61 protein-coding genes, 1 riboswitch and 1 other annotated feature (2 of these 63 cut by a window edge) are annotated in these 57,671 nt (G+C 36.1%); of the genes, 38 read left to right on the top strand and 23 right to left on the bottom strand.

Going from position 1 to position 57,671, the window contains the following annotated elements; translation table 11 throughout:
• The 6 genes from zwf to AC1DMU_RS11350 all read left to right on the top strand — a co-directional run.
• Positions 1-1,148: the 3' portion of a glucose-6-phosphate dehydrogenase gene (gene zwf, locus AC1DMU_RS11375; RefSeq protein WP_088064072.1), read on the top strand. It extends 337 nt beyond the left edge of the window; the window shows 1,148 of its 1,485 coding nt (coding positions 338-1,485); its start codon lies off the left edge, out of view; the stop codon is at positions 1,146-1,148.
• 39 nt (positions 1,149-1,187) lie between these two features.
• Complete coding sequence (gene tkt / locus AC1DMU_RS11370) at positions 1,188-3,182, top strand: transketolase (protein WP_088064071.1); 1,995 nt, start codon at positions 1,188-1,190, stop codon at positions 3,180-3,182.
• 112 nt (positions 3,183-3,294) lie between these two features.
• On the top strand, positions 3,295-4,188 hold the full coding sequence (gene gnd / locus AC1DMU_RS11365) for a phosphogluconate dehydrogenase (NAD(+)-dependent, decarboxylating) (protein WP_088064070.1): 894 nt from the start codon (positions 3,295-3,297) through the stop codon (positions 4,186-4,188).
• A 51-nt stretch (positions 4,189-4,239) separates the two neighbouring features.
• Positions 4,240-4,908 carry a fructose-6-phosphate aldolase gene (fsa, locus tag AC1DMU_RS11360; RefSeq protein ID WP_087984123.1) on the top strand — a complete coding sequence of 223 codons (669 nt, stop codon included), beginning with the start codon at positions 4,240-4,242 and terminating at the stop codon, positions 4,906-4,908.
• A gap of 267 nt (positions 4,909-5,175) precedes the next feature.
• Complete coding sequence (gntK, locus tag AC1DMU_RS11355; protein ID WP_088064069.1) at positions 5,176-6,717, top strand: gluconokinase; 1,542 nt, start codon at positions 5,176-5,178, stop codon at positions 6,715-6,717.
• Between the two features lie 136 nt (positions 6,718-6,853).
• Positions 6,854-7,915, top strand: a complete 1,062-nt coding sequence (locus tag AC1DMU_RS11350) for a lactonase family protein (RefSeq protein WP_142291807.1) — start codon at positions 6,854-6,856, stop codon at positions 7,913-7,915.
• Between the two features lie 68 nt (positions 7,916-7,983).
• On the opposite strand, the gene AC1DMU_RS11345 is transcribed toward AC1DMU_RS11350, so the two are convergent.
• Entirely contained in the window at positions 7,984-8,160 is a 177-nt protein-coding gene (locus tag AC1DMU_RS11345; protein WP_060487780.1) for a DUF1272 domain-containing protein, read from the bottom strand.
• Between the two features lie 195 nt (positions 8,161-8,355).
• On the opposite strand from AC1DMU_RS11345, the gene AC1DMU_RS11340 reads away from it, so the two are divergent.
• Positions 8,356-9,177: a pentapeptide repeat-containing protein gene (locus tag AC1DMU_RS11340; protein WP_088064067.1), complete on the top strand. Its 822-nt coding sequence runs from the start codon at positions 8,356-8,358 to the stop codon at positions 9,175-9,177.
• 43 nt (positions 9,178-9,220) lie between these two features.
• Here AC1DMU_RS11340 and AC1DMU_RS11335 read toward each other — a convergent pair whose 3' ends face one another.
• Positions 9,221-10,105 (bottom strand): DMT family transporter, encoded by an 885-nt coding sequence (locus AC1DMU_RS11335; protein ID WP_088064066.1) that lies wholly within the window; start codon positions 10,103-10,105, stop codon positions 9,221-9,223.
• Positions 10,106-10,432: 327 nt separating this feature from the next.
• Here AC1DMU_RS11335 and AC1DMU_RS11330 point away from each other — a divergent pair, with 327 nt between their 5' ends.
• The gene (locus AC1DMU_RS11330; RefSeq protein ID WP_088064065.1) at positions 10,433-11,218 is read left to right on the top strand and encodes a glycosyltransferase family 2 protein; all 786 of its coding nucleotides are present in this window, start codon (positions 10,433-10,435) and stop codon (positions 11,216-11,218) included.
• On the opposite strand, the gene AC1DMU_RS11325 is transcribed toward AC1DMU_RS11330, so the two are convergent.
• The 5 genes from AC1DMU_RS11325 to AC1DMU_RS11305 all read right to left on the bottom strand — a co-directional run bounded on the left by AC1DMU_RS11325 (position 11,187) and on the right by AC1DMU_RS11305 (position 16,076).
• Positions 11,187-12,110 (bottom strand): NAD-dependent epimerase/dehydratase family protein, encoded by a 924-nt coding sequence (locus AC1DMU_RS11325; RefSeq protein WP_048546522.1) that lies wholly within the window; start codon positions 12,108-12,110, stop codon positions 11,187-11,189. The two genes, AC1DMU_RS11330 and AC1DMU_RS11325, sit on opposite strands and share 32 nt — an antisense overlap.
• Entirely contained in the window at positions 12,107-13,330 is a 1,224-nt protein-coding gene (locus tag AC1DMU_RS11320) for a class I SAM-dependent methyltransferase (RefSeq protein ID WP_048546519.1), read from the bottom strand. The genes AC1DMU_RS11325 and AC1DMU_RS11320 overlap by 4 nt, the downstream gene beginning before the upstream one ends.
• Before the next feature lie 12 nt (positions 13,331-13,342).
• On the bottom strand, positions 13,343-14,398 hold the full coding sequence (rfbG, locus tag AC1DMU_RS11315; RefSeq protein ID WP_048546516.1) for a CDP-glucose 4,6-dehydratase: 1,056 nt from the start codon (positions 14,396-14,398) through the stop codon (positions 13,343-13,345).
• Position 14,399: 1 nt separating this feature from the next.
• Positions 14,400-15,167, bottom strand: coding sequence for a glucose-1-phosphate cytidylyltransferase (gene rfbF, locus AC1DMU_RS11310; protein WP_046957912.1), 768 nt, complete (start codon positions 15,165-15,167; stop codon positions 14,400-14,402).
• A gap of 114 nt (positions 15,168-15,281) precedes the next feature.
• On the bottom strand, positions 15,282-16,076 hold the full coding sequence (locus AC1DMU_RS11305; RefSeq protein WP_048546514.1) for a glycosyltransferase family 2 protein: 795 nt from the start codon (positions 16,074-16,076) through the stop codon (positions 15,282-15,284).
• A 276-nt stretch (positions 16,077-16,352) separates the two neighbouring features.
• Here AC1DMU_RS11305 and AC1DMU_RS11300 point away from each other — a divergent pair, with 276 nt between their 5' ends.
• The 4 genes from AC1DMU_RS11300 (at position 16,353) to AC1DMU_RS11285 (ending at position 19,425) form a co-directional block, all read left to right on the top strand.
• Positions 16,353-16,760, top strand: coding sequence for a MerR family transcriptional regulator (locus AC1DMU_RS11300; protein WP_000285638.1), 408 nt, complete (start codon positions 16,353-16,355; stop codon positions 16,758-16,760).
• A gap of 121 nt (positions 16,761-16,881) precedes the next feature.
• Positions 16,882-18,210: a hemolysin family protein gene (locus tag AC1DMU_RS11295; RefSeq protein WP_046957914.1), complete on the top strand. Its 1,329-nt coding sequence runs from the start codon at positions 16,882-16,884 to the stop codon at positions 18,208-18,210.
• A 52-nt stretch (positions 18,211-18,262) separates the two neighbouring features.
• Positions 18,263-18,676, top strand: coding sequence for an ATP synthase subunit I (locus AC1DMU_RS11290; protein WP_048546511.1), 414 nt, complete (start codon positions 18,263-18,265; stop codon positions 18,674-18,676).
• A gap of 200 nt (positions 18,677-18,876) precedes the next feature.
• The gene (locus AC1DMU_RS11285; protein ID WP_088064064.1) at positions 18,877-19,425 is read left to right on the top strand and encodes a DUF2179 domain-containing protein; all 549 of its coding nucleotides are present in this window, start codon (positions 18,877-18,879) and stop codon (positions 19,423-19,425) included.
• Positions 19,426-19,521: 96 nt separating this feature from the next.
• On the opposite strand, the gene AC1DMU_RS11280 is transcribed toward AC1DMU_RS11285, so the two are convergent.
• On the bottom strand, positions 19,522-19,749 hold the full coding sequence (locus AC1DMU_RS11280; protein ID WP_087984131.1) for a DUF3923 family protein: 228 nt from the start codon (positions 19,747-19,749) through the stop codon (positions 19,522-19,524).
• Positions 19,750-19,825: 76 nt separating this feature from the next.
• Entirely contained in the window at positions 19,826-20,206 is a 381-nt protein-coding gene (locus AC1DMU_RS11275) for a hypothetical protein (RefSeq protein WP_142291784.1), read from the bottom strand.
• 354 nt (positions 20,207-20,560) lie between these two features.
• On the opposite strand from AC1DMU_RS11275, the gene AC1DMU_RS11270 reads away from it, so the two are divergent.
• Positions 20,561-21,475, top strand: coding sequence for a tetratricopeptide repeat protein (locus AC1DMU_RS11270; protein ID WP_476941502.1), 915 nt, complete (start codon positions 20,561-20,563; stop codon positions 21,473-21,475).
• An 81-nt stretch (positions 21,476-21,556) separates the two neighbouring features.
• Here the strand turns inward: AC1DMU_RS11270 and AC1DMU_RS11265 are convergent, their stop codons facing one another.
• Entirely contained in the window at positions 21,557-22,753 is a 1,197-nt protein-coding gene (locus AC1DMU_RS11265; RefSeq protein WP_088064061.1) for an MDR family MFS transporter, read from the bottom strand.
• Between the two features lie 112 nt (positions 22,754-22,865).
• Between AC1DMU_RS11265 and AC1DMU_RS11260 the strand changes: the two genes are divergently transcribed.
• From AC1DMU_RS11260 to AC1DMU_RS11245, 4 genes are all read left to right on the top strand, one after another.
• The gene (locus tag AC1DMU_RS11260) at positions 22,866-23,408 is read left to right on the top strand and encodes a CGNR zinc finger domain-containing protein (RefSeq protein WP_142291783.1); all 543 of its coding nucleotides are present in this window, start codon (positions 22,866-22,868) and stop codon (positions 23,406-23,408) included.
• 41 nt (positions 23,409-23,449) lie between these two features.
• On the top strand, positions 23,450-24,205 hold the full coding sequence (locus AC1DMU_RS11255; RefSeq protein WP_088064059.1) for a class I SAM-dependent methyltransferase: 756 nt from the start codon (positions 23,450-23,452) through the stop codon (positions 24,203-24,205).
• Between the two features lie 147 nt (positions 24,206-24,352).
• Positions 24,353-26,563 (top strand): collagen-like protein, encoded by a 2,211-nt coding sequence (locus AC1DMU_RS11250; protein WP_476941501.1) that lies wholly within the window; start codon positions 24,353-24,355, stop codon positions 26,561-26,563.
• A 22-nt stretch (positions 26,564-26,585) separates the two neighbouring features.
• Positions 26,586-29,108, top strand: a complete 2,523-nt coding sequence (locus AC1DMU_RS11245) for a BC_3345 family exosporium-associated protein (protein ID WP_215558935.1) — start codon at positions 26,586-26,588, stop codon at positions 29,106-29,108.
• Positions 29,109-29,162: 54 nt separating this feature from the next.
• On the opposite strand, the gene AC1DMU_RS11240 is transcribed toward AC1DMU_RS11245, so the two are convergent.
• Both AC1DMU_RS11240 and AC1DMU_RS11235 read right to left on the bottom strand, forming a co-directional pair.
• Entirely contained in the window at positions 29,163-29,306 is a 144-nt protein-coding gene (locus tag AC1DMU_RS11240; RefSeq protein WP_000945246.1) for a hypothetical protein, read from the bottom strand.
• Between the two features lie 96 nt (positions 29,307-29,402).
• Positions 29,403-29,545: riboswitch (cyclic di-AMP (ydaO/yuaA leader) on the bottom strand.
• Positions 29,546-29,583: 38 nt separating this feature from the next.
• A complete protein-coding gene (locus AC1DMU_RS11235; RefSeq protein ID WP_060487765.1) occupies positions 29,584-30,045 on the bottom strand; it encodes a GNAT family N-acetyltransferase in 462 nt (153 codons plus the stop codon).
• Between the two features lie 136 nt (positions 30,046-30,181).
• Here AC1DMU_RS11235 and AC1DMU_RS11230 point away from each other — a divergent pair, with 136 nt between their 5' ends.
• Together AC1DMU_RS11230 and AC1DMU_RS11225 are read left to right on the top strand one after the other, a co-directional pair.
• A complete protein-coding gene (locus AC1DMU_RS11230) occupies positions 30,182-30,430 on the top strand; it encodes a GlsB/YeaQ/YmgE family stress response membrane protein (protein ID WP_000539721.1) in 249 nt (82 codons plus the stop codon).
• Positions 30,431-30,493: 63 nt separating this feature from the next.
• On the top strand, positions 30,494-31,615 hold the full coding sequence (locus AC1DMU_RS11225; protein ID WP_048546503.1) for an AI-2E family transporter: 1,122 nt from the start codon (positions 30,494-30,496) through the stop codon (positions 31,613-31,615).
• Positions 31,616-31,689: 74 nt separating this feature from the next.
• Here the strand turns inward: AC1DMU_RS11225 and AC1DMU_RS11220 are convergent, their stop codons facing one another.
• A complete protein-coding gene (locus AC1DMU_RS11220) occupies positions 31,690-32,004 on the bottom strand; it encodes a hypothetical protein (RefSeq protein ID WP_088064057.1) in 315 nt (104 codons plus the stop codon).
• Between the two features lie 153 nt (positions 32,005-32,157).
• Positions 32,158-32,366: a binding site (T-box leader), on the top strand.
• Between the two features lie 5 nt (positions 32,367-32,371).
• On the opposite strand from AC1DMU_RS11220, the gene AC1DMU_RS11215 reads away from it, so the two are divergent.
• The 4 genes from AC1DMU_RS11215 to AC1DMU_RS11200 all read left to right on the top strand — a co-directional run bounded on the left by AC1DMU_RS11215 (position 32,372) and on the right by AC1DMU_RS11200 (position 36,874).
• Complete coding sequence (locus tag AC1DMU_RS11215) at positions 32,372-33,409, top strand: tryptophan--tRNA ligase (protein WP_097907286.1); 1,038 nt, start codon at positions 32,372-32,374, stop codon at positions 33,407-33,409.
• 78 nt (positions 33,410-33,487) lie between these two features.
• On the top strand, positions 33,488-33,637 hold the full coding sequence (locus tag AC1DMU_RS11210; protein ID WP_087984140.1) for a hypothetical protein: 150 nt from the start codon (positions 33,488-33,490) through the stop codon (positions 33,635-33,637).
• The gene (locus AC1DMU_RS11205) at positions 33,630-34,388 is read left to right on the top strand and encodes an ABC transporter ATP-binding protein (RefSeq protein WP_088064055.1); all 759 of its coding nucleotides are present in this window, start codon (positions 33,630-33,632) and stop codon (positions 34,386-34,388) included. Before AC1DMU_RS11210 ends, AC1DMU_RS11205 begins: the two co-directional genes overlap by 8 nt.
• Positions 34,385-36,874 (top strand): FtsX-like permease family protein, encoded by a 2,490-nt coding sequence (locus AC1DMU_RS11200; protein ID WP_088064054.1) that lies wholly within the window; start codon positions 34,385-34,387, stop codon positions 36,872-36,874. The genes AC1DMU_RS11205 and AC1DMU_RS11200 overlap by 4 nt, the downstream gene beginning before the upstream one ends.
• Positions 36,875-36,916: 42 nt before the next feature.
• Here AC1DMU_RS11200 and AC1DMU_RS11195 read toward each other — a convergent pair whose 3' ends face one another.
• Together AC1DMU_RS11195 and AC1DMU_RS11190 are read right to left on the bottom strand one after the other, a co-directional pair.
• Positions 36,917-37,366 (bottom strand): NUDIX hydrolase, encoded by a 450-nt coding sequence (locus AC1DMU_RS11195; RefSeq protein WP_088064053.1) that lies wholly within the window; start codon positions 37,364-37,366, stop codon positions 36,917-36,919.
• 17 nt (positions 37,367-37,383) lie between these two features.
• Complete coding sequence (locus tag AC1DMU_RS11190) at positions 37,384-38,223, bottom strand: DUF2785 domain-containing protein (protein WP_088064052.1); 840 nt, start codon at positions 38,221-38,223, stop codon at positions 37,384-37,386.
• Positions 38,224-38,346: 123 nt separating this feature from the next.
• On the opposite strand from AC1DMU_RS11190, the gene AC1DMU_RS11185 reads away from it, so the two are divergent.
• Entirely contained in the window at positions 38,347-39,069 is a 723-nt protein-coding gene (locus AC1DMU_RS11185; protein WP_088064051.1) for a GNAT family N-acetyltransferase, read from the top strand.
• 174 nt (positions 39,070-39,243) lie between these two features.
• On the top strand, positions 39,244-40,266 hold the full coding sequence (locus AC1DMU_RS11180; protein WP_088064050.1) for a tyrosine-protein phosphatase: 1,023 nt from the start codon (positions 39,244-39,246) through the stop codon (positions 40,264-40,266).
• A gap of 38 nt (positions 40,267-40,304) precedes the next feature.
• Here the strand turns inward: AC1DMU_RS11180 and AC1DMU_RS11175 are convergent, their stop codons facing one another.
• Positions 40,305-40,754, bottom strand: coding sequence for a DUF1648 domain-containing protein (locus AC1DMU_RS11175; RefSeq protein WP_142291782.1), 450 nt, complete (start codon positions 40,752-40,754; stop codon positions 40,305-40,307).
• 295 nt (positions 40,755-41,049) lie between these two features.
• On the opposite strand from AC1DMU_RS11175, the gene AC1DMU_RS11170 reads away from it, so the two are divergent.
• The gene (locus AC1DMU_RS11170) at positions 41,050-41,760 is read left to right on the top strand and encodes a YjjG family noncanonical pyrimidine nucleotidase (RefSeq protein WP_088064048.1); all 711 of its coding nucleotides are present in this window, start codon (positions 41,050-41,052) and stop codon (positions 41,758-41,760) included.
• A 72-nt stretch (positions 41,761-41,832) separates the two neighbouring features.
• Entirely contained in the window at positions 41,833-42,795 is a 963-nt protein-coding gene (locus AC1DMU_RS11165; protein WP_088064047.1) for a tubby C-terminal domain-like protein, read from the top strand.
• 68 nt (positions 42,796-42,863) lie between these two features.
• Here AC1DMU_RS11165 and AC1DMU_RS11160 read toward each other — a convergent pair whose 3' ends face one another.
• Entirely contained in the window at positions 42,864-43,064 is a 201-nt protein-coding gene (locus AC1DMU_RS11160; RefSeq protein ID WP_087984149.1) for a helix-turn-helix transcriptional regulator, read from the bottom strand.
• Positions 43,052-43,411, bottom strand: a complete 360-nt coding sequence (locus AC1DMU_RS11155; RefSeq protein ID WP_033656368.1) for a DUF3796 domain-containing protein — start codon at positions 43,409-43,411, stop codon at positions 43,052-43,054. Before AC1DMU_RS11155 ends, AC1DMU_RS11160 begins: the two co-directional genes overlap by 13 nt.
• 180 nt (positions 43,412-43,591) lie before the next feature.
• Between AC1DMU_RS11155 and AC1DMU_RS11150 the strand changes: the two genes are divergently transcribed.
• From AC1DMU_RS11150 to AC1DMU_RS11125, 6 genes are all read left to right on the top strand, one after another.
• On the top strand, positions 43,592-43,786 hold the full coding sequence (locus tag AC1DMU_RS11150; RefSeq protein ID WP_088064046.1) for a hypothetical protein: 195 nt from the start codon (positions 43,592-43,594) through the stop codon (positions 43,784-43,786).
• Positions 43,787-43,865: 79 nt separating this feature from the next.
• Complete coding sequence (locus tag AC1DMU_RS11145) at positions 43,866-44,591, top strand: ABC transporter ATP-binding protein (protein ID WP_088064045.1); 726 nt, start codon at positions 43,866-43,868, stop codon at positions 44,589-44,591.
• Complete coding sequence (locus AC1DMU_RS11140) at positions 44,584-46,242, top strand: putative ABC transporter permease subunit (RefSeq protein ID WP_088064044.1); 1,659 nt, start codon at positions 44,584-44,586, stop codon at positions 46,240-46,242. The genes AC1DMU_RS11145 and AC1DMU_RS11140 overlap by 8 nt, the downstream gene beginning before the upstream one ends.
• Positions 46,243-46,298: 56 nt before the next feature.
• Complete coding sequence (locus AC1DMU_RS11135) at positions 46,299-47,057, top strand: SDR family oxidoreductase (protein ID WP_088064043.1); 759 nt, start codon at positions 46,299-46,301, stop codon at positions 47,055-47,057.
• Positions 47,058-47,395: 338 nt separating this feature from the next.
• Positions 47,396-48,106, top strand: coding sequence for a hypothetical protein (locus AC1DMU_RS11130; protein ID WP_087984155.1), 711 nt, complete (start codon positions 47,396-47,398; stop codon positions 48,104-48,106).
• 79 nt (positions 48,107-48,185) lie between these two features.
• Positions 48,186-49,256 (top strand): pyruvate kinase, encoded by a 1,071-nt coding sequence (locus AC1DMU_RS11125; protein WP_088064042.1) that lies wholly within the window; start codon positions 48,186-48,188, stop codon positions 49,254-49,256.
• A gap of 50 nt (positions 49,257-49,306) precedes the next feature.
• On the opposite strand, the gene AC1DMU_RS11120 is transcribed toward AC1DMU_RS11125, so the two are convergent.
• Together AC1DMU_RS11120 and AC1DMU_RS11115 are read right to left on the bottom strand one after the other, a co-directional pair.
• Positions 49,307-49,588: a DUF1292 domain-containing protein gene (locus AC1DMU_RS11120; RefSeq protein WP_002008111.1), complete on the bottom strand. Its 282-nt coding sequence runs from the start codon at positions 49,586-49,588 to the stop codon at positions 49,307-49,309.
• 155 nt (positions 49,589-49,743) lie between these two features.
• Complete coding sequence (locus tag AC1DMU_RS11115; RefSeq protein ID WP_088064041.1) at positions 49,744-50,427, bottom strand: NAD(P)H-dependent oxidoreductase; 684 nt, start codon at positions 50,425-50,427, stop codon at positions 49,744-49,746.
• Positions 50,428-50,556: 129 nt separating this feature from the next.
• On the opposite strand from AC1DMU_RS11115, the gene AC1DMU_RS11110 reads away from it, so the two are divergent.
• Complete coding sequence (locus AC1DMU_RS11110) at positions 50,557-50,937, top strand: winged helix-turn-helix transcriptional regulator (RefSeq protein ID WP_000340656.1); 381 nt, start codon at positions 50,557-50,559, stop codon at positions 50,935-50,937.
• Positions 50,938-51,058: 121 nt separating this feature from the next.
• Here the strand turns inward: AC1DMU_RS11110 and AC1DMU_RS11105 are convergent, their stop codons facing one another.
• Both AC1DMU_RS11105 and AC1DMU_RS11100 read right to left on the bottom strand, forming a co-directional pair.
• Positions 51,059-51,370: a hypothetical protein gene (locus AC1DMU_RS11105; RefSeq protein WP_088064040.1), complete on the bottom strand. Its 312-nt coding sequence runs from the start codon at positions 51,368-51,370 to the stop codon at positions 51,059-51,061.
• A 162-nt stretch (positions 51,371-51,532) separates the two neighbouring features.
• Complete coding sequence (locus AC1DMU_RS11100; protein ID WP_088064039.1) at positions 51,533-52,810, bottom strand: histidine--tRNA ligase; 1,278 nt, start codon at positions 52,808-52,810, stop codon at positions 51,533-51,535.
• A 339-nt stretch (positions 52,811-53,149) separates the two neighbouring features.
• On the opposite strand from AC1DMU_RS11100, the gene ybaK reads away from it, so the two are divergent.
• From ybaK to AC1DMU_RS11080, 4 genes are all read left to right on the top strand, one after another.
• Positions 53,150-53,626 carry a Cys-tRNA(Pro) deacylase gene (gene ybaK, locus AC1DMU_RS11095; protein WP_088064038.1) on the top strand — a complete coding sequence of 159 codons (477 nt, stop codon included), beginning with the start codon at positions 53,150-53,152 and terminating at the stop codon, positions 53,624-53,626.
• A gap of 93 nt (positions 53,627-53,719) precedes the next feature.
• On the top strand, positions 53,720-54,571 hold the full coding sequence (locus AC1DMU_RS11090; RefSeq protein WP_088064037.1) for a P-loop NTPase family protein: 852 nt from the start codon (positions 53,720-53,722) through the stop codon (positions 54,569-54,571).
• Positions 54,572-54,884: 313 nt separating this feature from the next.
• Entirely contained in the window at positions 54,885-56,009 is a 1,125-nt protein-coding gene (locus AC1DMU_RS11085) for a helix-turn-helix domain-containing protein (RefSeq protein WP_088064036.1), read from the top strand.
• Between the two features lie 13 nt (positions 56,010-56,022).
• Complete coding sequence (locus AC1DMU_RS11080; protein ID WP_142291781.1) at positions 56,023-57,039, top strand: alpha/beta hydrolase family protein; 1,017 nt, start codon at positions 56,023-56,025, stop codon at positions 57,037-57,039.
• 269 nt (positions 57,040-57,308) lie between these two features.
• On the opposite strand, the gene AC1DMU_RS11075 is transcribed toward AC1DMU_RS11080, so the two are convergent.
• A protein-coding gene (locus AC1DMU_RS11075; RefSeq protein ID WP_088064035.1) for a GAP family protein crosses the window boundary here: on the bottom strand, positions 57,309-57,671 show its 3' portion. It continues 294 nt past the right edge of the window; the window shows 363 of its 657 coding nt (coding positions 295-657); the start codon falls outside the window, past its right edge; the stop codon is at positions 57,309-57,311.

The raw sequence follows: 57,671 nt of genomic DNA, 5'->3' as shown, positions 1-57,671 counted from the left end.
ATAGAATGTTCTATCTTTCAGTTGCCCCTGAATTTTTCGAGACAATTGCTTTAAATATTAAGGAAAGCGGACTTGATAAAACGGATGGATGGAAACGCCTAATGATTGAGAAACCGTTTGGACACGACCTTACATCTGCTCGTGAGCTTAATGATAAGCTTAGTCGCACGTTTGAAGAAGACGAGATATACCGTATCGATCATTATTTAGGTAAACCGATGATTCAAAATCTTGAAGCATTAGAATTTGCAAATCCTGTTCTCCAATCGATTTGGAATAAAGAACATATTGCGAATGTACAAATCACAGCTAGTGAAACAGTTGGGGTTGAAGAAAGGGCAGGATATTATGATCATGCAGGAGCCATTCGTGATATGGTTCAAAATCATATGTTGCAAATATTAATGATGACTGCTATGAATCTGCCGGAAAAGGTTAATGCATGTGAAATTCGAGAGGAAAAGCGAAAGGTAATGGAGACGCTTCGTAAAGTGAAAAAAGAAGACGTTCAAAATCATATCGTTCGCGGTCAATACGCTTCAGGAGAGATAAATGGTCAACAAGTTGTAGCGTATAAAGAGGAACCAGGAGTAAACCCTTCTTCTAACATAGACACATTTGTTGCTGCACGCTTATGGATTGATAACCCATTTTGGACTGGTGTTCCCTTCTATATACGAACAGGCAAAAGAATGAAAGAAAAGTCTACTCGTATTGTAATTGAATTTAAAAATACGTTAAAACAGCAATATCAAGATAACAATCCAAATGCGGAACCTAACTTATTAATAATTGAAATTAGCCCAGGTGAGAATGTTTCATTACAGTTAAATAGTAAAAATCCATTGAAAAATGGAGAGATTGAACCAATCCGTATTAACTTTACTTGTGAGCAAGCGGATGTGGGAGTACCTGAAGCGTATGAAAGACTCATTCATGATGCTGTGAGTGGAGACGCTACATTCTTTGCACATTGGAGAGAAGTTGAATTGTCATGGGAATGGGTACAACCAATTCTTGAAGCGTTCGAGGAAAACTTATTGCCGCTACATGAATATGAGTCTGGTTCATATGGTCCAGATGCGTCTAATGAACTGTTGCAAGAAAGTAACTTTAAATGGTGGTTAGATCATAAAACGGAAAAATAAGTACATTCTTAAGTGGAAGTATTTAGGGGGACGATTACTATGGCACAAAACATAAATCAATTAGCAGTGAATACACTTCGTACTTTATCGATTGATGCGATTAATGCGGCAAATTCAGGTCATCCAGGTCTTCCGATGGGAGCAGCACCGATGGCTTATGCATTATGGGCGAATCATTTAAATTATAATCCTAATCATCCAAAATGGTTTAATCGTGATCGTTTCGTTTTATCGGCGGGACATGGATCGAGCTTATTATATAGCTTGCTTCATTTAGCTGGATATGACGTTTCAATTGATGACTTGAAAAGTTTCCGAAAGTTAAATAGTAAAACACCGGGACATCCTGAATTTGGTCATACTTCTGGAGTTGAAGCGACTACGGGACCGTTAGGACAAGGTATTGCGAATGCTGTCGGAATGGCAATGGCAGAAGCGCATTTAGCAGCGAAGTTTAATAAGGATGGTCACTCTATTATAGATCATAATACGTACGCTTTAGTTGGAGACGGTGACTTAATGGAAGGTGTCGCTTATGAAGCGATGTCAATGGCTGGGCATATGAAACTTAGTAAGTTAATTGTACTGTATGATTCCAATGAAATTTCACTTGATGGTGAATTAAATATTGCTTTCTCTGAAGATATGCAGAAAAGGGTAGAATCTGCACATTGGCAATATGTAAGAGTTGAGGATGGAAACGATGTTGATGCTATTACAAAAGCGATTCAATTAGCGAAAGATAATACCGATCAACCTACTCTTATCGAAATTAGAACCATTATAGGTTACGGAAGTCCAAAAGTTGCTGGAACGAACAAAGCACATGGTAACCCGCTTGGAGTAGAAGAAGCGACAGCAACAAAACAAGTGTATGGTTGGCATTATGAGGGAGATTTCTTTGTGCCTGAAGAAGTAACAGCTCATTTTAATGAACTGAAACAAAAAGGTATTGAAAAAGAGAACGAATGGAATGAGCAGTTCAACGTATACAGAGAGTTGAACCCTGCACTAGCAGATGAATTAGAAAAAGCGATTACAGGTGAAGTTTTAATCGAAGCGAAAGACATTTTATCCTTCGATACTGAAAAAACGATTTCAACTCGTGTTGCAAGTGGGGAAGCTATTAACCATTATGTGAAATCAATTCCTTCTATTTTCGGTGGAAGTGCGGATCTTTCTCATTCTACGATGACAGATATAAAAGGTGAAGCAGTGTATGCAGTAGAATCGTATGCTGGCCGAAATATATACTTCGGTGTACGTGAACATGCAATGGGCGCGGCAGCGAATGGACTGGCTCTTCATGGCGGAGTAAAACCTTTCGTAAGTACATTCTTTGTATTTAATGATTACCTTCGTCCATCTATTCGACTGGCTTCATTGCAAAAGTTACCTGTTACTTACGTATTTACACATGATTCGATTGCTGTAGGAGAAGATGGTCCAACGCATGAACCAATTGAACACTTGGCAGCTCTTCGGGCAATTCCTGGTCTAACAGTTATTCGCCCGTCAGATGCAAATGAAACAGCAAGTGCGTGGGCGTATGCTTTACAGCAAACGGATGGTCCAGTCGTTTTAGTACTTAGCCGTCAAAATTTACCGGTGTTTAATGAAACGAAAGCAAACATAGAGAATCTTTCTAAAGGAGCTTACGTATTAACACGAACGAATGAAAATCCAGATGTGATTTTAATTGCGACAGGTTCTGAAGTTTCTTTAGCTACTAGTGCAAAAGCAAAACTAGAAGAAGACAATGTCTCTGTTCGGATCGTTGCAATGCCAAGCTGGGAATTATTTGATCGCCAATCGAACGAATATAAAGAATCCATTCTTCCGTCTTCTGTAACGAAGCGAGTATCTCTTGAGATGGGTGTATCTCTCGGTTGGGAGCGTTATGTAGGAAAAGAAGGAAAAGTACTATCAATTGAAACATTTGGAGCTTCAGGTACTGGATCTGAAGTCATGAATCTATTTGGATTTACGACAGAAAATGTTGTTCAAATTACAAAAAATGTGTTGAATTCTTAAGCTATGACTATGAATACCTTTCTGTACATACTAACTTATCAATGCTGAACGGTATTCCAAATTGTAGTGATATGGATTTTTAATAAAAGATGATTTGAGGAGGAATTATATTATGCAAGTAGGATTAATTGGGTTAGGTAAAATGGGATTAAATTTAGGGAAGAATTTAATTGATCATAAACATGAAGTAGCAGCATTTGATTTAAATACGAGTGCGGTGGAAGAAATGAAAGAGTACGGTGCTACAGGTACATCTAGTTTAACCGAACTTGTTCAATCATTGGAATCACCAAGAATTCTTTGGGTAATGGTTCCGCACGCTGTTGTTGATTCTGTTATTAATGAGATTACACCGCTTTTATCAAAAGGAGATATTTTAATTGAAGCTGGTAATTCGCATTATAAAGAATCTATCCGCCGATATGAGCAATTAAAGAAAGATGGTATTCACTTTATGGATGCAGGAACTTCTGGCGGAATGGAAGGCGCTCGTAATGGTGCGTGTTACATGATCGGAGGAGATCAAGAAGCTTGGGATATCGTTGAACCTATCTTCCGAGATACAGCTGTAGAAAATGGATACTTATATGCTGGAAAAGCTGGTAGTGGTCACTTCTTAAAAATGGTTCATAACGGAATTGAATACGGTATGATGGCTGCTATTGGTGAAGGATTTGAAATTCTAGAGAAAAGTGAATTTGACTACGATTATGAAAAAGTATCAAGAGTATGGAACAACGGTTCAGTTATTCGCTCTTGGTTAATGGAATTAACTGAAAATGCATTTTCTAAAGATGCGAAACTGGATGAGATTAAGGGCGTTATGCATTCTTCTGGTGAAGGAAAATGGACAGTAGAAACAGCATTAGACCTTCAAACAGCAACTCCGGTTATCGCAATGTCTCTATTAATGCGCTACCGTTCATTAGACAATGATACTTTTACAGGAAAAGTTGTCGCAGCACTGCGCAATGAATTTGGTGGACATGCAGTAGAAAAGAAATAAACATTTTAAAAGTATAACTCGTTAATGTTTAAAAAATGGAGGGAATGAATTATGAAGTTTTTTATTGATACTGCAAATCTTGAGGACATAAAAAAAGCATATAAACTTGGAGTTTTAGCCGGCGTTACAACGAATCCTTCTTTAGTAGCGAAAGAGGGCATTAAGTTTGAAGACCGTATTGCAGAAATTTGTCAGGCAGTGCCTAAAGTTGAATCTGTTTCGGCAGAAGTAACTCCAGATGTTGTAGAAGCTGAAGAAATGATCTCTCAAGCAGAAGAACTGATTAAAATTAACGGTGGTGATAAAAACATCACGATAAAACTTCCAATGACGCTAGCAGGATTAGAAGCTTGTCGCTACCTTACTGAAAAAGGTGTGAAAACGAACGTTACACTTATTTTCACTGTGAACCAAGCCCTTTTAGCTGCTAGAGCAGGTGCAACGTATGTTTCACCATTTTTAGGTCGCCTAGATGATATTTCTGAAGATGGCGTACTATTAGTTGCTAAAATAGCTGAATTGTTCGATATTCATCAATTAGATACACAAATTATTGCGGCTTCTGTTAGACATCCAGACCATGTCACTCGTGTAGCAATGGCAGGTGCTCACATTGCAACAATTCCTTATAAAGTAATTGAACAACTTGCTATGCACCCATTAACAGACCAAGGTATTGAGAAGTTTGCTGCGGATTGGGCGAAGGCGCCTAAGTTATAAGGAAGTAAAGTTTACACAAATTGCTTTTTCACGAGAGGACCAATCTCTATGTAACTTCATCCTTTAAAATAAATCTCGAGTTTGGTACCTTATTACGTAAAAGCAGCGATATGAAAAGACACCATGCATTTTCAAAACAGCACAATGGTTATAAAAAGGATCCCCTTATGAGAGTGAAGTTTATGAAAACGTAGCTCTCATAAGGGAGCGTCTTTTTGTAGACACCATGGTGCTCGTTTGTTATAGGAATGATTTGAAAGGGGTTACATAGTGAGTTCGAAATATATGATTGGTGTAGATATTGGGACAACTAGTACAAAAGCAGTTTTGTTTTCGATCGATGGATCTGTAATTGCAAGCTATGGGATTGAATATCCTTTATATTCGCCCGCACCAGAAATAGCAGAACAAGATCCAGAAGAGATTTTTCAAGCAGTCATACATACGATTAAAGAGACTATACAATCAAGTAATGTACAGCCAGTTGATATTCTTTGTGTTTCTTTTAGTTCGGCAATGCATAGTGTCATTGTTGTAGACGAAGCAGGGAAGCCGTTAACGAGATGCATTACTTGGGCAGATAATAGAAGTGCAAGTTGGGCAGAAAAAATAAAGAATGATATGAATGGTCATGAAATTTACCTTCGTACTGGAACACCAACCCATCCTATGTCACCACTTTCGAAATTAGTTTGGCTTAAAAATGAACATGCTGATTTATTTGCAAATAGCTATAAATTCATTTCTATTAAAGAATATGTTTTCTATAAGTTATTTAAGGAATATGTAATTGATTATTCTATAGCATCAGCAACAGGAATGTTCAATTTGAAATCTTTAAAATGGGATGAAGAAGCTCTTCGTGTTGCAGGAATTTCGGAGGGAAAGCTTTCTAAACTCGTTCCAACTACGCACACCTTAATAGGATTAGATGAAGAATTTGCAAGAGAGATGAATGTACTTGTTACTACTCCTTTTATAATAGGAGCGAGTGATGGAGTACTATCGAATTTAGGTGTGAATGCAATAAAACCTGGAGTAGTTGCTATTACAATTGGTACGAGCGGTGCAGTGCGAGTTGTCACAAATCATCCTGTAACGGATCCGAAGGGTAGGACTTTTTGTTATGCGTTAACTGAGGACCTTTGGGTAATTGGTGGACCGGTGAATAATGGTGGTATGATTTTTAGGTGGGTTCGTGACCAATTATGTGCGTTAGAAGTTGAGCATGGGAAGCGCTTAGGAAAAGATCCTTATGAATTGCTTACTGAAATAGCAGCAAAAGTTAATCCTGGATCTGATGGTTTATTATTTCATCCGTATTTAGCAGGAGAAAGAGCTCCTTTATGGAATGCGAATGCGCGGGGGTCTTTCTTTGGGCTTGGACTACATCATAAGAAAGAGCATCTTATCCGTGCTGTTTTAGAGGGAATCATTTATAACTTGTATACAGTTCTTCTTGCTTTAAAAGAGCTAATTGGCGAACCGAAAAAAATTCAAGCGACAGGTGGCTTTGCAAGATCGGAACTTTGGAGACAGATGATGGCAGATATTTTTCATCAAGACGTATATGTTCCTGAAAGTTTCGAAAGCTCTTGTCTAGGAGCAGCTATCCTTGGTTTATATAGTTTAGGTGAAATAAATACATTACATGTAGTTTCTAATATGGTAGGTGCCAATTTTTATCATGAGCCAAACATGGAAAGTGTGGAGAAATATAAAGAATTAATACCGATCTATATTCGTTTGGCCCGTCACTTGGAAGAAGAATATGAAAGTATAGCAGCTTTTCAGAAAAAATGGGTTTAGAGGTTATTTGGCAGAAAAATATGGTAACTTATAAAGAGGTACTCCGATTTTTTAGGATATTCTTTCAATCAAAAATAGTTTTATGAACTTGGTAAGAAGTATGATGAACAAAAACTATAGGGAGAGGGTTATGAAAATGACGGATAACAAAGAGTTTATTGGATATGTTGGAACGTACACGAAAGAAAATAGTGAAGGGATATATACTTTTACTTTAAATACAGAAGCACAAAAAGTTAGTAATGTAACGCTTGCGGCTAAGCTGGATAACCCTACATATGTAACGATTAGCAAAAATAATCAATATCTCTATTCTGTTGTTAAGGAAGGCGAAGCTGGTGGTGTAGCTGCTTATTCGATTAACAGTTATACAGGAGAGCTAACGGAACAAAACAGACAAGTAGTAGAAGGGGCTTCTCCTTGTCATATTAGTGTGGATAGTGAAAACGGTACGGTAGTTACAGCAAATTACCATAAAGGAACAATTGAGTCTTTCGTAGTTAATGAAGAAGATGGAACTGTAAATCCTGTTACATCGATTATGGCAAATGAAGGTTCTGGTCCAAATAAAGAAAGACAAGAAAAACCACATGCGCATTACGCGGGATATACTCCTGATGAAAAATATGTGGTAGGCGTTGATTTAGGAATTGATAAAATCATTACGTATGAAATAAAAGATAGTAAGTTAAAGGAAGTGAATAGCTTGTCTGTGAACCCAGGAAGTGGTCCTAGACATATTACTTTTCACCCGAACGGAAAGTATGCGTATGTAATGACTGAACTTAGTTCGGAAGTTATTGCATTATCATATAATCCGGAAGAAGGGTCCTTTACAGAGTTGCAGTATATTTCTACCGTTCCAAAAGAATTTGATGACAATAGTCAAGGAAGTGCGATTCATATTTCTTCTGACGGCCGTTTTGTGTATGCGGCGAATCGCGGTCATAATAGTATTGCTGTTTTCAGTATGGATCAAAATTCAGGCCAGCTTACATTTGTTGCACATACATCTACAGAAGGAAATTGGCCGAGGGACTTTGTATTAGACCCGACTGAAAAGTTTCTTATTGCTACAAATGAAAAGTCACATAACCTTGTGCTATTTTCAAGAAATGAAACGACAGGAAAATTAACACTGCTACAGTCTGATGTTGTTGTACCAGAGCCTGTTTGTGTGAAGTTTTTGAACGTTTAATTTGTGATTGGTAGAATTTCTATATATCCCAAAAACAGTAAAAAAGCAAAGCGATATCGCTTTGCTTTTTATTGTTTCTTTTTCGGTCTACGTACTAATTCGCCGCCGCAGTTTGGGCAAACGTTGTGTCTTTCTTCTGTACACGGTGCACAAAATGTACATTCATACACGCAAATGTAGGCTTCGGAATTTGATTCGAGAGATTGATCGCAAATTTGACAGTTTGTTTTCATTTCGAGTGCCATAGTAAGTCTCCTTTTAGTTTGAATATTTATAATTTAATTATAATTCATTAGATAGAAGCTGTCTTTTTCAATTGAAAGGAAATCGAATGATAAAGTTATGATTTGAAATGAAAGAAGCTCATTTATTTTTAAATTGATTATTTAATAAGGTTGGAATATTATGAAATAGTCAAAAGACAACAGGGGGTATATATTTTGACTAATCATAACGATCATTTAAAAGCAGACTGCGAAAAATGCTTCGGTTTATGTTGCGTGGCGTTACCGTTCGCAGCATCGGTAGATTTTGCGGTGAATAAAGATGGCGGGAAGCCATGTTCTAACTTACAAACAGATTTTAAATGTAGCATACATAAAAATCTTAGAGGAAAAGGTTATAAAGGTTGTACAGTGTTTGAGTGTTTTGGTGCTGGGCAGAAGATTTCGCAAGTTACGTTTAACGGGATTGATTGGCGGAAAGATGCTAAGCATGCGAGAAAAATGTACGATGCTTTTCCAGTTATGCATCAGCTTCATGAAATACTGTGGTATTTGAATGAGGCGATTCTTTTACAGGCGACACAATCGATTCATAAAGAACTAAGTAAAGCAATTGGAGAGACAGAGCGCTTATCAAATTTAAATGCGGACGAGTTAATGAAAGTAAATATTCCATTACACCGTGCGGAAGTAAATGTGTTACTTTTAGAAACGAGTGAGCTAGTTTGGAAGGAAATGAATGCCGCGCGTAAGAAACGAATTAGTCACCGCGGAGCAGACCTTATGGGAGCAAATTTGAAGAATAAAGATTTACAAGGAGCGAATTTAAGAGGAGCTTATTTAATTGCGGCTAACTTAAATGGAGCAGATTTAAGAGGAGCAGATCTTATCGGAGCAGATTTGCGAGATGCAGATATTCGCGGGGCGGATTTCACAAATAGTATTTTTCTGACGCAAGTTCAAATTAATGCAGCGAAAGGGGATAAACATACGAAATTACCGAAAGTGTTGTCCCGTCCATCGCATTGGAGTGCGTAAAGAATGTGGAACAGGCAGAGATTAAGAATCTCTGCCTGTTTTTTCATTTCTTTTCAAAAGTAGTAATGAAAACACTACATATAATAAGAATACCACCAATAAAAAAGTTAATATTTAATGTCTCATTTAAGAGTAACCAACCAAGCAATGATCCGACGATAGGTTGGAAGAAGAAAAATAAGGAACCGATGCTTGCGTCCATTAATTCTAACCCTTTATTCCAAAGGAAAAAGGCACCTGCCGTTGAGACGACTCCTAAATATACTACGCCTAATATTACGTACGTGTTTACTGTTTCGATAGAGGTTGATTGTAGTTCCCATATCATAAAAGGTGTAATGAAAAAGAGTGAAAAGAATATGGCGTACGTTGTGATAACTAAGGATGAAAATCGAGTTGAAGCAATCTTCACATAAATGGATAGTAAAGCCCACGTAATAGCGGCCCCAACTAAAATGATTGTACCGATAAAATAGGAGCCAATTTCAATATCCCATCCAATGACGATAATTACACCGATTGTCGCTATGATAGTAGATAGCAGTCTACGAGCGGTTAGTTTTTCTTTTAAAATGATCGCTGCAAATATAACCATAAATGCAGGTGTAGCTGATGTTACTAAAGAGCCTGTATGAGCGTCAGATAATTTTGTTCCGATAAATTGACAAGTAATCGAAATGAAATAGCCGATAAATCCAATCCAGGCGAAGAGTAGCCAATCTTTTTTGTGAATGGTTACTTTTTTCTTTTGCTTTTTCTCAGCTATTTTCAAAATGAAATATAAAACAACGAAAGCGATAATAAAGCGTAGCCAAACGAGTGTCAGTGGTGGGATAAAGTCGAGTACATATTTGCTAACAACATACATACCGCCCCATATACTAGCTGCTAGTGATAAACATATAGCTCCTAAAATTGTTTGTTTCATGTAAAGTACCTCCGTCTATTTTTAGGGTTTTATGAGTTCCCTAAGACGAGGCATAGTGTTAAGTGTTATATGAATGCCCGCCTTAGTTTATAGACGGCTTACAGGTTGATCGTTTTCGAATGAAGTGTTGTAGTACATGAGTGCATTCCTCCTTCATAATTTAATAAAGATATTATAACTTAATTTTCAGTTTATTGGGATGTTTCTTTAGAAAATGGTGGTTGTCTAAGAAAGCATAGTATATGGTAGAAAAACATATTTTAAAAATAAAAGAAACCAATTACATAACTGATAAGTATAGTAAGAGTAGGATGAAAAAGTAGATTAATAGAGAACGAGGAGGAGATTGTTATAACTACAACCGTTATTTCTCATTTTTACAATGAAGAGTATTTATTACCGTGGTGGCTTGCTCATCATACGAAACTGTTTGATCATGGCATTTTAATTAATAAAGGTTCAACAGATCGTTCGGTTGAAATTTGTAAAAAATTCGCACCACACTGGGAAGTACGAGATTCTGCAAATCCAGAATTTGATGCATTAGCGACAGATCATGAAGTGATGAGGATAGAACAAGAAGTAAAAGGATGGAAAATAATTTTAAATACGACCGAGTTTCTTTGTGTGCAAGATAAAAATCAGTTTTGGAAATCCCTGAATGAATTGGGAGGGAGGATGTATTGGCTGGAAGGGCTTATTATGGTCGATGATCTTAACTATAATTATCCGGACCTTAACTTTGGAATACCTTTAATGAAACAGCGATTTCATGGTTATTTACCAGAAGATTGGGCGTTATGGAGAAGAGGTAGATTTATTCATAATCATGAACACGGAAGTTATACGGTTGGGAGACATTTATCTGCACATGAATCTATGATTTATCCGCCACTTGCGTGTATTGCATGGTTTGGTTTCAGCCCTTGGAACGATGCGATGAGAAAGAGGAAATTACAAATTGGCCCGACTCTTTCTGAAGCTAGTAAGCATGGGGGAATGGGAACACATCATATTATTACACCTGAAAAATTAGAAGAATGGTATAAGGATTTAGCGAGAGGGACGAAGGATTTGCGTTTTAGTGGTGCGTATCGTTATGTTTTTTTATAAATGATTCCCACCATAAAATTGTTTCTTCGATCCCAGTATTTAGATCGTATGTTGGTTTCCAATTTACTTCAGTTTTTAAACGCTCTACATTAACGCCGACGAATAAAGGTTCATCTTTAGAGAAAGGAATCGTACCTAGTTTAATTAAATGTTCTTTTCCTAACTTTTTAGCAATGATAGAAGCTAATTCTTTAATTTGTACAGATTGACCAGAAGCGATATTGATTGTGCCTGTAACGCCATGTTCTAATACTGTTACGAGAGCATCAGCGACGTCGCTCACATGGAGGAAATCTCTTGATTGTTTTCCATGTGTACATAGTGCTTCCTCATTTTTTAATAAGGAAGTGATAATGTTAGAAACGAGCCGATTCCCTTGTTCGTGAGGGCCATACATATGAAAGATGCGGCCCCAACACATGCTGAGGCCGGTTTGCTCAGCGTACGTTTGTAGCCAAGAGTGTAGTGCGTTTTTACATAATGCATACGGTGTTTTATAGGAAAGAAGCGGTGAATCTTCAAATAGTACGCCGTTAAACCATTCGTACTCTGCGCCGGTGCCGGCAACAACGACTCGCTTTCCGCCGCATGTTGTGAAGTGCTGAATCAATGAGATGCTGGATGTAAGCCAATAGTAATTATTAATAGATACATAACAAGCTGGCGGCACTGCTTCCCAAGCTAAATGAATGAGATGACTAGGCTTCATGTCGTAAATGAGTTTTTTTACTTCTTCATCACAAAGTAAGTTTACTTTATGCCAGTGGCAAGGGATGTGAGAAGGCTTCTTTGTATGATAAGTGGCGTGCACCTCATAGCCCCTTTGTATAAGAGAATTTACAACATATTTACCAATCCATCCACTACCGCCTGTTACAAGAATTTTTTTCATGGCTCAATTACCTCAACTTCTGGAATGGTTACTAAAAATTTGCCGCCCCATTCACGAATGAAAGAGCATTCTTTCATAATTTCATCTTTCAAATTCCAAGGGAGTATGAGAATGTAATCAGGTTTTGTACGCTTAATTTCTTCTGGAGATTTTATTGGAATGCGTGTTCCTGGTAGTAGGAGATTTTGTTTGTGAGGGTTTTTATCTACTGTATAAGCTAAAAATTCTTTTCCTATTCCGCAATAATTTAAAAGGGTGTTTCCTTTAGCTGGTGCACCGTAACCAATAATTTGTTTGTTTAAAGCTTTTGCTTCGATAAAAAACTTTAAAATATTTATTTTCAATTGCTCGATGCGTTTAGAAAAAAGGAGATAACAATCTAATGTATTTAGCCCGTGATCTACTTCTTTTTCGATTAATTTTGTAACACTGGAATGGATAGTGGATTTGTCGCTATGATGTTTTACAAAAATACGTAAGGAACCACCGTGCGTTGCAAGCTCTTCTACATCGACAATTTGTAAATGATGATGAGCTAAAACTTTTTGAAGACTTATAAGTGAGAAATAGGAGAAGTGCTCATGGTAGATCGTATCAAACTGTTTAAAGGATATGAGATTTAATAAGTGCGGGAATTCAATTGTTATTGTTCCGTCTTGTTTTAATAACGTTTTTAAACCAGCGACAAAATCATGTAAGTTCGGGACGTGTGCCAATACGTTATTTGCGATGATTAAATCAGCTTTTGGTAATTTTTTTGCAAAGTCATTGCTGAAAAAATTCACTTCAGTAGGAATTCCTTTTTGGATAGCGATTTCTGCTACATTTTTTGCTGGTTCAATTCCTAACGTTTCGATATTTTCTTTTTGAAAGTATTGTAATAAGTACCCGTCGTTACTCGCGATTTCAATCACTTTCGAATGATTGGTTAAGTTGAAACGCTTAATCGCCATTTCTACATATTGCTTAGCGTGTAGTAGCCAGCTTGATGAGTAAGAACTGAAGTATAAATAGTCATGAAAAATATTGTGAGGAGATTCAAATTCATCTAATTGTACGAGTAAACAAGAGGTACAGACAAACGTGTGCAGTGGATAGAATGGTTCCATTTTATATGAGTGTTCTGGATCTACAAATGAGTTAGCGAGAGGGGAAACACCTAAATCTAGAAAAGTATTTGTTAGTAATGAGTGGCAAAAACGGCATTTTTTCAGTTCCATTTTATAGCCCCCTTATAAATTTTTGAATGCATCGATTTGTTGGCGCGTGAAAGATTCCATATTTTCACCAGATGCATATTTCTTGTACCAATCAACAGTCCAAGCGATAGAGTGATCTGTTGATAACTTAGGAGTCCAACCGAGTTTATTTACTGCTTTTGTACTATCGAGTGTTAAAATAGGTGATTCATAAGGAGTGTTTGTATGAGGAGAAAGGATTGTTAGTGGTTTATTCCATAATTTCATTATAGATTGAATGACATTATGAACGGTTCTGTTAGGTTCATTTATCGGGCCGAAATTCCACGCCGCTGCAAATTCGGCGTCTTTCCAAAGTTTTTCAGCTAAAAGGATATAGCCATGTAAAGGATCTAATACGTGTTGCCACGGGCGGATAGCGTGTTTGTTTCTAATATTTAACGTAGCATCTTGTAAATATGCACGAATGACATCTGGGAATAATCGGTCTTTTGCCCAATCACCGCCGCCGATAACGTTACCTGCTCTTACTGAGGCAAGATTCTGAGTGTTAGTGCGGAAGAATGAGGTTTGATAGGAAGTCGCCACTAGTTCAGCACAAGCTTTACTAGCACTATAAGGATCGAAACCTCCTAATCGGTCACTTTCCACGAATGCACGGTTACCGCTCCCATCATTTTCATAGCATTTATCACTTGTAACATTAATGATGCCGCGTATACTTTCTATATGTTTTGCCGCTTCTAATACGTGAACAGTACCTAAAACATTCGTCTTAAATGTTTCGATAGGATTTTTGTATGAAGTGGTGACGATTGGCTGGGCAGCTAAATGAAATAGTATGTCAGGGTTATGATGTTTTAGGGCATGTAATAAAGAATCGTAATCTGTAATGTCGCCTTTAATTGTTATGCACTCTTTTGCTACGTTACATTGTTCAAAAAGGTTTGGAATGGATGGTGGATGAGAAGAATAGCCAATTACTTCTGCGCCTAAAGAAGTTAAAAAAAGGGTGAGCCATGAGCCTTTAAAGCCAGTATGTCCTGTAATAAATACTTTTTTCTTATTCCAAAAAGATGAAGAAGCCATATTACCAAACCTTCCACGGAGCGTTATTACTTTCCCATAGCTCGACTAATTTATTTTTATCGCGCAATGTATCCATCGGATGCCAAAAACCAGAATGTTGATATGCGGCTAGTTCATTTTTGTTTACTAACTGAACTAAAGTGTCTGTTTCAAAAACAGATTTATCTCCGCTAATGTAATTGAAAACATCAGGGTTTAAAACGAAAAATCCACCGTTAACCCATCCGCCATCCCCGAGTGGCTTCTCTTGGAAGGATGTGACAGACTGTTTATCTAATACGAGAGAACCGAATCTACCAGGAGGTTGTACGGCTGTAACAGTCGCCATTTTACCGTGTTTTTTATGAAATGCAATGAGTTCTTTTATATTTACATTACTTAATCCATCGCCATAAGTGAGGCAGAAAGGTTCATCCCCGACGTAATTTTGTATTTTTTTAACTCGTCCACCTGTTTCGGTATTTAGACCAGTATCAATTAATGTAACTTTCCATGGTTCAATGCGATGAGAGTGGTTCGTAATTGTATTGTCACTTAAATGTATCGTAAAATCGGACATGTGTAAGTTGTAATTTAGAAAGAATTCTTTAATTGCATATCCTTTATAGCCTAAGCAAATAATAAACTCAGTAATCCCGTAATGACTATACAAACTCATAATGTGCCATAAAATAGGCTTTGTTCCAATTTCAATCATAGGTTTTGGTTTTAAATGAGTTTCTTCCCCAATCCTTGTTCCATATCCACCTGCAAGAATAACAGCTTTCATTTTTTCCTCCTAAAATAAAAATTTATAATATATACAGTATTCATATGAAATACAAATGGTATGGTTTTTAGCTAAGTGCGTAAAAATGTGTGGAACATGATAGGGTGAGAAATGTTAAGGTTTGAATTTAGGGAATAATTGTTGATACTCAGGGTGATTACGTAGATCTTGTGTTATGTTACTAAGCTCTAAAAATCGAGTTTCGAGTTCCTCAGAGGACTGACCATAATGAGTTTGAAGGCCCATTTGAACACCCGTTTTTGAAAGAGTAGGTGTAATTTGTAATTTTCTTGCCTTTGTATGTTCGTTCCAAGGGCTAAAATAAAATTTTAAAATGAATGAAGGGGAGTTATAAACGATAGGTTGGTGCTGCGTAAAATGTCTGCCTGGTAAATATGCGCCGTTAAGATGGTTGTGTATAAATCTCCAGGCACAGCCGATTTCTGGTTTATAAGGAAAGAGCCCGTGATATCGTTGCTCTACTAACGGAATAGAATATCTTAGTTTTGAATAATTGTAATTATGCTTATCAATCATGACAATCATTCTAATTGCATACATATTTTGGCCTAACGTATGAAGTGATGAGAAAAACTCTTCTACATTGTTACAACAAAGAAATTCCGTAGTATTTAATACCATTTTCCAACCTGAAACCTCTCTTTCAATTTCCATCACCTCAATATCAGTATTAGTGGGATCGAAATCAAGGAATCTTGAATTTCGTACTTCCCAGTTGGGAGCAAATAATTTACAAATTTCAACAGAACGATCTGTAGAACCTCTATTAATTAATATGCCGTGATCAAATATTTTTGTATGATGCATAAGCCACCATGGTAATAAATACTCCTCGTTATAAAAGTGAGAGATAATTGTCCTAGTGATTTTAATCTCCTCCAGTTGCATAAATAATGATTTTATTTCAATATTATTATCATATGTTTTGAATTAAGGAAGGTTGAAAGGAATGTGTGATTCCATTTTTATATTTTGGTATCGGCATATCGAAAAAATAGTAATCTAACTATATGGATAGAGTTATAGAGTGTGAATATACTACATACTTAGATGGCATGTGAAATTTTGTATAAATTATGAATAATAAACCGTCACGTTTGACTGTACAGTTTATGTATTGTATGATGTTAGTAATATAAACAAGGGGGGAAGATCGTTGGGAAGGTGTATCGAATCGGACAGTTGGCTCTCATGGCTCACGTGTCGAAACGCACGATTGATTATTATACGAATCTAGGAATCTTAAAAGCGGAGCGATCTCAATCTAATTATCGCTATTACGATGAAACAGCATTTGAGACATTACAATTTATTGAGAAGTGCAAAGAAATGCATATGCCGCTTTGTGAGATTAAAGAGAAAATCGAGGAGAAGAAGAAGCTGCTCGGTATCAATGAACACGTTTCGAAACAAGTGAATGAAGTGACAGACCATATTCATCGATTAGAAGCAGAGTTAACGGAGTTAAAGCCGCTTTTAGATGGATTGACTGATTCACAACGTGAAAAAATATCGAAATCTTTATCTGGTCAAACGACAGCTTTAATACAGACACTTGTTCTATTATTATAGAAAAAAGTGAAATCCGACCTCTTTAATTTTTGTATCGGGCTATGTTTTCTAATGAACAAATAAGAAAACATTATAGTATACAGGAGGTGGACACCTTAGTTTTTTAAACTAAGGGGATTCATTGGAAATATTTAATTTAGTCATGGTTGCGATTTTAATCGCATTTACTGGATTTTTCGTAGCAGCAGAGTTTGCGATTGTAAAGGTACGTTCAAGTCGTATTGATCAGCTTGTTGCGGAAGGGAAACGCGGTGCTTTAGCAGCGAAAAAGGTAACAACAAATTTAGATGAATATTTATCTGCTTGTCAATTAGGTATTACAGTTACAGCTATGGGATTAGGTTGGTTAGGTGAACCGACAATTGAAAAGTTATTACACCCGTTATTTGAGAAATGGAACATAAATCCTTCTATCTCATCAGTATTAACATTTGGTCTTGCTTTTATGCTAATGACGTATCTACACGTTGTAGTAGGGGAATTAGCTCCGAAAACGATGGCAATTCAAAAGGCTGAACAAGTAACATTGTTATTGGCAGGTCCGTTAATGATGTTCTATAAAGTCATGTATCCATTTATTTGGGTATTAAACGGTTCAGCTCGTGTTGTAACTGGCTTATTCGGTTTAAAACCAGCTTCAGAACATGAAGTAGCTCATACAGAGGAAGAATTACGTCTTATCCTTTCAGATAGCTATGAAAGTGGCGAAATTAATCAGGCTGAATACAAGTATGTAAATAACATTTTTGAATTTGATAATCGTATTGCAAAAGAGATTATGGTACCGCGAACAGAAATCATTGGTTTCTACCTGGAAGATTCAGTAGAAGAACACATGAAAGTAATCCAAAATGAACGATACACACGTTATCCGATTTTTGGAGAAGATAAAGATGATATTATCGGTATGGTCAATGTAAAAGATTTCTTTATTCGATATATGAACAACGATAAAGAAGATTTATCATCGATTCGCACGTATATGCGTCCGATTATTGAAGTGATGGAAACAACTCCAATTCACGATTTATTACTTCAAATGCAGAAGAAGCGAATTCCGATGGCTGTTTTATATGATGAGTACGGAGGAACAGCCGGAATTGTAACGCTTGAAGATATCTTGGAGGAAATCGTCGGCGAAATTCGTGACGAATATGATGAAGATGAAGCACCACCAATTCAGCATGTGAATGAGCACCATAAAATCGTTGATGGAAAAGTGCTTATCTCCGAAGTGAAAGATTTATTTGGATTACACATTGAAGAAGATGATGTGGATACAATTGGTGGCTGGATTATGATGCAAAATCATGAAATTGAAGAAGGACAACACGTTGAGGCGGAAGGTTATGAATTTAAAGTGTTAGAAAAAGATGCTTACCAAATTAAACGTGTTGAAATTCGTAAGATGGAACAAGAGCAAGAAGAAGAGAAAGCAGCAACTGTGTAAGTTGCTGCTTTTCTTCTAAAGTATAAAAAATGTGAAATTAGGAGCGGATATTTTGATTCAAGCAGCCTTACGTGTATATCGATTACAATTGTATGCGATCTTTAGTGGTTTACTACTTATGTGGACGATTACTCCGTTTGGAAAACAAGTAACAGGGTTTGGTATCGGATTAGCTGTAAGTGCATATTGCCTTTGGTTATTGGCTCGCAGAGTGGAGAAACTTGGGAAAAGTATCGTAATGAAAGAAAAGGCTCCTGGATTAGGAGTTTTAAACCGATTTGCAGCAGCCATTTTAGGAGCTATTATTATGTATGAAATTGAGCATGAAATGGAAATGTGGGCATTCGGTACAGGCATTTTAGGTGGTCACTTTTTAATGATTGCGAATTTAGCTTATGCAAACGTGCAGTTAGTGAAAGAAGAAGAGAAGCAAAGAGAACAGGCTTCGAAAAACATAGAGCTATGATGAAAGGGGCCTAATGGGGTTCCTTTTTGTGTTTAAAGCGAGCTAATGAAAGGAATCAAATTTACGACAAATATAATACGCTTCTTTTTTACGTTTTTCAATAGTATGAAAAATAATAAAAAAAAATTAAAAAACCCATCGATTTCTAAAGGTTATGTATGTTATCATGACAAAAGACTTTTTGAAAGAGGTGGATACCAATGTTACAAGCGTTACTTATTTTTGTGCTTCAAATTATTTACGTTCCAATTTTGACAATCCGTACGATTTTGCTTGTAAAGAATCAAACAAGATCCGCTGCTGGTGTTGGATTGTTAGAAGGAGCTATTTACATTGTCAGTTTAGGTATTGTGTTTCAAGATTTATCAAATTGGATGAACATTATTGCCTATGTCATTGGCTTTAGTACGGGACTATTATTAGGCGGTTATATAGAGAATAAATTAGCAATTGGTTATATTACGTATCAAGTTAGTTTGCTAGACCGTTGTAATGAATTAGTAGATGAATTACGTCACTCAGGATTTGGCGTTACAGTATTTGAAGGCGAAGGTATTAATTCTATACGTTATCGCTTAGATATCGTTGCAAAGCGTTCTAGAGAAAAAGAACTGTTAGAAATTATTAATCAAATTGCACCAAAAGCGTTTATGTCTTCTTATGAAATCCGTTCATTTAAAGGCGGATATTTAACGAAGGCGATGAAGAAAAGAGCGTTAATGAAGAAGAAAGATGAACATGCATCGTAAAGAGAAGGGAGTTGTGCAGCTTTAAAAGTGCAGTATAAGCCCCATAGAAAAAAGAGAGGAATCTATATTGAAAAAGATTCCTCTCTTTTTTCTGCGTTATTTTTTTCTGCTTTTTCTCAGATTAACAAGTAACCATACAACTTGAATAATTAGTGGTAATATAAATGCAATTAATAAAACGATAAAGGCTATTAATTTCAGCTCAGGTGTTTGAGTAACACCAGTCCCATCAACCTCTCTTAGCCAAATGATAGCTGCCAATATCCCGAAAGTTATAATCCAAAATATGTTACCAATCCACCAATAAATCCATCTTCTTTTCATGCTAGCACCCCTTACATTTACCCTCTGTTAAAAGTGAATTTTCGTTCGTTACATTTATAATGAAATACCTATAAAATTAATTTTTTTTAACTGTATATCTAACTTGTTTAAACGTTACCATCTCTCCATCTTTATGATCATCTTGCGTTTGCAAAAGTTGAACTTTTGGTTTGTAATCTGTCCTATGAGCGTGCTCGATATCTTTAATGTTAACTTTGTAGGATTCGCCATTATTAATTTTTTGTTCCAATACTTTTTTATTGGCGATATAAATAAACGTCACTTTATTTTCATCAATGCCTTCAGTCTTAAATTCTAATTCGTTATCTTTTGTTGTAATCGTCGGTGTTAATAATTCAATACTGCCTTTTCCAGTTTCTAAAGAATTTTCTGCTATAGTTGAACATCCGGATAATATGATTCCGATGAATAGAAGAGCACTTAATTTCTTTCTCATAACATCCCCCAATTTCAAGTGATTTTTGATTTTGGCATTGCTAGACTGCTAGTGTGGAACGTAACTGTTTAGCTAGCACTCTTTTTAATTGTACCATAATATGTAAATTTAAACAGGCTGTATATCCAATTTAAGGGGTTTGAAAAGTTTACTTATTGTTTTAAATCAGTATCTTTCCAGTAGGTATATATTTTCTGTAGAAAGCAGTGTTGTCAAAATCATTATGAATTGGCTATCCAACTATATGATGACATGTAGACAGGCGAAAGGACTTATTTTTATGGAAATTACAATTTTTTTATATTAAAATAACGATGTGGAATAGATGAATTCATTCACTTCGGAGGTAGTTACTTGAACATTAACGAGAAGGCAATTGAAATGTTTGAAAAAAATGAATATGTGGAAGCAATGAAACTGTTTCACCTAGCAGTAGATGAATCTAGAGGTGTACAATCTCTCAATAATCTTGCTTGGATGTACTTTTATGAGGAAGAGAATGATGCTAAAGCTCTTGAATTAATAAAAGAAGTTGTTAAGTTGAATCCTTCCTCATACTTTCCTTATAACATCTTAGGGGAAATTTACACGAAACAAGAAAAGTGGGAAGAAGCGAAAGAAGTATTACAAAAGTCTATTTCGATGCAACCATCCAATGAAGCATTTCACAATGTAGCTGTAGCGCATTATAACCTTGGAGAGTTAGAAAAAGCTTCGGAATTTTTCTTGCGAGTTGCGGGGGATTCGGACTATATCATGTATAGCTATGTAAAATGTTTAATTGATTTAGGGCGAGCGATAGAAGCGAAAGAGAAGTTAGATGCTTTTAACAGGAAATCTGATGATTTTGTAGGAGAAATTCATGTAGCAGATTTATATGTTGAGTTGAATTGCTATAAAGAAGCCATTCAATGGTTCGAAAAGGGATATAAAGAAGTTTGGAAAAGCCCCAATTGGATTGGTAGATTTGTTTATGCTCTATATAAAGCTAATAATTTCACCCGTATAAATGAAGTTATACAGGAATCTATCGAAGCGAAAACAGCAGAAATAGAAGATGTTCAAAATGAAGAAGTAGAAGAAAACTGGACAGAAAAAGATAAGAAAGAGTTAATTGAGGAATATACAGAAGAGAATCATTGTTATAAAAAAATGATAGAACGTATCAAATCTGGATATGTTCCAGGGTTAGAATTTGAAACTTATCATATAGGGGCTTGCTATTTGTTTGGTTGTAAAAGACATAATCATCTTGAATATGAAGAATAAAAAAATTCGACTGTCACATATGATGGTCGAATTTTTTATTATAGGCTGCTTGTCTAAAGGTACCATCTCAATTGTAATGTGTTAAAGATGTTTCGTCTCATTACATAGGTATATATCTTCTTTAGAGCTCTCTTTTTTTATATTTAAAATATGGAGTGAAATAAAACCAATAAGTCCTATTCCACCGAAAATAAGCCATGGTGTATACATTCCGCTTAAGTTGGATGTAAAAGATGTACCGGTATAATTACCGATGATAAAACCAAATGCGAGTGATAGTTGATAAAATCCGAAGTAAGTAGCTGTATATGATTCGTTACTGTAATTTGCAATAGCAATATCAGCGTTAGGTAATACGAGTGTTTCGCCAATTGTAAATAAAATTACACAAATAAATAGCCAATATGGGTGTGGAAATAAAGGAATGAGTAAAAAAGAAAAACTCATTAATAAAACACCGTATTTAATAATCGAAAGTGTATTGTATTTATGAAATAGTTTACGAAATAATACCATAAATATGACGCCTGTCATTGCATTTATCGTAATAACGAGTGTAGCAAGCTGATTGCTATTACTAATGTTTTTCATATGAAGTGGAAGTGCGACAGTAAGCTGAGTAAACATAATATAGAAGAAAATCATGATAAATGAAAACAGAAGAAAAGGCTTGTTTTGTAAGATAGCCTGTATTCCAAATGTAATAGACGTGTTTTCAGTAGTGACTTGAAAGTGATTTTTAAGTAAGTAAAAGATAAAAGCGAATAACAGCATAAGTGATCCTGTTAGAGAGAAAGCGTAGATGGGATTGAGTAAGAGTAAGAACCCTCCTGCAATTGGTCCGATTATTGCACCGCAATTAAAACTAAGGTTTAAATATGTAAATAAATTTTTTCTCATATGAGCTGGTTGTGAGCCGAATATGGCGCGCGCAGCAGGTTCGTAAAATGCAGTTCCGAAGCCAATAAGTGCAGAAGAAATAGAAATTGTATAGAAATCAGAGCATATTCCTAAAGTGATAAATCCGATTCCTCTTAAAAATAATCCGGCTATCATCATAATGATATAGCCTATTTTGTCAGCAATTAATCCTGAGAATAAAGGGATAACTCTTGATGTGATTGTCATAACTGTCAACACTGTTCCTACTTGGACAGCAGAAAAATGAAGAAAGCTTAATAGATAAATAGCTAAAAATGCGTATACTGCAAAATAGCCAAAAGACATAAAGAATGAAGAAATAAGCATGAAACGTATCGGTATTGAGAAACTTTTCATAGAACTCCTCCTAATGTTGTAACCAGTAAAATTATTTAATGGTTAACTAATTTATATTATAATTATACATAAAGTCAGAAAAAAGTAAATTTTAAGAAGAAGGTGGATGGAATTGAATCAAAATGCACCAAATGAATTAGAATATATTCGGGAATTTTTAAATACATGGAAAATACCAAACGATACGAGAGAGCCAATTGACATGCTGCAAACAGAAGAGGATATAAAGCTCTTTATGAAAGAATATTTTCATGAAGAGGTTCCATTCCATACGATAGAGGAATTAAAAAGTTTTCGAGAAGATATTCGGGTGGCAATTGAAGGCGGAAAATCATTGCAAAAATGGTTAGAGAAATACCCATTTCATGTACATGTAAAGGAAGATATGAAAGGTATTACATATGAGCCTGTGCACGAAGAGAATGTATATACAAAAGTATTAAGCGTGGTTTTAATGGCGATTCAAGAAAATTTGTGGGGAAGGTTAAAAGCATGCCCAGATTGCCGCTGGGTATTTTATGATCATTCGCGAAATGGAAGTAAAAGATGGTGCGGTATGTATGCTGGAGAAGCAGGAGGAAGAGCGTGCGGTACGATTGCGAAAGTGAAAAATTATCGGGCGAAGAGAAAAGGGAGATCGGGTTATAATGTGTAATTTATATTAGGGGAAGAAAATTGGATGGGGGAATGTAGAATATGAAAGGGACACAAATGTTAGCTTTAAATAAAAAGTGTTGGGATACAGTTGCACCATATTTCTTTCAAGTGGATTGTTTACCGAAATATGGTCCGTATACGGCGTCTGAAGATGAGATTCATATGTTCGATTCAATTAGAAATAAAAAGGTTCTTGATATTGGATGTGGAAGTGGGCATTCGCTGCAATATATGGGAGAGCATGGTGCGGAAGAGTTATGGGGGCTTGATCTTTCAAGTGAACAAATTAAAACAGCGAATGAAACTTTAAAGTGTTGGAATCCAAAGTTAATATGCGGAGCAATGGAAGAAGAATCGGATATTCCAAAAGGATATTTTGATATTGTATATTCCATTTATGCATTAGGTTGGACTTCGAATTTACGAAAAACGTTGGAACTGATTTATTCATATGTAAAGCCAGGAGGAAGTTTTATCTTTAGTTGGGAGCATCCAATATATTCAAATTTACAGTATGGTACAGAAGAAATTGCTTTAAAGTCTTCTTACCATGAGGAAACACCTATTACGTTTGAAACATTTAAAGGGGAAAATGTGCAAGCGACATTATATAAGAGAAAAATAAGTACATACATAAATGAGTTAAATAGAGCGGGATTTACAATGGAGAGAATAGAAGAGCCTGAACCATCAAGCTCGTTTGATGGAGAGTTAGCTGCGCCGTCTACGAAATATTATTCTTTATGTAAAGCTAGGATGGTGCCGACTACCTTTATTATTAAGGCGAGAAAGTAAAGTGCTTTATAAAAAGAAGCCTATCATTTTAAATAAATGAAATGATAGGCTTCTTTATTTTTTGAAAAATGAGTTCAGAGGTGTACTTTTCTTATAAAAATGCATTTCATATAAAAGGTGTAATTATTTTGGGGAAGGGGGATTGTTGTGCGTCATCATAGAAAGTGCAAAAAATTTGGAGTGGCACTGCCTCTTCCGCTTATAGGAGCAACGGGTCCTACTGGTAATAGTGGTCCAACGGGTCCAACTGGAGGGCATGAAGGTCCTGTCGGGCCTCCGGGAATCACTGGGCCTTTAGGAGCAACGGGTCCACAAGGCTCTCAAGGTATTCAAGGTATACAAGGTTCGCGAGGAACAACAGGAGCTCAAGGAATTCAAGGGGAGGACGGAACTACAGGTATACAAGGAGAAGAAGGTCCACAAGGAATACAAGGAATTACTGGAGAGCAAGGGCACCAAGGTGATCAAGGGATACAAGGTGTAACTGGCCCTACAGGTTCTACTGGAATACAAGGACCTCAAGGTATAAGTGGAATAAAGGGGATAACAGGGGTAATAGGTCCTCAAGGTCCACAAGGAATACAAGGGATACAAGGAGTAAGGGGATCCACAGGTTTTCAAGGACCAAAAGGAATACGAGGAATAACAGGAGCAACTGGGTCTACTGGTACACAAGGTGCAGAAGGTCCACCTGGAGGACCAACAGGAATAACCGGTCCAATTGGTCCCTCTAGTGGAGTGACTGGTCCATCTGGCCCGCCCGGTCCACCTGGGGGACCAACAGGTCCAACGGGTGAAACTGGTGAACGTGGTGTAACAGGGGGAACTGGTGCAATAGGAGCGCAAGGTTTACAAGGTATAACGGGTCCCACTGGTGCTCAGGGTGCAAGGGGAGCACAAGGTTCTCAAGGGATAATTGGTGTAGCTGGCGTACAAGGTGCACAAGGAATACAAGGAGTTCAAGGAATAACAGGAGCAACTGGCGCAGAAGGTCCCCAAGGAACTCAAGGTCCACAGGGAGAAATCGGTCCAACTGGTGCAGAAGGTCCTAAAGGTGTGCAAGGAATACAAGGGATAACAGGTCCAACAGGAGCACAAGGAATACAAGGGTTACAAGGAATAATCGGTCCCACAGGCACAACAGGAGCGGCTGGAGCCCAAGGTCCCCAAGGAATACGAGGGGAAACAGGAGCAGCTGGAGCACAAGGGATACAAGGTCCCCAAGGAATACGAGGGGAAACAGGAGCAGCTGGCGTTCAAGGAATACAAGGACCTCAAGGAATACAAGGGGAAATTGGATTAACTGGTGGTCAAGGTGCTCAAGGTCTTCAAGGAGTCCAAGGAATAATCGGTCCAACTGGTGCCATCGGTCTCCAAGGTCCTCAAGGAACACAAGGTATAGTAGGCCCAACAGGAGCGCAAGGTTCTCAAGGTATGCAAGGGATACAAGGAATAACAGGCCCGACAGGTGCACAAGGAATTAGAGGCCTTCAAGGGAATATAGGAGAAAGCGGGATAACAGGCCCACAAGGAGTGCAAGGGGCGCAAGGTATCGAGGGACCCGAAGGACCACAAGGAAATGTTGGGATTACGGGTGTAACTGGAGAAACAGGAGCGACCGGAGCAACAGGGGCGACCGGAGTACAAGGGATACAAGGCGTTCAAGGGATTATAGGGATACAAGGAAGTACAGGAAGTACAGGACCTACCGGAGCAACCGGAGTAACTGGAATACAAGGTACTCAAGGTATTCAAGGTTTGCAAGGCCCAACTGGAGTAAGTGGAATGACAGGCGTTAGTGGTAGTCAAGGGCCAGCCGGAGCGCAAGGTAGTCAAGGGCCGATTGGAGCTGTGGGACCTACTGGAGCAACTGGTAGTCAAGGGCCTATAGGTTTTTTAGGAATTGTAGGTGCAACAGGAGCGACTGGCTTACCTAGCGGTGGCGGTTATTTCTTTTCTACTTCAACGAGTGCAATTGCAGCGAATGCGTTAATACCAATCAATTCTGGATCTACAACTTTTGGTTCCGGTGTCAGTTTAACAAATGCAACAACTGTAACGTTAAGTACGCCGGGAATATATTTAGTAAGCTATTATTTTCAAGGTGATCCAAATGGGGGGAATGAAACGATTTCTGTGAGTCTTACTTTAAATGGAACGCAAGTCGCAGGGAGTTTTATTTTTTATGTTACAGGAGGTACTTTTGTATTAGAACCAGCGGTTTCGAATACGATGGTCATTAATGTTACTTCTTCAAATGCTACTTTATCTTTGCAAAATGGTCCATTAGCTATTGGGCATGTAACGACATTATCTGGAGTGATAACAGCTAGTTTAAATGTATTAAAAATAGTTTGACACGTTAGTTATAACGGGGGAGATGCTTGTGAGGGATCAAGATAAGTGTAGTAAGTTTCAAGCACCTATTCCTTTTCCGGCGTCAGGTATTACGGGGCCAACAGGTCCAACGGGTCCGACAGGTTCTTTAGGTGGACCGACTGGCCCGCAAGGAATACAAGGCGTACAAGGACCAATTGGTCCAACAGGTCCGACAGGAATTCAAGGAGTGCAAGGGGTGCAGGGAGAAATTGGCCCAACTGGTCCAACTGGCTTAACAGGACCACAAGGTGCTCAAGGTAGTCAAGGTCCGATGGGGGAACAAGGTCCACGGGGAATTCAAGGTGTTCAAGGTATACAAGGCGAAAGGGGTCCGACTGGTCCAACAGGTATTCAAGGGATACAAGGAATACCTGGACCAATGGGAGAAACAGGTCCAACCGGAATACAAGGTATACAAGGAGTGCAAGGAGAAATTGGTCTAACCGGCCCAACCGGAATACAAGGTATACAAGGAGTGCAAGGAGAAATCGGTCCAACTGGTCCAACTGGAAATACGGGTATACAAGGTGTTCAAGGTAATTTAGGGAGTAGTGGTTTACAAGGGGTAACAGGAATACAAGGCATTCAAGGGCCGATTGGTCCAACAGGTCCAACAGGTTCTCAAGGAATACAAGGTCCACAAGGGCCGATGGGACCAACAGGAGCAACTGGCATTCAAGGTTTACAAGGTCCACAAGGTGAGATGGGTCTAACCGGTCCAACCGGCTCTCAAGGAATTCAAGGGGTGCAAGGTGTAATAGGCCCAACAGGGGCAACTGGCTTGCAAGGAGATCCAGGTCCAACCGGCTCGACAGGTCAGGCGGGAGTAACAGGTCCAACTGGATCTGCAACAGGTCCAACAGGAGCAACGGGTCCAACAGGTCCACCAGGAGGCCCAACAGGTCCAACGGGTCCAGCAGGATCACCGGGAGGTCCAACAGGTCCGACTGGAGCAACAGGGGCAACAGGGGCGACCGGAGCAACAGGAGCGACTGGAATTCAAGGAGTGCAAGGAATACAGGGACCGACAGGGGCAACCGGTTTAACAGGTTTGCAAGGAGTACAGGGACCGATGGGGGTAACCGGTCCAACGGGTGATCAAGGTATTCAAGGTCCACAAGGAGTAATGGGAGCAACAGGTCCAACGGGTTTACAAGGTCTACAAGGAGTACAGGGACCGATAGGAGCAACAGGCCCAACCGGTCAACAAGGAGTGCAAGGGGCACAAGGTCCAATTGGTCCAACAGGTCCGCAAGGAATACAAGGAATACAAGGAATACAAGGTGAGCAAGGAGTAATGGGAGCAACTGGACCAACAGGCTTACAAGGTCTGCAAGGAATCCAAGGTCCACTCGGTCCAACCGGTCCTCAAGGTTTACAAGGAGTGCAAGGGATAAGTGGTATAACAGGTCCAACTGGTCCTCAAGGAATCCAAGGAATTCAAGGTCCACAAGGGGATATAGGTCCAACCGGTGCGACTGGAATACAAGGAGTGCAAGGTCCAGAGGGTCCAACTGGTCCAACGGGTGCAACAGGCCCGCAAGGAATTCAGGGAATACAAGGAATCCAGGGTCCAGCCGGTCCACAGGGAATTCAAGGTCTGCAAGGAATTCAAGGTCCTATTGGTCCAACAGGCCCAACTGGACCTCAAGGCATACAAGGTATAACTGGCTCGACGGGTCCAAGCGGAGCAACCGGAGCAACAGGTCCGACGGGAGTAACGGGCCCTCAAGGTCCACAAGGAATCCAAGGCCCACAAGGAGTAACCGGACCAACGGGAGCGACTGGATCGACGGGAGTAACGGGTCCACAAGGAATCCAAGGAATCCAAGGCCCACAGGGGATAACGGGTCCGACGGGAGCAACCGGAGTGACTGGAATAACAGGCCCACAAGGAATCCAAGGAATTCAAGGCCCACAAGGTGTGACGGGAGCAACCGGAGCAACCGGAGCGACTGGATCGACTGGTGCAACAGGACCGACAGGAATCCAAGGAATCCAAGGAATAACAGGAGCAACAGGGGGAACGGGAATAACAGGCCCAACAGGTGCTACGGGCCCAACCGGCTTAACCGGAGCAACTGGATCGTCTGCTATATCAACAGGTGGCGGCTATTTCTTCTCTACCTCAACAAGTACAATTGCAGCAAATGCCAACATCCCAATTAATTCTGGATCCACTGTATATGGAACTGGTGTATCTTTAACTAGTGCTACAACTGTCACAGTATCCACACCAGGAATATATTTAGTAAGCTACTATTTCCAAGGGGACGCGACTGGTGGGAATGAGACAGTATCTGTTAGGTTGCTATTAAATGGAACACAAGTAACAGGGAGTTTCATACAAAATGTGACGACATCAACGGTAGTAATCGAACCTGCCATTTCAAATACGCTTCTTGTGAATGTAACGAGTGCTAATTCAACATTAATATTACAAAATGGCCCGTTAGGTGTAGGGCATGTGACGACTATAGCAGGTGCGATTACGGCAAGTTTAAATGTAGTGAGAATACTATAAGGAATATAAAAAACACAAGGAATGTCTGTATAGACACACCTTGTGTTTTTTTCTTTATCTTTTCGGTTGAAAAATATGTTGAAAGAAGTATTTGTGATGTAAGTTATCTACAACTTTATTAGCTTGATATGTGCGATGTTGTTCGAGTCGAAGTCTTTGCTCCATCATTTTTATTGCGTGATCAGATAAACGTAACATTATACATGTCTCCTTTTCTATAAATATAGGTGTCTATTGGTATCGATCCCATATTTATAATTAAGGAGGTACACTGTGTAACATAGGCAAAAAGCACCTTCCTCTCCCATTACGCTTACGAGGTTAGCTGTCGGACTCGGGAAGTGAGAGTTTCCCTACTTAAATAAGATTCGCCCCAAGTAGCATGGCTACAAAAATGGTTCCCCCGCTCCAAAATTTGGACTCAGCAAAAGGATTTATAAAGTAAAGGATAACATAAATAAATTGATGAGTCAAACTATTTTATGTTTTCTGATTTTTTGAGTGAGGTTAAAACCACTCCATCGGGTAATATAATATCATTTATTTTAATAAATCCATGTTTTTTATATAAAGACAGAGCAGGTGTATTTTCTTTCCCTGTTTGTACAATATATGTTTGTGAAGGGGAGAACATGTCAAATACATAAAGTAGTAGTTTTGTGGCGATTCCTTTATGAAAATGATCGGGGGATACTACTAAACGATGAATATCAACTTCCTCTTCATCCATTTTAAAAGAAATAAACCCAGCAAGTGTATCTTCATAAAAATAGCCGTAAAAAATTTCATCACATAATTGAATATCGGCTACAGTATCATAAAGACGAGGAATAGCCGTACTATTTATATATTTTGCTTCAATTTCATAAGCGGGTATTTGAATGTTTAAAATAGAAGTAGCGGTGTTGTGAGAAGTTGTTACTAATTTTTGAATCATAGGGTAAAACCTCCTTATAGACTTTATTTTCATAGATTTGACAAGATTTTTCTTTATTGGATATAATAATTATAATAGTTACATAACAATTTAGTATGAAAAAGAAATACACCATAATAGAAATGGAGGGCTAAAGATGGGATGGATTATCACATTAATAGTTGGTGCTATTATAGGTGCAATTGCAGGTTCTATAACGGGTAAAAATTTTCCGGGTGGTATGTTTGGAAATATTATCGCAGGTTTGTTAGGTGCTTCATTAGGTGGTAGACTATTTGGATCTTTTGGGCCATCATTTGGTGGGATTCATGTCGTGCCAGCATTATTAGGTGCAATCGTATTAATTCTTATTGTATCATTTGTAGTGAAAGCTGCAAGAAAATAAAGATATAGATCATGATGAAAAGCCCTGAATAAGGGCTTTTCATCATTCGAAGAGGTGGTTTCATTGGAGAAATTAAATATTAGAAAAAGAGATAAGTTGAAAAAGTTTTTTAGAGAACAAAATTATTTAGCGGTGTTACTCGGCTTTGCGTTATTGTTTATTAACATATTACTGCTAACGAAAATTTCTTTTGTTTTTACTCCGTTTATCGTCTTTTTAAAAACAATTTTCTTCCCCGTATTATTAGCGGGAGTGCTATTTTATATTTTGCATCCATTCGTTTCGCTTTTAGAAAAGAAAGGTGTTTCAAGAATCGTATCAATCGCTTCTATATATATAATAGTACTAGGATTATTTGTATTTTTAGTTGTAACAGTAATCCCGATTATTAAAGATCAAATTGATGCATTAATAGATAACTTACCGTATTTCGGTCATGAAATTGAACGAGCAGCACGTAGATTCGGGGAAAGTAATTTACTAGGCAAAATTCAAGAGAATTTAAATATTGATGTAGCGAGTATGGTAAAAGACTACACAGTTGATTTTACGAAGTCGCTATCATCAGTAACTGGAAATGTAACTGGATTTTTAAGTACTGTTACAGAGGTCGTTTTAACGTTTGTAATGGTTCCGTTTATATTGTTCTATCTTTTAAAAGATGGTGAACAATTACCAAACCACTTTTTAAAGTTTATTTCAGAGCAAAGACAACCAGCAGCGATGAGAATACTAGATGATATGCATTATGCGATTAGCTCGTATATTAGAGGACAAATTATCGTTAGCTTGTTTATCGGTATTATGCTATTAATCGGTTACCTTATTATTGGTATTAAATATGCGGTATTACTCGCTATTTTAGCAATGATTGTAAATATCGTTCCGTACGTAGGACCAATCATTGCAATTACACCAGCATTAATTATCGCATTTATTGACTCGCCAGCAATGGTGTTAAAAGTAATTATTGTAATGATGGTCGTACAATTAGCAGAAGGTAAATTTATTTCTCCGCAAGTTATGGGAAAAAAGCTAGACATTCACCCAATTACTATCATTTTTATTATTTTAACTGCCGGAAATTTATTTGGAATTATGGGGATTATTTTAGCAATTCCAGGATATGCGATATTAAAAGTGTTAGTAACGCATAGTTATAGATTTGTTAAGTTGAATACGTAAAAAAGAGCTAAAACAGATAAAACTGTTTTAGCCCTTTTTTTATTTATACTCTTGTTGAAGTAAACAAATAAACCTTATGCGTAGGCTTTTAATTCAATGATAGGTAGATTGCTTTCCTTTAGTTTGTAATCAAAAATTAAATCGTCCATGCGAAAATTAGCATCTACTTCAAGAGAAATGAAGGTACCCCCGATTTCTACTTGATTTCCGTTCTCATTTTCAAAAGTGAGCGCACCGTCAAATGTTTCTATGTACTCATCGCAGGTGTATAAATATATTGCGATAGGTGTGAAATGTATAATTACCCCTAAAGTATCATCGTGACTATTATCATCGTTCTTAAATACATCAATCTTAAACGTATCATTCTTTTTAGTAAACCAACCCATGACATCACCTCGTTTTTGTATTACAAATCAATTCTATATATATTGATTATATATCGTTCGGAATAAATTGGTAATAACTATTGTTAAAACTTAACAAAAATAGAAAATTCAGTTTTGAGAGAACGAGAAATGTGATAAACTGTAAAAAAATAACGAAAAGCAATGAAAGAGAAGAGTACATATTCAAAACTTTGCAGAGAGCTGATATGTGGTGGAAATCAGTAAGGGATGAATATGGAATGGGCTCCGGAGCTTCTAGCTGAAATGAGTAGGCAAAGACGGTTACTTCACGTTACGAAGTTGAAGTGAGCTATGAATGATAGCTAATGAAGGTGGTACCGCGGGAGTCTCTCGTCCTTTTTATAGGATGAGGGGCTCTTTTTATTTTAAGGAAGGAGGAGTTAGGGTGAGCGAAAAAATAATGTTAACAGGAATTAAGCCGACAGGTTATCCTCATTTAGGAAATTATATTGGTGCGATTAAACCTGCATTACAAATGTCAAAGAAGAATGAAGGAAAAGCATTGTATTTTATAGCGGATTATCATGCGTTAAATGCTGTTCATGATCCAAGTCAGTTTAGTAGTTATACGAAAGAGGTAGCAGCTACTTGGTTATCACTTGGACTTGGAGAAGATGTTATTTTCTACCGACAAACAGAAGTGCCGGAGATTCTAGAATTAGCTTGGATATTAGCTTGCCTAACTCCGAAAGGGATTATGAACCGTGCCCATGCGTATAAAGCGAAGGTGGAGCAAAATAAAGAATTGGGTTTAGAGGTAGATGCAGGCGTGAATATGGGATTATATACGTATCCGATTTTAATGGCAGCTGACATCTTACTATTTCAAGCTACTCATGTGCCGGTAGGGAAAGACCAAATTCAGCATATTGAAATCGCGCGTGATATTGCGACGTATTTTAATCATACATTTGGTATGACATTTACGCTTCCGGAGTATGTCATACAAGAAGAAGGTGCCATTTTACCTGGTCTTGATGGAAGGAAGATGAGTAAAAGTTATGGAAATGTGATCCCATTATTTACAGAGCAAGAAAAACTACGAAAATTAATATTTAAAATTAAAACAGACTCCTCACTTCCGAATGAACCGAAAGAACTAGAAACGTTATTTATGATATATAAAGAATTTGCGACAGAAGATGAAATACAGTCGATGCGCGAAAAGTATGAAACTGGAATCGGATGGGGCGATGTGAAAAAAGAGTTGTTTCGCGTTGTAGACCGTGAATTAGCTGGACCTCGTGAAAAGTACGCTCTGTATATGAATGAGCCAAGTTTATTATATGAAGCGTTAGAAAAAGGTGCTGAGCGGGCGCGTACTATTGCGAAGGTAAATTTAGCAGAAATTAAAAAACGGATTGGGTTTGAGAGGGAACGCTGAGCGTTCCCTTGTTTTTTTTATAAAAAAATCGAACGAAATTTAAATTTGTTACCAATATAGAGTGAGGGAGGGATAGAAATGGTTACAATTCTCCAATTAAAAATGTTGCTAGTTCAAATAGGAACAGAAATTGTACCACCTAGTAATTTAAAAGAAAAAATTTTAATTCAAGTTAATCTGATGGAGGAAGTAACATTTAATCATGTTGAGGTGAATAAAGATGAGTGAAATTGTGTTAGCAGTTCAAGGTTTAAGTAAGACTTATGAGAGTGTAGATACAAATGTTAGAGCTTTACAAAATGTATCTTTGGAGTTAAATAAAGGAGAACTCCTTGCTGTAATGGGAACGAGTGGGTCTGGGAAGAGTACATTGCTTAACATACTTGGTGCTTTAGACAAACCTGATGAGGGAGTCGTATATGTAAATGGTGAAGTCCCTAAAAATATGTTTGTTGAACCATATGCAACGGAGTACAGGCGGGATAACATAGGATTTATATTTCAGTCATTTCATTTATTAAAGGATTTATCTGTAGAAGAAAATATTGCGTTACCCCTCATATTATCAACTGATTCAGAAGAGGAGATACGAGAAAAAACAAATAAAATATTAGATGTTCTTGGTTTAGTAAATTGGAGAAATCATCGACCAGTTCAGCTTTCTGGGGGACAACAACAGCGTGTTGCAATTGGTAGGGCATTAATAACATCTCCTCCAATTGTTCTTGCAGATGAACCTACTGGAAATTTAGATTTCAATACGTCTAATGATATTTTACGAGTACTAGTCGATATGAAACAAAAATTTAATCAAAGTATGATTCTTGTTACTCATGATCCTCACATTGCTACGTATGCAGATCGGGTTCTCTTCTTTCATAATGGAGAAGTTGTTGATGATTATACGTGTTCTCATGGAGTAAATGATATGAATATTATTTTAGATAAATTTAAAAAATTAATGGAGAAATCAAAATGATAAAATCAGTACGAGGATTAGGTTTACGCTTTTTTAAGATGAATAAATTTACTGCTATTTCCTCTATAGTTAGCGTTATGTTGGCTGTTTCTCTAATTGTTACGATGATTGTATTTTCGAGTCATGCCAAACAGTCTGTTATAAATGAAGTTAAAAATTTATATGGAGATATGGATTTATCTGTTGGATATAACCCTGATCAAAATAAATTGATGGATAAATCTTTACTACAAAATATTAAGGAACAAGGAAATATTGAATACATGTCAAAAGTATTGGTAAATCATTTTCAAGTGAATAAATTGAATACAACTATTTATACAGTAGGTGTTCAAAATGATTCGTTATCTAAAAGTCGATATCACTTCTCTAAAAATCTATCAAATGAAGAAGTAACATTAAATGATGGATTAGCGGAAACTTTACAAGTAAAAGTTGGGGAAAAGGTTGAAATAGAAAATAAATTCTATGTAGTAAAAGAAATTTTACCTGATATAGAAGCTGGAGGTTCAGCTCCAGACATACTCGTTTTATCGGAAGGTGCGGTGAAACAGCACGTATATGAAAAAACGGGTAAACACAATGAGGCTACTTATGTGTTGATAAAAGCAAAAGAGAATGCAGATGTACTAGCATTGTCTAGTCAAATTCATAAAATAGACAAAGAATTAAGAATCGATATTGCGGAGGAAGACGAGTTTTTAAAAAGTAACTTAGTGTCATTACATATTTTTATAGTTATTGTATCTGTATTAATACTTATTATTACATCGTTATTATTAATGTCTAATTTTGAAGTGTTTTTATATAAATATAAAAGTCAATTTGCTATTATGCGATCAATGGGAGCAACAACGAAACAAATGTTTAAAGTTATATTTATTCAATGTAGTGTAATTAATTTCTTTGGTGGAATATTTGGTTTGTTACTAGCTGTAATAAGTAACCGTTTTTTACAAAGTTGGCTAGAGCATGTATTTGCTTTTCAAATTAATACAATGAGTTTCGACTATGAAATAGCAATTGTAACAATGATTTGTAGTATCTTTTTTATTGAATTGTTTATGTTATATCCTTCATACAGAAGTTCGAAAATATTGCCAGTAAAGCTTATGCGCGAAAATGAGGAATCCGACTTTTCTAATAAAAAAACACGCAGTATGATGGGGAAGTTCCTTTTAATTAGTAGCATATTTTTAACTGTTTTAGGTGGATTTGTAGCAAATACGGGAGATACGCAGGCGATAGTGATATTAATAGGGTCTATATTTCTTGTTTTAGGGGTGTATATATTATTTCCTATTTATCTTTCTTCGATATTATTAGCATGTCTACCTATAATGAAAAAAATATTTGGAAGGAATACATTTGTTGCTATTAAAAATGTAATTCCGCAAGTAAGGAAAAATACATTTGTTATCTTAATGATAAGTACAATGATGGTGATAGTTGTCTTCGGATCCACTATATTTAAAACGATGCAAAAAAATAATGAAAGATATTTAAAACGAGAATTTCCAACACATATTGTTGTAGAAAATCGTTTGAATAATGATTCAACAATTTCCTCACCTCATATACAAAATATATTTAAAGAAATAAGTAGTGTAAAAGGAGCTAGTACAATTAGTACGAACTCACTTGCAGAATTAAAGCAAGGTGAAAAATATATTACTTTTGACTATAATTTAGGTGATTTGAAAGAAATGGAAAAGCAAGGATTACTGCCAGAAGTACCTGCGAATTTGGAGAATAGTATAATTATTACCGAAGAGTTAGCAGAGCGGTATAAACTTCATGTAGGTGATATCGTTCAATTGGGTCTATTTTCAGAACAGGAACAAAAAGTTAGACCGACTAGTAAGGTGGAAATTGGGTTAATTGTTAATGAGCTACCGAATTCTCCTGCGGTACTTATGGATTGGAGTAATGTAACATATAAACAAGATTATACAGTTTTTGAGCGTGCATTTATTAGTTCAAATAATGAGAGAGAGACGTTGGAGCAATTAAAGGAATTAAAAGGTCAATATCCACAATTAAAAATAAGTAGTTATACCCAATCGTTAAAACAATCTAATTTAATGTTTCAGCAAAGATGGTCCATCTTCATTGTTGTTATTATAGTAATTTTGTTAAGTGTAACATTAGGGGTATGTAATACACTTATAAATAATATTCAATCTAAAAGAAAAGAGTTTGCCATTTTACGAGCAATAATAGTTAAGAAAAAGGGGATTGTACAAGTTATTTTGACGCAAGTTAAATTATATGTACTTATTGGAATAGTGCTAGGCGTTGTGATAGGAACATTATTAACCTATATGGTAAGTATAATAGATCGTACACCTTTATTTTTTAATTTCAAACTTATCGTAACGGTAATAGCGGGGATGTTTGGAATAGTCCTTATTATTTTTCTACCTTTTGCTAATAGAATAGGAAAAAGGGATATTGTACAAGAGTTAAATAAGGATAATAAATAAAAATATAGTCAAGGTGAATCTCATCTTGACTATATTAATAGTTCAATTCGAATTCTGAAAGTCAGTAACAATCCTCTCAATAACAGAAGGAAGATTACTAGGTAACTCATCTAGCGGAAAGAAGCGCAGTTCTTTCGATTCCGTTTGGTCGCATACAAGTTCGCCATTGAATTCGCGGCAAATATAAACAACGAGTACACCGTGTACTTGATCGCCGTTTGGATAGATTTGAAAGAAATCTGGTCCTGAGTATGTACGGAATAGTTCTGGATTTTTAATAATAAGTCCAGTTTCCTCATACACTTCTCGCTTTAAAGCGTCTTCTAACGTTTCGTTATATTCTAAGGCGCCGCCAATAATGCCCCAGCGGTTAAAATCTGTACGTAGCTGCAGTAATATTTCATTTTTCTCATTTAATATAATGGCGTGTGAACCTATTAAAATAAGTGGATGATTTCCTACTAAATTTCTCATGTCTTCAATATAACCCATGTTATTTCTCCTTGCTTTTAATAATAGTTAGGAAGTTCTTTTAACATTCTTTCTGTTTTACGTGCTGTATAGGCTAAGTTATGATCATCTTTCGTTCTGAAAAATAATGTGCGTAAAAAGGTTTTAATGTTGGCACATAATATACAATACTCATTAAGCGAAAGGCGTTTTCTAATTTGAGGAAGCCTTTTTATTTTTTTATAAATAATTGAAATTAACTCATCTTGCGGAAAATCATGATATAGCATCGATAGTAACGGTGTAACAATTCGTTCATCTTCATTATTATGAAAAAGGTCAGATGGAATGAAGATTTTATTCAATAAACAATGAATTAATTCTTCATACCACTCAAAAGTCGTATAGGAATTGTGAACAATTTCAGTAAAGGCATCAGATACGTGGGCAAGACAATGAGCCCATCCTTTATTTTCAATATAGCCTCGGAAATCTGTTTCTAAGTTTGTGTATGTAATGAGTTTGTTTTTTATGTCTTCAATATCCTCTTCTGTAAAAAAGTAGTGCGAGTTAGCGAATTGGAGTATTAACGCAAGTAACGAAACAGTATAAGAACGTGTGAAAACCCCATCTGTATGCGGGGAGTAAATGTCACAATATAAATACTCATCACTTAAACAAGTTTGTAAAAGTAATTTCAGCTGATCATCCATAAGGAATTCATGATGAATGAAATGTGCAAAACATTTATATATAAGTTGGTAACGAACGTAACTATCAGTCGTTCCGATATACTGAAGCATGTTGAGTGTTAACTCATTTATATCTATATGTTGCAGTTGCGTATAGTCATTTTGTTGTATAAGCTCTAACTGTTGTTGTAACGTTGTAATATCCAATGGAGAACCTCCTCCGCACTTTAAAGATGCGATGTTTTCTAGTATTCTATATATTCAAGGACAATCCTGCTCATGCAAGGAGAACAAGTAGAAATTCGAGTATGACATAGATGAGGGAAGTATATGATGACTATAGAACAGTTAGAAAAACATTTTAAAATAAGAAGAAATGCTTCTTCTATTATGATAAAAGAAAATAATGCAGAGCTTTTTACAGAAGAGCAATTAGAAGAAATAGTGCAGTATTGCATTGCTGAGGCTGAAAAAGAGGGAATAGAAAACTTACATTTTGAAATTTCTTCAAAAAGCCCAAATTATGATGTATATAAGAAATCTTTCGAAACGTATTCATTTGAATATGCTACTGAAAACATGATTGTATTTAAGGATATATATGAAGTAGAAGGTGTAGAAAGTGAGATTGATTTTAAGCTTATTGAAGAGATAGGCGAAGACGCTTTTTATTCACTGTGGAATGAAGTGACGGGAGAACAAATTGATTATGATCACTTTGTAAATATGATGCTACAAGAAATTGGTGAGCAATGGAAAGAGCATTGTTTAACAGCGAGTGTCGATGAAGAGCCGGTAGGAATTGTAATCCCGCATATTGAGAGTGGTACGTTAGAAGAAGGAAAACTAATGTATTTCGCAGTTGCTCCAAATATGCGAAATAAAGGGTATGAAGCAGCGTTCTTTACAGGGGCAATGTTTGTCTTAAAAGAAATAGGCGCATCTTATTATATTGGCGAGACAAATGTACAAAATGAGTGGATGAAGGATGTTTTTGAAAAGAATGGATGTCAGTTGTTAAGTTGTACTGAGCGATATGTGAGAAGGTTTTAGGAGGGGGAAAAGGTTCTTGAACTTGTTTAACGGGAATCCGTGTACAAATTTTGAACAAGTAAAAGAACTTCTAGCCTGTTTGTAAGATAAAAAGAAAAATGAGAACGACAAAATAGATATTCCTATAATACAATAGAGAAAGATTCGATTATACGAGAAAGTGTTGGTGAAAGAATGGAGCAGCAAAGAAATTGGTTACAAGCAACTGTAGAAAGAAATGAAGACAATACGTTATATATAAAGTGGGAAAATAATATAGAAGAAGTTCGCATTTACTGGAGTACTTCACCAGAGCATATTGAAGAAACGGGAGAATTACTTGCAACGGTAAATGGAGAATCATCATGTACAGTTCAAAACCCGAGTGAAACTGAACGTCCATATTTTAGACTAGTAGGAAGTAATGGACAAGCAGTGACAGTAGCTGAGCGTAGATTGCCATTACAAGGCGCGTTTAACTTCCGTGATATGGGAGGATATGAAACGACTGAAGGCCGTAAAGTAAAATGGGGCAAGTTGTACCGTTCTGAAGAATTAGCAGGACTAACAGAGTGGGATATCGACTATTTACAAAAGTCTGGCTTAAAATTAATTTGTGACTACCGTACAGATTTTGAAGTGAAGCATAAGCCGAATCCAGAGATTACGGGTGCTCGTCAAGTGTGCTTACCAGTTATGCAAGACTTGGCAAAAGACTTGAACATAAATGAATTTTTCCAAGTTGGTGACCTTTCTATGTTAGGGAAACCAGGCGAGTATCTTGTGAAAATGAATCAAGATTTCGTAAGTGGTAATGAAGCATTCGTGAGCTTCTTAAACTTAGCACAAAACCCAGAAAACTTACCGTTAGTAAACCACTGTACAGCTGGAAAAGACCGTACTGGATTCGGATCAGCACTATTATTACTTTTACTAGGTGTACCGGAAAAAACAGTAATGGAAGACTATTTACTAAGTAACGGCTTCCGTGAAAAATTAAATGAAAAAATGATGACTTTTTTAGGTGCAAAACTACAAAACGATGAAAGTAGAGCAATATTAGGCGCAATGTTTGAAGCGCGCGCTGAATATTTACAAGCTGCGATTGATGAAGTGAAAAAGCAATACGGTTCAGTTGAAGTGTATGCTGAAAAAGCACTTGGCTATACGAAAGAGTCGTTAGAAGACATGAAAGTGTTATTGCTAGAGGATAAATAATGAGGAGGGAGGCTAATTGGATTAGCCTCCTGTTTCTATTATGAAATTTTTCGTTGTCTTATTATTCCTATGACAATTGGAATAACTGTCCCAATTAACAATATCGGTAAAAATAATTTTCCGAAACCGCCGCTCCAATCTAAAGCTATTGAAATTGTTTCAAATTGGATGAAAGCAAAAATAAGTAAACAGACATTTTTTAATTGATTAAGCATTTTTCTGCTATTTAAATAAAACAGCGGAGCATTCGATTCATGCAGTCTTTGTGGGTAGTTATGAACTTCTGGAAACTTTTCTAAAGTTTGCATTAAAAGGAGTATGAATGCCCCAATTCCTGGTAGAAGCAAAAGTTGCCACTTTGATCCCCAGCGATCTACAGCCCCATATGCGTTATAATGTGTGGGTACTTCCTCGGGTAATCTTCCCCAAATGATAATCAAAAAAATGATTGATCCAAAGAATAATGAATATCCAATGATATCTCCAATCCATTCACTTTTTGTTTTTGGGATTTGTATTTTAGGTCTTCCCCATGAATTTACTATGTCTTTCCGCCCCTTTCTATTCCTGTATTCCCTTTTTTAAAATTGGATTCATTATCCAAATTATCTCAAATTTATAGTATTTTCACAATTAATTATTTTTGAATAACATGATTCGTGTGTCTGAAACAACTTTAAGATTGCTGTACAGCTATTATTCGTAAAGGGAAAAAGTTCGACTTAAGAGACGATTAATGAGAAAATACAAGTTGTAAATAACGTACTAGTTGAGGAGAGCATAATGAAATACAAAGTTATATTATTCGACGTAGATGATACATTATTAGATTTTCCTGAGACGGAAAGAAACGCATTACATAACGCGTTTGTACAGTTTGGCATGCCTACAGGGTATGATGATTATCTTGCAAGTTATAAAGAGATTAGTAATGGATTATGGAGAGATTTAGAAAATAAAATGATTACACTAAGTGAATTAGCGGTAGATCGATTTAGACAATTATTTGCACTGCATAATATAGAAGTAGATGCGCAGCAATTTAGTGATGTATACCTTGAAAACTTAGGGAAAGAAGTACATCTTATAGAAGGTGCAGTACAATTATGTGAGAAACTACAAGATTGCAAGTTAGGTATTATTACGAATGGATATACGAAGGTGCAACAATCGAGAATTGGAAATTCGCCTTTATGTAACTTCTTTGATCATATTATTATTTCAGAAGAGGTTGGTCATCAAAAACCAGCGCGTGAGATTTTTGATTATGCATTTGAGAAGTTTGGGATTACTGATAAATCAAGTGTACTAATGGTCGGAGATTCGCTAACTTCTGATATGAAAGGCGGAGAAGATTACGGCATTGATACGTGTTGGTATAATCCAAGTTTGAAAGAAAATAAGACAGATGTTAAGCCGACTTATGAAGTGGAGAGCCTGCTACAAATTTTAGAAATTGTGGAAGTGGCGGAAGAAAAGGTAGTTTCATTTTAATCGTGTCGATATAATTTGAGTTGCGTTCAATTTATAGGTACGATCGGTGTAATAACTAGAGGTGAGTGAAAGATGTTAACGTTTTTATTTGAGTTAGACAAAAGTATTCCGCAGAAAGATGAGCCACGGTATGCTGCTTATGCAAATGGCTTTATTGAAGGGGATTTAACGATTCATGTGGGTGACAGAGTACTTTTTCAAAAGTCATGTATGAAGGTCGCAGAGCTCGGCATTTATTTAGGACAGTGGATGGAACAAGTGCAACATGGGAAGAACGAACAGTTGAATTATGAAACGAGTAACCGTGAGGAAGTAATTCTCGGATTCTTATATGAAGAGGAAGATCAGTGGAGAGTTGCTTCCAGTTGGCAGCAATTTGAACTTCAGGAGCGTATATCCACTACAGTATTAGTAGAAAGCGTTGGGCGTTATTTGAATGAGCTCAATAAGGAGCTGCGCGCGATAGAATATCCTGTGACGTTTGATCAGTACTTAAGAGGAGAGCGAATGATGCAGCTTTCTTATAAACGACTGTGTGATAGTAAAGCGGATACGACTTCAATAGAGGTTTACAATGGAAGCGAAGGAGTAGGCGTAGTACGGGGCTATTATAAAAATGCGTTGATGAAAGTGTTAGACTTCATTCCGAAAGTCGGTAGTAATATCATTTATGAAATAAAGGATAGTAAGGACAATATTCGTGTCATTGCAAAGGATGTAAGTAGGCAGCGTCAAAGAAGAATTTTAGTAACGTACATCGATAATAATGATGCAGAGCATGAAATACTTGTATGTGACGGAAAGTTATTAGATGCAAATTTCTTATTTACTTTTACATATAAGGGAGAAGAATATGTTGTTCACAAAACTTCAATTGGGCTTGGAAAGTTATTACGAAACGGCTATGTAATCGCAGATTGGAATATTCGTCCTGAGGAAGATATGTATTATATCGAGATGGATGTATATGATGAAGATTATATAGAAGATCAATACTTACTGTTAGGCGTATTTCATGCTGTTTTGTATGGTTGATAAATGAGAAATACCGGCATTCTTCATGGGAAGGATGCCGGTATTTTTATGTGATTTTGTGTCCTTAATTAATCCTCAAAAATAAAAATCTCATCAATCGTACTATGAAGTGCCTTCGCTATATCGTGAGCGAGTTGTAAGGAAGGGTTATATTTTCCTTTTTCGAGATGGCTTATCGTTTCACGACGTACACCAACAGTTTTCGCTAAATCTTCTTGTGTCATGTTCGATTTGGCGCGGTATTCTTTTATTCTCGTTACGAACGCCATGGCGCATCTTCCATTTCATCAACAGGTTTATCATAAAAGAACATAGAGAAGCCGAACGTAAGAATGAGTGTGCTGAAAATAAGAGCGATATCAATCTCTTGTAGCGCCGGGTTTGGAAATAACATTTCAATAAACATAATGATAGCGGTCGTTAGTAATGTAACGATAAATGCATTGCGGCACGATTTATTGACGATTTGTTCAAATAGTTCATCGTGTTGAACCGTTCTATACGTTGTGAAAAAGGAGAAGAAACAAAACATAGTAAACAATCCTTTTTCATAAAAAAAGCCGAGGAAACCGAAGAAACCGAGAAATCCTAAATATTTTATCCAAGTTGTTTTCACGATAGATTCTCCTTTCAGTGTTAGAAATAAATCACGTTATGTTATAAATATATCACATATAAAAATGTATAGTAATAATAGTTTTCCAATTCTTTTCATAATAATAGTAAAAAGAGGAAATATACTGCGAAATAAAGAGGATAATATTGTAAAATGGTTGTAAGGAGGGGGGAGGAAGGAATGTTAACTTGGATCATGATCGTTGTATTACTTGTAGTCATTACTGTAGTGGCGACGGTGTTAATTGGGCGAAATGGTGATGCGAATTATAGTAAAGCGACAAAAGGGAATATTAAACGGCTGACGATGATTTATATTATACTAGCTATCGTTTTAATCGTTGGATTAGGTTTGTATATTTATTTTAAAGGTTAAAAAACTGAAAAATAAAAAAATAGAAGTATGCTATAATGTTAATATAGTTATTTGGTAATTAAGGAAAGGATTGGATGGAATGATTGAAATTACGAATGTGTCAAAAAGTTATAATGGGTCTACCTATGCAGTAAAAGATTTAAGTTTATCTGTGCCTAGCGGAGAAATTTTTGGATTTCTAGGGCCGAATGGTGCGGGTAAATCAACGACAATTAAAATGATTACTGGTATTCATGGGGTGGACAAAGGGACGATTACGATTAACGGTATAGATATTATGAAAAATCCGATGGAAGCGAAGAAGACGTTTGGTTATGTGCCAGATAGCCCAGATATGTTTTTACGTTTAAAGGGAATTGAATATTTAAACTTTATGGCAGATATGTATGAAGTGCCGAAAGAAGTGCGACAAGAACGAATTGAGTTTTTAGCGAAGAAATTTGATCTTTACAATGCGTTATCGGATCAAATTCAAAGTTACTCGCATGGTATGAGACAAAAAATCGTTATTATTGGTGTGCTCGTGCATGAGCCAGATGTATGGATTTTAGATGAACCGTTAACGGGGCTTGATCCGAAATCTGCATATATTTTAAAAGAAATGATGAGAGAACATGCGGATAAAGGAAAGATTGTATTTTTCTCTACACACGTATTAGAAGTAGCGGAAAAAATATGTGACCGCGTTGCGATTATTAATAAGGGAAATCTTCAGTTTAAAGGGAATTTAGATGAAATGAGAGATCATTTTAAATCCAATGAATCACTTGAAAAAATGTTCTTGGAGATGACGGGCAATGAGTAAAATTTGGACGTTAACGAAAGTATTATTGAAATTAAATTATGCAGATTTCATAACAGATAAGAAGAAGCGATGGGCGTATGTATTTTCATTTGCAGCCATTTTATTTGTTGGCTTTTTAATATTTGGTTCGATGACGCACGGAATGTATGAGGGTATGAAACATTTAGGGCAAGACCCAGGAATGATTATCGCAATGGGACTTGCGATTGCGAGTATATGGGTATTTTTAATGAGTATAACGAACATTTTAACTGTATTTTACTACAGTAATGACATTGAAATGTTATTGCCATTACCATTAAAACCAGCACAAATTATTTCGGCAAAATTTTTAACGGTATTAATTACACAATACGTAATGAGTTCATTTATTTTATTACCAATCTTTATTACGTACGGGTTAAAAAGTAGCGCATTTATTACATATTATATATACATGATTTTTATTTACTTACTCTTCCCGATTGTGCCGTTAGTATTAGCTTCATTACTGATGACAGTTATTATGAGGTATACAAATATAGCGAAAAACAAAGATCGAGGCAATATATTTATTGGAATCGTAAGTATACTATTTATTGTAGGAATTAATGTATTTTTACAGTGGAAAAATAAAAGCTCGTTTTCTGAAGATGCGCTTACGAATTATCTTGCGAACAACCAATCTTCTCTTTTAGTACAAATGACAAATTATTTTCCAACTACATATTTTGGAGCAGTGGCGTTAGTAGAAAATGCAAATTGGAAGGGACCTTTATACGTAATAATCTTTGCACTTATTTCATTTGTATTTTTTGTGTTGTTTTATTACATTGCAGAGCGTACATATTTAAAAGGGGTTATTGGACTTTCAACGAGTACAGCAAAAAAAGAGGTCATTTCAGCAGAAGGTTTACAAAAATCAACGGTACAAAGTTCACATTTAAAAGCGTATGTGAAAAAAGAATTTAAAACGTTATTCCGTACACCGCAATTTTTCTTAAATTGTATCGTACAAACTTTCGTTATGCCGATTATGTTATTCTTTGTTTTATTCGTGCAAGATGGGAATTTAAAATGGATTACAGGGTATATTGATAACCCAAAATCAGCAGGATTGGCGATTGGTGTAGGACTTTGTGCATCGTTATTTTTAATGGGAAGTAACGTTATCGCAACAACATCATTTTCACGTGATGGAAGCTCTTGGTTTGTGAATCGTTATTTACCTGTAAAAGCTTCGGATATCTTTTTTGCGAAAGCGATTACTGCTTGGTTAATTAATGTGATTATTTTAGCAGTATTCGGTATTACGATGGCAGTTGTAGCTGGGATTTCTCCTGTATTCATGTTACTGTGGTTTTTACTAAGTGCGAACGGTTTACTGTTAATTAATTTAATTGGTACACGCTGGGATGCACAAACTGCAGATATACATTGGGATACAGAGCAGAAATTATTTAAGAGCCGATATACAACTTTGTGGAACTTTTTAGCTAATATTTTTATAGCTTTAGTTATTGTAGCGGGAGTAAGTCTATTATACTTCTTCCTTCAAGTAGGACTGTGGGTTATGTTTATCGTTTTATTTGTAATGTTTACGATTGTAAATTATATCTTCATTAAAATTTTAAAATTAGGTGCAGAACGCATATTATCAAATATTGAATAAAAAGATAGATCCTCTGTATTCGTGCAGGGGATTTATCCATAGATGGAGGAGAAAAGGTGAAGAAAATAGCAATTGTAACAGGGGCAACTCGTCTGAATGGAATTGGTGCAGCTGTATGCAAGGTGCTTGCTCAAAAAGGGATAGACATTTTTTTCACGTACTGGTCTCAGTATGATAAAGCGATGCCGTGGGGAATGCATGACAAAGAGCCCTTTTTGTTGAAAGAGGAGATTGAAAGTTTAGGTGTTCGATGTGAAATGGCAGAAATCAATTTATCACAGTCGTATTCGCCAAATCGTTTGTTTTATATGGTTTCAGAACGTTTAGGTGATCCATCTATTTTAATTAATAATGCAGCGTATTCTAAACATACGAGAATTGAAGAATTAAATGTAGAACAGCTAGATAAACATTATACAGTAAATGCCCGCGCTACTATGTTATTAAGTTCATTATTTATAAAACATTATGCACTGAAAACGAATGGAAGTATTATTAACCTTACTTCAGGACAGTCACTAGGGCCAATGCCTGATGAACTAGCATACGCAGCAACGAAAGGAGCAATTGAAGCATTTACAAAATCAGTAGCACCAGTTGCGATGGAGAAGGGGATTACAGTGAATGCTGTTGATCCAGGACCGACGAATACAGGATGGATTACAGAGGAGCTGAAGCATCATTTAGTATGGAAGTTCCCACAAGGTAAAGTAGGAGAACCGTCAGATGCAGCACGCTTAATTTCTTTTTTAGTAAGTGAAGAAGCAAAATGGATTACGGGGCAAGTCATTCATTCGAACGGTGGTTACTCATAAATATATTATGTTAACAATTGTTGAGAAACAAAAAAATAAAAGAAAATTTTATTTTTTTGTTTGAATAAAATGTCAAGAAAGATAAAAATTTGATAGGAGAGTATATCGTCATATGAAGATAGTAATTCTTCATTTGACAATATACTCTTTTTCTTTTACTACAGAGAAGAAAAATGAAGTAGAAGAAACTCGAATATTCAAATGGGTTTATCAGTTTTTGTACGTATTATTATGAAGATTACTGTCGGAAAGATGGTGATTCATGTGAAAAGGGATTTTTTAAGGGGAAATCGAATCGTAAAGGGGAGGATAAATAAAGTAAACATAGGGGGATTTATATGAAAATGAAAAAGGTCGCTATCGCATCGATAACAATTGGTACAATGCTTACTATGGCAGCTTGTAGTCCTTCAGCAGATAAAGAGACAGAAAAGAAAGAGCAAGTAACAGCGCAAAATGAAGGAGAATCAAAAACGACAAGTGCAGATGAGACGTCAAAAACAACGAAAGATACTGAAAAAGATACAAATACTTCTTCAAATGAAAAAACAGATAAGGATGCAAAAAATACGAAAGAATCATCAGGAACAGAGAGTAACGGTAAAACGTCATCTCAAAATGAGAATGTGAAAACAAAAGAAAAAGAGACGACAGGAAAAACGAATGACGAAACGACTAGCGGAAAAACAACAGATCAAAGTACAAGTACAAACTCAAACGGAAAAACAACGAAAGATCCGAAGAAAAGCGTAGCTGTGAAAACAAATGTAAAAGAAGTTGCTGCATTAGTTGATAGTTTAGACAAGCAATTAGCTGCAAATCCGAAATTAGAAACAGTAAATAAACTTGGAAAACAAATTAATGAAAAGTGGGATGTAATCGAGAAAGAGTTAGAAGCATCTCACCCAGCTGAATATAAAACAATCGGACAAAGTATGTATCCGTTAATTGTAGGAGCGGAGAAAGAAAAGATAGATATTAATAAAATGAAATCATTAACGACGAAAACGAAAAAAGATTTAACTCAGTTATTAACGAAACTTTCGTAGTTTGAAAAGCCTACTGTGGAAGTAGGCTTTTTTGTGTTGAGAGTGTAAGTAAAGTTTATGGGAAACCTAACGAAAAAGGATGGTGATAAAAATGACAATAGATCGAGTTTGTACAATTGGGCCAGCAAGCCATAATAAAGAAACGTTAGCGCAGTTAATAAACAATGGTATGAAAATAGTGCGCTTGAATTTATCACATGGCACGCATGAAAGTCATAAAGGCATCATTCGTTTAGTCAAATCGTTAGACGATTCTATTAAAATTTTAGGCGATGTACAAGGTCCTAAAATAAGGTTAGGTGAAGTAAAAGGAGAACAAATTACACTTCAGGCGGGAGATTCTTTTATTTTACATACGCAACCAGTTACAGGGAGCAATAGAGAAGCAAATGTTGATTATGAAGGAATCGCGAATGATGTGAAAGTGGGAAGTAGAATTTTAATTAATGATGGCGAAGTTGAGTTAATCGTTGAAAAGATAAGTACGGAAAAAATAGAAACAAAGGTGAAAACAGGTGGTAATATCTCATCTCATAAAGGGGTGAATTTACCAGGGGCAATCGTTAGTTTACCAGCTATTACAGAGAAAGATAAAAAAGACATTCAGTTTCTTCTAGAAGAGGATGTTGATTTTATCGCATGTTCTTTCGTACGGAAACCTAGTCATATAAAAGAAATACGAGATTATATACAACAGTACAAAGAAACGTCACCTAATGTAATTGCCAAAATAGAAACAATGGAAGCGATCGGGAATTTTCAAGATATATGTAAAGAAGCAGACGGAATTATGATTGCAAGGGGTGATTTAGGAGTAGAGTTACCGTATCAATTTATTCCGCTCTTGCAGAAAATGATGATTCAGGAATGTAATCGAACGAATACATATGTTATTACAGCAACACAAATGCTTCAATCTATGGTAGATCATTCTATTCCAACAAGAGCTGAAGTGACTGATGTGTTTCAAGCTGTACTCGACGGAACGAACGCTGTTATGCTTTCTGCCGAAAGTGCGTCAGGCGAGCATCCGATTGAAAGTGTAAAAACATTACGTCTCGTTTCGGAATTCGCTGAGCATGTGAAAAAAGACGGTCCTTTTGTGATGAAAGATGTACTGGAATTGTTGCATAAGTCTTTGGATGAGTGATAAATAAAAAGAGGGCGGATATGCATCCACCCTCGTGTTTTTCATTCTTATTATTCTTGCTCTTGCTCGTCCAAAATTTTATCAAAAGCAGCAGATACTTTATCAAACTCTTCATCATTTTCAATGTATGAAAACTCATTATCTTCTTCTACTTTTAAAAAGAAAATATCAATGTCTTCCTCAGATTCTGTTTGAATGTCTTCTACGAAGGCAACTGCAATATATTCTGCGCCTTCGACATCCATCGCTCCGAGTACTTCTACTTCCTGATCCTCATTATTCTCATCACTGAGAGTAAACACTTCGCCAACTTCAATATCAGACATATCCATTCTCCTCCTGTTCGACTCTAAAAAATAGAGCGCTCAAACTGTATACATACTAACATATCTTTCCATGAAAAATCAATTTCATACATTAGAAAAACAACTGATTCTTCAATAGAATAAGTATTTAGCTAGAAGGAGTTTTATTTGTGAGTGCTATATTACTTAATCCATTCAACAATTGTATCCATAGTTTGTCTTGTTTTATCACGCTTTGGCTCTTCTTTACGGTAACCAAAGGCAACCATAACAGATACTTCAAGATTATCGTCTTTTATAATGCCTTCTTGACGAAGTAAAGAATCTATTTTCTCTTTATCAAATCCTTCTATTGGACAAGAATCAATGCCGATTTGAGCTGCACTCGTCATCATATTACCTAAAGCAATATAAGTTTGCTTAGATGCCCAATCAAATACAGCACGATCGGATTGTAATAAGTTAAAATCTGTTTCCTGGAACTTTTTGAAGAATTCATATCTAATTTTTTGAGTGTCTTCAGGTAATCCAATAATATCGTTCATCATATGTTTAATATACTCTGCATCATAATGCATATCTTTAATATTTCTTGAAAGAACAATGACAAAGTGACTAGCTGTTGCAAGTTGCCCACCAGCGCCCCATGAATACGGTTGTAGTTTTTCTCTTAATTCTTTATTTTGTACGACAATAAATTTCCAAGGTTCATAACCAAAAGAAGAAGGAGATATTCTGCCTGTTTCTAAAATGAAATGAAAATCCTCTTCTGAAATTTTGTGCATAGGATCGAACTCTTTACATGCATGTCTGAAATGGAAAGCCTCCATAATTTTCTCTTTTGTAATTTGTTTTGTATTTGTCATAAAAGTTCCTCTTTTCATTAATTTATTTTTGTAAGTAAATTATATTTTTAAAGTAACATAGATACAAGTACGCACATTAATGTGTTATAGTATCAAAAAAGATACTATTGGTAAGGGAAGGGACTTATGATGGATTGTTCAAACGAAAATAATATAAATTACCCATTTTTAAATAAATATTCTTGTCCAGTGGAAGCTATGGTTGAGGTTATTGGCGGAAAATGGAAAGGGGTTATTTTGTATCATTTATTAGATGGTACAAAGAGATTTAATGAATTAAAAAGATTAAAACCTAATATCACACAAAGAATGTTAACACTGCAGCTGAGAGAACTTGAAGCAGATGGCATTATACATCGTGAAGTATACCGTGAAGTGCCGCCAAAAGTAGAATATTCGTTAACGGAGCTTGGTGAATCACTACGTCCAATGATTCTATTAATGATGGAATGGGCAACTCATAATATGGAGAAAGTTTTGGAGAGTAGAAATACGAAAAATAATAGTTAAGAGTTGTAGAAATAAAAGGTGTTTTCCATATGTGAAGAAACCTTTTATTTTTTACTTTCTTAAATTTTGGTTGTAATTAAAATGCATGTGAATCTATTCTGGGGATGTGCTGTTGATTTTGCTATGAATTAAAAACTTCCTTTTTAGTAGTAGAAGCTGCATCTAATAAAAGGAAAACAGCTGCTATAATATGTAGAACGACGTCTATATAAGGAAAGAAGGCAACTAGAGTAACGATAATACCTATATAATGAGCGTACGTATTCATGCCTGCTTTGTTAGCTAATAAAATAGTAGTAATATGTAAAGCAATCAATAGTAGTAAAGGTATCCCGTCTAGGTTAATAAAACTTGGAGATAAATAATAACAAGGAAGTAATAATAGGTGAGAGATCCCTGTAGTCCACTTTAGTGCTTGTATGTAAGTTTTCAAAGTAAATCCTCCTAAAATAATTAATATCTATATATTACCAAAAATAATAGGTAATTGGATATTAAATACTTGTGATTTTTAGTAGAATATAATTGTTTTATGTTAACTAATGGTTTCGTTATCTATAAAATAGAAAAACCACCCAAACGAGGGTGGTTCGTATTATAAATAACTATTTAAAGAAGAAAGGGGAACCTTCACCTCACTACCTTCCTTCATATTCCGCAGCATAACGGTTTCTGTACTAAGTTCTTCTTCCCCAATAATAAGCACATAAGGGATGTTTTCCTTATTGGCATAATTAAGGGCCCGTTTTAATTTGCGTCCTGCTAGTTCGAGTTCGACTTTTAAGGAAGTTGTAGAACGTAATTGCTGGGCAATTTGTAAACATTGTAATTCTGTCCCGAGTGGGATGATAAATACATCCGCTGTAGATGATATTGTTTCTTTCTGAGATAGTGCTGTGTAAATAACGTCTAAACCGAATGAAATACCGACTGTTGGATAGTTCATATTATCACCACGGAATGCTCCGATAATATTATCGTATCGACCACCGCTACCGATGCTGGATGTAATCGAGCCATCTTTTAAAAAGATTTCATACACGGTACCTGTATACATTGTAAGTCCTCGTGCTAAAAATGGATTGAATATAGCATTTTCATTTATTCCAAGGGCAATTAAGTATTGCTGTAATTGTTGTAGTTTGTTTACTCCATCGGCAACGAGTGGAGTATTGAAAGCGTCTTTAAAGTCAGCAATTGAAAGCTTTAGACAAGATAAAACGGTATTACATATCGTATCAGCCATTTCTTCAGAAATTCCGCGTTCTAATACATCTTTTCGTACACCATCAATCCCAATCTTTTCGATTTTGTCTAATGATAAAATGACGTCACTCGTTCGTTCAGTAGGGATGTTAATGGACTCGAGAATACCATTTAACAATTTTCGGTTATTATATTGGATCGTTACTTCTAAGTTTAGCGTTCGGAACAGTTCAAACGCCATACTCATAAGTTCCGCCTCTGCCATGACTGATTCTACACCGACTATATCAACGTCACATTGAATGAACTCACGAAATCTTCCTTGTTTAATGGGCCCATCTCGAAAGACTTTTCCAATTTCATACCGCTTAAAAGGGAGGCGGATGTTCGGATTCATTGCCACGAATTTTGCGAATGGAATGGTTAAATCGTAGCGTAAGGCAAGGTCACGTTTTCCTTGATCCCTAAGCGTATATATTTCTTTTAAAATTTCATCGCCACCGCCGTACTTGTAAGACATAAGCTCATATATATTTAACGTTGGTGTTTCTAACGGTTTACATCCGTATCGTTCGAACGTGTCTTCACAAGCTCTTTTAATTTTATTTCGCAACACTTGTTCCTCTGGTAAATAGTCTTTCGTTCCTTTTACATTTTTCATTTCCATTATAATCACTCCTTTTTAAATTAAAAAAAGCTATGCAGGTATAAAAATACCCACATAGCTTTATGGACGCTTCGTGGGTCAACAGGAAAAGCCCTGTACCCACGAAGAAAAATTTTTCTTCGGATACACGGCGTTACGTATGATGATGAAGTTGGAAAGAAGTATTTAAATTTCGCATGACAAATCTCTCCTTAACATAAGTTTTTCCAAATTATATCAGATGATTTTTGAATTATCAATATTTTTAGTTTTGAAATATACGTGAAGTTATGTAGAAGAAATGGAAAAGAGTGTATAATAAAACTTAATAATATGAAATAACCTTTTAAGGAGCTCACTATGAAAAAAGATAAAACAAATGCGATGCGAATATTAGATAAAGAAAAAATCGAATATTCGATGATGTCATATGATCCAGACGATGGAAAAATTGATGGCGTATCAGTAGCTGAGAAAATTGGACGAGAAGTGAGAGAAGTATATAAAACGTTAATTGCTCAAGGGAATAGTAAAAATTATCATGTGTTTATCATTCCGGTAGATGAAGAACTGAACTTGAAAGCAGCAGCAAAATCAGTTGGTGAAAAGAAGATTGAAATGATTCCCGTAAAAGATATTACGAAAGTATCAGGATATATTCGCGGTGGTTGTTCACCAGTAGGAATGAAAAAGTTATTTTCTACATGCATTGATGAGAGTGCTCAATCGCTTGAAACAATCATAGTGAGCGGCGGGAAGATTGGTATACAAATTGAGCTGAAAGTGGATGACTTAGCGAAAGTGACGAGAGCGCAGTTTGGTGAAATAATGAAATAATGATACATAGGAAAAGAAGTTCTAGTTTTATTGAGTTTAGATAATAATTTATAGGGTAGCTAGTCCGTTTTGTCTTAGAAAGGTGTAGATTTTTTGAATACGAAATTAATCATAGTAGAAGGGCTTCCTGGCTTTGGGAAATCCACCACTGCAAGCTTGCTTTACGATATTCTAATTGAAAAAAGTATTGACGCTGAGTTATTTCTTGAAGGGAATCCGGACCACCCTGCTGATTATGATGGGGTATCTTGTTTTGATAAAAGTGAATTCGAAAGTTTGTTAGTGAATAGTGGTAATTTTAAGGAAGTAATTAGTGATAGAGTCACGGAGCGAGAAAACAATTATTTATTGCCATATAAAAAAATTAAAAATGAATACAGCTCTAATTTTCCTGAAAATTTATTAAATACCATTTTCAAAAATGATATATATGAATTACCGCTAGAGAGGAATATTGAATTAATAACTGAAAAATGGAGGGATTTTGTTGAAATAGCCAACAACGAAAATAAAATTTATATTTTTGAATGTTGCTTCATACAAAATCCATTAACAATCGGGATGGTTAAATATGGTGAAAAAAAAGAGAAAGTTATAAGTTATATTAATGCATTAGCGAAAATCATAGAAAAATTAGATCCAGTATTGTTATATATAGAACAAGATGATTTGGAATTCTCATTCAGAAAGGTATTTAATGAAAGAGCAAAAGAATGGTCTGCTGGATTTATTGAGTATTATACAAATCAAGGGTATGGGAAAATGAAAGGCTATCACGGTTTAGACGGAACAATTAAAGTTTTAGAAGCAAGAAGAGATATTGAAAGAGAAATATTTGATATGTTAAATATAAAAAAGACAAAAATTGATAATTCACAGTATGAAGCTATCAAATATAAGTCAATGATAATTGGAAAATTGAAATCACTTGAATTTCTAGATTAATGTAGTGCTTTAAGTGAGCAAGAAACTAAGGGTTTTTAACTTCAGCTTTCGAAAATTATACAAATAATCTGTTCACTGGATTCTCATAGAAAACTGTAGTGAGATGAAATATTTGATGTTGAAGCATGTCAAAATCTTAACTAGATGGTTAGTATCGGTACCCACAATAAAAAGGCAGGAACATATCAAATATGTTCCTGCCTTTCATTTTAGAGAGATGTTTCCTAACAGTTGATTTTGTTAACGAAAGTCGACTTTAAATCCATATTTTGTATAGAATAAAGTACATATAATAAAAGTATGAGGTGATACAGTGAGAGAGATTCATATTCATAAAATAATTGCGGATAAGAGAAAAGAAACGGGAATTACGCAGGAAGAGTTAGCAGCGTATATCGGTATTACGAAGGCGTCTGTTTCCAAATGGGAGACAGGGCAGAGTTATCCGGATATTACATTTTTACCACTGTTAGCATCGTACTTTAATATAAGTATAGATGAACTAATCTGTTATACACCACAAATGGAACAGGGAGATATTAGGGATTTATATCATAGACTAGCGGAAGCTTTTAGTGAAGAACCGTTTGATGAAGTAATGATGGAGTGCAGGGGAATAATTAAAAAATATTATTCTTGTTTTCCATTATTACTTCAAATGGGACTACTTTTTATTAACCACCATATGTTAACAAAGGATACGGATAAAAGAATTGGAATTTTAGAAGAGGCAATGTCTCTTTTTAGCAGGGTGCAGGAAGAGAGTGATGATGTTTCTCTTGTGAAAGAGGCGGTATCGTTTCAAGCAACTTGCTATCTTATATTCAATAGACCAAATGAGGTGCTTCAATTACTTGGTGAAACGATACGTCCTAATTTTCCAGAAGAGGATTTAATCGCACAAGCGTATCAAATGCTTGGAAATGCTGAAAAGGCGAATGAAATGATGCAAATTAGTATGTACCAACATTTAATACACCTCGTTGCGACGATACCGAATTATGTAGTAGTAAATGCTTCAAACACTGAAAAGGTAGAGGTAATTTTAAATAGAGCTTTCCTGTTAATAGATATATATGAAATAGAAACATTACATCCCAATATGACTTTAAAAGTATACTATGCTGCTGCACAAGTATATTGTATGCAAGGGAATTTTGAAAGAGCATTAGAAATGTTACGGAAATATGCAGCGGTTTGTGCGTCTAGCTTTACAATAAATAGTCTGCATTTACACGGCGATTCATATTTTGATGCGATTGATGGATGGTTTGCAGAATTTCCGCTTGGCGCTAAAACGGTTAGAAATGAGGATATTATAAAGCGAAGCATGCTACAAGGTATTGCAGAGAACCCCATTTTCGCATCGATGAAAGATGTAAAAGAGTACAAAAATATAATAGCGAGTTTGAAATTTAAATTGGATATAACAGATTAGAGGGAGGACAAATATGATGACCTTTGACGAATATGAAGTAGCGATAAATAGTGAATTTACTTTGCAAGGTACGATTACTAAACCGAAAGCTGACGGGAAGTATGCTGCTGTTGTCATTATCGCTGGTTCTGGAGAAGTTGATCGTGATGGAATGATTGTACCGTTAAAGCTTGCGTCGAATATTTACAAAGATTTAGCACATGTAATAGCGAGACTTGGAGTAGTAACGCTCCGCTTTGATAAGCGCGGGGTAGGAAAGAGTGAAGGGGAATTTCAGAAGACTGGAATGTGGGATTTAGTTAATGACATAGAGGCTATGATTACGTATGTAAAAGAACAGCCATTTGTTGATTCGGAAAATATCATTTTAGTTGGTCATAGTGAAGGGTGTATGTTAGCAAGTGTAATAAACGCAAGAACACCAGTTAATGGACTCATACTTCTTACAGGAGCTGCGGAATCATTAGAAGAAGCTACGAAAAGACAAAGAGAAATTGCTTATAAAGAATTAAAAGAACAAAAGGGAATAAAGGGAAAACTAATGCGCCTTCTCAATGTGGAGAAACGTGGAGAGAAGCAGATGGGAAAAATAAAAGAGAAAATGATGAATACAGAAAAAGATACAATTAAAGTTGGTTTTAAACCGATGAACGCAAAATGGTATAGAGAGCATTTTCAGCATGATATTTATAAAGATTTACAACAAGTAACATGTCCAGTACTAGCAATTGCTGGTGATAAAGATTTTCAGGCGAATCCTGAAAAAGCGAAGAGAATTGGTGATTATGTACAAGGTGATTCTGAAGTATACGTAATAAAAAATATGGATCATACCTTAAAGTATTTTGAAGGAGATTTTAAAGCGTTACAATTTAAAAAGATTTATACGGAAAGTGCAGATAAGCCGCTTCATCCAGAGTTGGAAGGAATAATTGTAAATTGGATGGATGCGCGTTTTATCTCGCATAAGATCCCTGCATCAACATTAAGTGAATATGAGGGAGATGGAAAGGAGAGTAACTGTCTGTAAAAGACGGATTGGTTTAGATTAATAATAGGTATAAGTTCTTTAGTAGTTTCAAGCATATCTCCCTGACCGTACATTCTATAGTAAGATAATAAGCTTTTGTTATTAGATTGCTATAGTAAATCCTCTTAATCAATTCAATATACTACTAAATTCTGTATAGGGGTGTTTATATAAGGTTCGAAGTATAAATTCATATTCCGCTTCAAAACTTTTATCTAAATCAATATAGGTGTAGGCTCAAAGTAAAGTTAGAACAATTATATAACCCCCTATAAATAATCCAGGCTATTTAATATTAGGAGGAAGCCAACTATACACATAATCCATGACAGAGCTGATCCTGAATGATTAGCGATTTTCATTCGAAGCCTCTCGAGAGATTTTTGCATCCATCGACCAAATAGGAGATAGAGGAGAAACAGCAAGAGAGAGGGCAATACCATGATAAAGTTGTATCCAGCTAAAATAGAAGACCATTCTATCCATGATAGATTAGAAGTAGTTAATATGCCGATTGCTGCAAAATAAGGGAATGCAGTTCCCACTTCAATTAATGTAGTAGTGAATCCGAGCGCAATTATTGAAAGAATGCTATTTGATTTTGGTGAAGGGAGCTTTGAACTTTTCTTTGG

It is taken from the genome of Bacillus sp. 01N45 (assembly GCF_056399205.1).
The sequence above is the reverse complement of the archived record's forward strand: the minus strand, read 5'-3'. Positions and strand labels throughout refer to the sequence as shown.

Excerpts from the sequence above, each read along its gene's own strand:
- tkt (WP_088064071.1), top strand. The coding sequence starts at position 1,188 with ATGGCACAAAACATAAATCAATTAGCAGTGAATACACTTCGTACTTTA.
- gnd (WP_088064070.1), top strand. The coding sequence starts at position 3,295 with ATGCAAGTAGGATTAATTGGGTTAGGTAAAATGGGATTAAATTTAGGG.
- fsa (WP_087984123.1), top strand. The coding sequence starts at position 4,240 with ATGAAGTTTTTTATTGATACTGCAAATCTTGAGGACATAAAAAAAGCA.
- AC1DMU_RS11350 (WP_142291807.1), top strand. The coding sequence starts at position 6,854 with ATGACGGATAACAAAGAGTTTATTGGATATGTTGGAACGTACACGAAA.
- AC1DMU_RS11345 (WP_060487780.1), bottom strand. The coding sequence starts at position 8,160 with ATGGCACTCGAAATGAAAACAAACTGTCAAATTTGCGATCAATCTCTC.
- AC1DMU_RS11335 (WP_088064066.1), bottom strand. The coding sequence starts at position 10,105 with ATGAAACAAACAATTTTAGGAGCTATATGTTTATCACTAGCAGCTAGT.
- AC1DMU_RS11325 (WP_048546522.1), bottom strand. The coding sequence starts at position 12,110 with ATGAAAAAAATTCTTGTAACAGGCGGTAGTGGATGGATTGGTAAATAT.
- AC1DMU_RS11320 (WP_048546519.1), bottom strand. The coding sequence starts at position 13,330 with ATGGAACTGAAAAAATGCCGTTTTTGCCACTCATTACTAACAAATACT.
- rfbG (WP_048546516.1), bottom strand. The coding sequence starts at position 14,398 with ATGGCTTCTTCATCTTTTTGGAATAAGAAAAAAGTATTTATTACAGGA.
- rfbF (WP_046957912.1), bottom strand. The coding sequence starts at position 15,167 with ATGAAAGCTGTTATTCTTGCAGGTGGATATGGAACAAGGATTGGGGAA.
- AC1DMU_RS11305 (WP_048546514.1), bottom strand. The coding sequence starts at position 16,076 with ATGCAACTGGAGGAGATTAAAATCACTAGGACAATTATCTCTCACTTT.
- AC1DMU_RS11285 (WP_088064064.1), top strand. The coding sequence starts at position 18,877 with ATGTTACAAGCGTTACTTATTTTTGTGCTTCAAATTATTTACGTTCCA.
- AC1DMU_RS11280 (WP_087984131.1), bottom strand. The coding sequence starts at position 19,749 with ATGAAAAGAAGATGGATTTATTGGTGGATTGGTAACATATTTTGGATT.
- AC1DMU_RS11275 (WP_142291784.1), bottom strand. The coding sequence starts at position 20,206 with ATGAGAAAGAAATTAAGTGCTCTTCTATTCATCGGAATCATATTATCC.
- AC1DMU_RS11265 (WP_088064061.1), bottom strand. The coding sequence starts at position 22,753 with ATGAAAAGTTTCTCAATACCGATACGTTTCATGCTTATTTCTTCATTC.
- AC1DMU_RS11255 (WP_088064059.1), top strand. The coding sequence starts at position 23,450 with ATGAAAGGGACACAAATGTTAGCTTTAAATAAAAAGTGTTGGGATACA.
- AC1DMU_RS11245 (WP_215558935.1), top strand. The coding sequence starts at position 26,586 with ATGCTTGTGAGGGATCAAGATAAGTGTAGTAAGTTTCAAGCACCTATT.
- AC1DMU_RS11240 (WP_000945246.1), bottom strand. The coding sequence starts at position 29,306 with ATGTTACGTTTATCTGATCACGCAATAAAAATGATGGAGCAAAGACTT.
- AC1DMU_RS11235 (WP_060487765.1), bottom strand. The coding sequence starts at position 30,045 with ATGATTCAAAAATTAGTAACAACTTCTCACAACACCGCTACTTCTATT.
- AC1DMU_RS11230 (WP_000539721.1), top strand. The coding sequence starts at position 30,182 with ATGGGATGGATTATCACATTAATAGTTGGTGCTATTATAGGTGCAATT.
- AC1DMU_RS11220 (WP_088064057.1), bottom strand. The coding sequence starts at position 32,004 with ATGGGTTGGTTTACTAAAAAGAATGATACGTTTAAGATTGATGTATTT.
- AC1DMU_RS11215 (WP_097907286.1), top strand. The coding sequence starts at position 32,372 with ATGAGGGGCTCTTTTTATTTTAAGGAAGGAGGAGTTAGGGTGAGCGAA.
- AC1DMU_RS11210 (WP_087984140.1), top strand. The coding sequence starts at position 33,488 with ATGGTTACAATTCTCCAATTAAAAATGTTGCTAGTTCAAATAGGAACA.
- AC1DMU_RS11205 (WP_088064055.1), top strand. The coding sequence starts at position 33,630 with ATGAGTGAAATTGTGTTAGCAGTTCAAGGTTTAAGTAAGACTTATGAG.
- AC1DMU_RS11200 (WP_088064054.1), top strand. The coding sequence starts at position 34,385 with ATGATAAAATCAGTACGAGGATTAGGTTTACGCTTTTTTAAGATGAAT.
- AC1DMU_RS11195 (WP_088064053.1), bottom strand. The coding sequence starts at position 37,366 with ATGGGTTATATTGAAGACATGAGAAATTTAGTAGGAAATCATCCACTT.
- AC1DMU_RS11185 (WP_088064051.1), top strand. The coding sequence starts at position 38,347 with ATGATGACTATAGAACAGTTAGAAAAACATTTTAAAATAAGAAGAAAT.
- AC1DMU_RS11180 (WP_088064050.1), top strand. The coding sequence starts at position 39,244 with ATGGAGCAGCAAAGAAATTGGTTACAAGCAACTGTAGAAAGAAATGAA.
- AC1DMU_RS11170 (WP_088064048.1), top strand. The coding sequence starts at position 41,050 with ATGAAATACAAAGTTATATTATTCGACGTAGATGATACATTATTAGAT.
- AC1DMU_RS11165 (WP_088064047.1), top strand. The coding sequence starts at position 41,833 with ATGTTAACGTTTTTATTTGAGTTAGACAAAAGTATTCCGCAGAAAGAT.
- AC1DMU_RS11160 (WP_087984149.1), bottom strand. The coding sequence starts at position 43,064 with ATGGCGTTCGTAACGAGAATAAAAGAATACCGCGCCAAATCGAACATG.
- AC1DMU_RS11150 (WP_088064046.1), top strand. The coding sequence starts at position 43,592 with ATGTTAACTTGGATCATGATCGTTGTATTACTTGTAGTCATTACTGTA.
- AC1DMU_RS11145 (WP_088064045.1), top strand. The coding sequence starts at position 43,866 with ATGATTGAAATTACGAATGTGTCAAAAAGTTATAATGGGTCTACCTAT.
- AC1DMU_RS11140 (WP_088064044.1), top strand. The coding sequence starts at position 44,584 with ATGAGTAAAATTTGGACGTTAACGAAAGTATTATTGAAATTAAATTAT.
- AC1DMU_RS11130 (WP_087984155.1), top strand. The coding sequence starts at position 47,396 with ATGAAAATGAAAAAGGTCGCTATCGCATCGATAACAATTGGTACAATG.
- AC1DMU_RS11125 (WP_088064042.1), top strand. The coding sequence starts at position 48,186 with ATGGTGATAAAAATGACAATAGATCGAGTTTGTACAATTGGGCCAGCA.
- AC1DMU_RS11120 (WP_002008111.1), bottom strand. The coding sequence starts at position 49,588 with ATGGATATGTCTGATATTGAAGTTGGCGAAGTGTTTACTCTCAGTGAT.
- AC1DMU_RS11115 (WP_088064041.1), bottom strand. The coding sequence starts at position 50,427 with ATGACAAATACAAAACAAATTACAAAAGAGAAAATTATGGAGGCTTTC.
- AC1DMU_RS11110 (WP_000340656.1), top strand. The coding sequence starts at position 50,557 with ATGGATTGTTCAAACGAAAATAATATAAATTACCCATTTTTAAATAAA.
- AC1DMU_RS11100 (WP_088064039.1), bottom strand. The coding sequence starts at position 52,810 with ATGGAAATGAAAAATGTAAAAGGAACGAAAGACTATTTACCAGAGGAA.
- ybaK (WP_088064038.1), top strand. The coding sequence starts at position 53,150 with ATGAAAAAAGATAAAACAAATGCGATGCGAATATTAGATAAAGAAAAA.
- AC1DMU_RS11080 (WP_142291781.1), top strand. The coding sequence starts at position 56,023 with ATGATGACCTTTGACGAATATGAAGTAGCGATAAATAGTGAATTTACT.